At 65.2% G+C, this 40,704-nt stretch carries 39 protein-coding genes and 4 pseudogenes; 28 read left to right on the forward strand and 15 right to left on the reverse strand.

Annotation, left to right across the window (positions count from 1 at the left end):
- Positions 1 to 227: 227 nt before the first annotated feature.
- The 4 genes from MKK67_RS00965 (at position 228) to MKK67_RS00980 (ending at position 5,686) form a co-directional block, all read left to right on the forward strand.
- Positions 228 to 896 (forward strand): MBL fold metallo-hydrolase, encoded by a 669-nt coding sequence (locus MKK67_RS00965; RefSeq protein WP_243961177.1) that lies wholly within the window; start codon positions 228 to 230, stop codon positions 894 to 896.
- Positions 897 to 1,205: 309 nt separating this feature from the next.
- Positions 1,206 to 2,357, forward strand: coding sequence for an epoxide hydrolase family protein (locus MKK67_RS00970; protein WP_243961067.1), 1,152 nt, complete (start codon positions 1,206 to 1,208; stop codon positions 2,355 to 2,357).
- The gene (locus tag MKK67_RS00975; RefSeq protein ID WP_243961076.1) at positions 2,317 to 3,564 is read left to right on the forward strand and encodes a winged helix-turn-helix domain-containing protein; all 1,248 of its coding nucleotides are present in this window, start codon (positions 2,317 to 2,319) and stop codon (positions 3,562 to 3,564) included. The genes MKK67_RS00970 and MKK67_RS00975 overlap by 41 nt, the downstream gene beginning before the upstream one ends.
- Before the next feature lie 640 nt (positions 3,565 to 4,204).
- Positions 4,205 to 5,686 (forward strand): NCS1 family nucleobase:cation symporter-1, encoded by a 1,482-nt coding sequence (locus MKK67_RS00980; protein WP_243961078.1) that lies wholly within the window; start codon positions 4,205 to 4,207, stop codon positions 5,684 to 5,686.
- A 305-nt stretch (positions 5,687 to 5,991) separates the two neighbouring features.
- Here the strand turns inward: MKK67_RS00980 and MKK67_RS00985 are convergent, their stop codons facing one another.
- On the reverse strand, positions 5,992 to 6,717 hold the full coding sequence (locus MKK67_RS00985) for a LysR substrate-binding domain-containing protein (protein ID WP_409568351.1): 726 nt from the start codon (positions 6,715 to 6,717) through the stop codon (positions 5,992 to 5,994).
- Here MKK67_RS00985 and MKK67_RS00990 point away from each other — a divergent pair.
- Positions 6,686 to 7,744, forward strand: a pseudogene (locus MKK67_RS00990) (ATP-dependent RecD-like DNA helicase); the annotation flags it as partial. The gene MKK67_RS00985 and the pseudogene MKK67_RS00990 overlap by 32 nt on opposite strands.
- Positions 7,745 to 8,014: 270 nt before the next feature.
- On the opposite strand, the gene MKK67_RS00995 reads toward MKK67_RS00990, so the two are convergent.
- On the reverse strand, positions 8,015 to 8,899 hold the full coding sequence (locus MKK67_RS00995; protein WP_243961089.1) for a LysR family transcriptional regulator: 885 nt from the start codon (positions 8,897 to 8,899) through the stop codon (positions 8,015 to 8,017).
- A gap of 185 nt (positions 8,900 to 9,084) precedes the next feature.
- Between MKK67_RS00995 and MKK67_RS01000 the strand changes: the two genes are divergently transcribed.
- The 10 genes from MKK67_RS01000 to MKK67_RS01045 are packed head-to-tail and all read left to right on the forward strand — an operon-like array spanning position 9,085 to position 17,844.
- A complete protein-coding gene (locus tag MKK67_RS01000; RefSeq protein ID WP_243961091.1) occupies positions 9,085 to 10,125 on the forward strand; it encodes an ABC transporter substrate-binding protein in 1,041 nt (346 codons plus the stop codon).
- Positions 10,125 to 11,174, forward strand: a complete 1,050-nt coding sequence (locus tag MKK67_RS01005) for an ABC transporter ATP-binding protein (protein WP_243961093.1) — start codon at positions 10,125 to 10,127, stop codon at positions 11,172 to 11,174. Before MKK67_RS01000 ends, MKK67_RS01005 begins: the two co-directional genes overlap by 1 nt.
- Positions 11,171 to 12,067 carry an ABC transporter permease gene (locus tag MKK67_RS01010; RefSeq protein WP_243961096.1) on the forward strand — a complete coding sequence of 299 codons (897 nt, stop codon included), beginning with the start codon at positions 11,171 to 11,173 and terminating at the stop codon, positions 12,065 to 12,067. The genes MKK67_RS01005 and MKK67_RS01010 overlap by 4 nt, the downstream gene beginning before the upstream one ends.
- Positions 12,064 to 12,864, forward strand: coding sequence for an ABC transporter permease (locus tag MKK67_RS01015; RefSeq protein ID WP_243954549.1), 801 nt, complete (start codon positions 12,064 to 12,066; stop codon positions 12,862 to 12,864). The genes MKK67_RS01010 and MKK67_RS01015 overlap by 4 nt, the downstream gene beginning before the upstream one ends.
- On the forward strand, positions 12,861 to 14,006 hold the full coding sequence (locus tag MKK67_RS01020) for an NAD(P)/FAD-dependent oxidoreductase (RefSeq protein ID WP_243961098.1): 1,146 nt from the start codon (positions 12,861 to 12,863) through the stop codon (positions 14,004 to 14,006). Before MKK67_RS01015 ends, MKK67_RS01020 begins: the two co-directional genes overlap by 4 nt.
- Positions 13,987 to 14,319, forward strand: coding sequence for a (2Fe-2S)-binding protein (locus tag MKK67_RS01025; RefSeq protein ID WP_243954545.1), 333 nt, complete (start codon positions 13,987 to 13,989; stop codon positions 14,317 to 14,319). Before MKK67_RS01020 ends, MKK67_RS01025 begins: the two co-directional genes overlap by 20 nt.
- On the forward strand, positions 14,316 to 15,689 hold the full coding sequence (locus tag MKK67_RS01030; protein WP_243961101.1) for an NAD(P)/FAD-dependent oxidoreductase: 1,374 nt from the start codon (positions 14,316 to 14,318) through the stop codon (positions 15,687 to 15,689). Before MKK67_RS01025 ends, MKK67_RS01030 begins: the two co-directional genes overlap by 4 nt.
- Complete coding sequence (locus MKK67_RS01035) at positions 15,686 to 16,312, forward strand: hypothetical protein (protein WP_243961109.1); 627 nt, start codon at positions 15,686 to 15,688, stop codon at positions 16,310 to 16,312. The genes MKK67_RS01030 and MKK67_RS01035 overlap by 4 nt, the downstream gene beginning before the upstream one ends.
- Positions 16,309 to 17,469 (forward strand): NAD(P)/FAD-dependent oxidoreductase, encoded by a 1,161-nt coding sequence (locus tag MKK67_RS01040; RefSeq protein ID WP_243961111.1) that lies wholly within the window; start codon positions 16,309 to 16,311, stop codon positions 17,467 to 17,469. Before MKK67_RS01035 ends, MKK67_RS01040 begins: the two co-directional genes overlap by 4 nt.
- A gap of 60 nt (positions 17,470 to 17,529) precedes the next feature.
- Positions 17,530 to 17,844 (forward strand): RidA family protein, encoded by a 315-nt coding sequence (locus tag MKK67_RS01045; protein WP_279594641.1) that lies wholly within the window; start codon positions 17,530 to 17,532, stop codon positions 17,842 to 17,844.
- A gap of 202 nt (positions 17,845 to 18,046) precedes the next feature.
- Here the strand turns inward: MKK67_RS01045 and MKK67_RS01050 are convergent, their stop codons facing one another.
- Together MKK67_RS01050 and MKK67_RS01055 are read right to left on the reverse strand one after the other, a co-directional pair.
- Positions 18,047 to 19,345, reverse strand: a complete 1,299-nt coding sequence (locus MKK67_RS01050; RefSeq protein ID WP_243961115.1) for an MFS transporter — start codon at positions 19,343 to 19,345, stop codon at positions 18,047 to 18,049.
- An 87-nt stretch (positions 19,346 to 19,432) separates the two neighbouring features.
- Positions 19,433 to 21,025 carry a gamma-glutamyltransferase family protein gene (locus tag MKK67_RS01055; RefSeq protein ID WP_243961179.1) on the reverse strand — a complete coding sequence of 531 codons (1,593 nt, stop codon included), beginning with the start codon at positions 21,023 to 21,025 and terminating at the stop codon, positions 19,433 to 19,435.
- Positions 21,026 to 21,200: 175 nt separating this feature from the next.
- Here MKK67_RS01055 and MKK67_RS01060 point away from each other — a divergent pair.
- A pseudogene (locus MKK67_RS01060) lies at positions 21,201 to 21,488 on the forward strand (allophanate hydrolase); the annotation flags it as partial.
- Between the two features lie 107 nt (positions 21,489 to 21,595).
- Here MKK67_RS01060 and MKK67_RS01065 read toward each other — a convergent pair.
- The 3 genes from MKK67_RS01065 to MKK67_RS01075 form a co-directional block, all read right to left on the reverse strand.
- A complete protein-coding gene (locus tag MKK67_RS01065) occupies positions 21,596 to 22,069 on the reverse strand; it encodes a GNAT family N-acetyltransferase (RefSeq protein WP_243961117.1) in 474 nt (157 codons plus the stop codon).
- A gap of 126 nt (positions 22,070 to 22,195) precedes the next feature.
- Entirely contained in the window at positions 22,196 to 22,699 is a 504-nt protein-coding gene (locus MKK67_RS01070; RefSeq protein ID WP_243961119.1) for a hypothetical protein, read from the reverse strand.
- A gap of 11 nt (positions 22,700 to 22,710) precedes the next feature.
- A complete protein-coding gene (locus tag MKK67_RS01075) occupies positions 22,711 to 22,872 on the reverse strand; it encodes a hypothetical protein (RefSeq protein WP_243961129.1) in 162 nt (53 codons plus the stop codon).
- Positions 22,873 to 23,364: 492 nt separating this feature from the next.
- Here MKK67_RS01075 and MKK67_RS01080 point away from each other — a divergent pair, with 492 nt between their 5' ends.
- From MKK67_RS01080 to MKK67_RS01125, 10 genes are all read left to right on the forward strand, one after another.
- Positions 23,365 to 23,727 carry a hypothetical protein gene (locus MKK67_RS01080; RefSeq protein WP_243961131.1) on the forward strand — a complete coding sequence of 121 codons (363 nt, stop codon included), beginning with the start codon at positions 23,365 to 23,367 and terminating at the stop codon, positions 23,725 to 23,727.
- A gap of 67 nt (positions 23,728 to 23,794) precedes the next feature.
- Complete coding sequence (locus MKK67_RS01085; RefSeq protein WP_243961133.1) at positions 23,795 to 23,995, forward strand: hypothetical protein; 201 nt, start codon at positions 23,795 to 23,797, stop codon at positions 23,993 to 23,995.
- Between the two features lie 698 nt (positions 23,996 to 24,693).
- Entirely contained in the window at positions 24,694 to 25,068 is a 375-nt protein-coding gene (locus tag MKK67_RS01090) for a DUF4440 domain-containing protein (protein WP_243961135.1), read from the forward strand.
- 394 nt (positions 25,069 to 25,462) lie between these two features.
- Positions 25,463 to 25,687: a DUF3684 domain-containing protein gene (locus MKK67_RS01095; protein WP_243961138.1), complete on the forward strand. Its 225-nt coding sequence runs from the start codon at positions 25,463 to 25,465 to the stop codon at positions 25,685 to 25,687.
- Between the two features lie 177 nt (positions 25,688 to 25,864).
- Positions 25,865 to 26,233 carry a hypothetical protein gene (locus MKK67_RS01100; RefSeq protein WP_243961140.1) on the forward strand — a complete coding sequence of 123 codons (369 nt, stop codon included), beginning with the start codon at positions 25,865 to 25,867 and terminating at the stop codon, positions 26,231 to 26,233.
- Positions 26,234 to 26,309: 76 nt separating this feature from the next.
- Positions 26,310 to 26,447, forward strand: coding sequence for a hypothetical protein (locus MKK67_RS01105; protein ID WP_243961142.1), 138 nt, complete (start codon positions 26,310 to 26,312; stop codon positions 26,445 to 26,447).
- 358 nt (positions 26,448 to 26,805) lie between these two features.
- A complete protein-coding gene (locus MKK67_RS01110; RefSeq protein ID WP_243961144.1) occupies positions 26,806 to 28,008 on the forward strand; it encodes a flagellin in 1,203 nt (400 codons plus the stop codon).
- 217 nt (positions 28,009 to 28,225) lie between these two features.
- Positions 28,226 to 28,426, forward strand: coding sequence for a glutathione S-transferase N-terminal domain-containing protein (locus tag MKK67_RS01115; RefSeq protein ID WP_243961146.1), 201 nt, complete (start codon positions 28,226 to 28,228; stop codon positions 28,424 to 28,426).
- Between the two features lie 532 nt (positions 28,427 to 28,958).
- Positions 28,959 to 30,113 carry an acyltransferase family protein gene (locus tag MKK67_RS01120; RefSeq protein WP_243961148.1) on the forward strand — a complete coding sequence of 385 codons (1,155 nt, stop codon included), beginning with the start codon at positions 28,959 to 28,961 and terminating at the stop codon, positions 30,111 to 30,113.
- A gap of 324 nt (positions 30,114 to 30,437) precedes the next feature.
- Positions 30,438 to 31,442 (forward strand): SMP-30/gluconolactonase/LRE family protein, encoded by a 1,005-nt coding sequence (locus MKK67_RS01125; protein ID WP_243961156.1) that lies wholly within the window; start codon positions 30,438 to 30,440, stop codon positions 31,440 to 31,442.
- Between the two features lie 21 nt (positions 31,443 to 31,463).
- Here MKK67_RS01125 and MKK67_RS01130 read toward each other — a convergent pair whose 3' ends face one another.
- From MKK67_RS01130 to catA, 4 genes and pseudogenes are all read right to left on the reverse strand, one after another.
- Entirely contained in the window at positions 31,464 to 32,792 is a 1,329-nt protein-coding gene (locus MKK67_RS01130) for a Y-family DNA polymerase (protein ID WP_243961158.1), read from the reverse strand.
- Complete coding sequence (locus MKK67_RS01135) at positions 32,789 to 33,241, reverse strand: LexA family protein (RefSeq protein ID WP_243961160.1); 453 nt, start codon at positions 33,239 to 33,241, stop codon at positions 32,789 to 32,791. The genes MKK67_RS01130 and MKK67_RS01135 overlap by 4 nt, the downstream gene beginning before the upstream one ends.
- Positions 33,242 to 33,590: 349 nt before the next feature.
- Positions 33,591 to 33,989: pseudogene (locus tag MKK67_RS01140) on the reverse strand (Rieske 2Fe-2S domain-containing protein); the annotation flags it as partial.
- A 23-nt stretch (positions 33,990 to 34,012) separates the two neighbouring features.
- On the reverse strand, positions 34,013 to 34,939 hold the full coding sequence (catA, locus tag MKK67_RS01145) for a catechol 1,2-dioxygenase (RefSeq protein WP_243961167.1): 927 nt from the start codon (positions 34,937 to 34,939) through the stop codon (positions 34,013 to 34,015).
- A 445-nt stretch (positions 34,940 to 35,384) separates the two neighbouring features.
- Between catA and MKK67_RS01150 the strand changes: the two genes are divergently transcribed.
- Both MKK67_RS01150 and MKK67_RS01155 read left to right on the forward strand, forming a co-directional pair.
- Positions 35,385 to 36,326, forward strand: a complete 942-nt coding sequence (locus MKK67_RS01150; protein ID WP_243961169.1) for a LysR family transcriptional regulator — start codon at positions 35,385 to 35,387, stop codon at positions 36,324 to 36,326.
- A gap of 122 nt (positions 36,327 to 36,448) precedes the next feature.
- A pseudogene (locus MKK67_RS01155) lies at positions 36,449 to 37,550 on the forward strand (IS3 family transposase).
- Between the two features lie 190 nt (positions 37,551 to 37,740).
- On the opposite strand, the gene fghA reads toward MKK67_RS01155, so the two are convergent.
- From fghA to MKK67_RS01175, 4 genes are all read right to left on the reverse strand, one after another.
- The gene (gene fghA, locus MKK67_RS01160) at positions 37,741 to 38,574 is read right to left on the reverse strand and encodes an S-formylglutathione hydrolase (RefSeq protein ID WP_243961181.1); all 834 of its coding nucleotides are present in this window, start codon (positions 38,572 to 38,574) and stop codon (positions 37,741 to 37,743) included.
- Between the two features lie 187 nt (positions 38,575 to 38,761).
- Positions 38,762 to 39,898: an S-(hydroxymethyl)glutathione dehydrogenase/class III alcohol dehydrogenase gene (locus tag MKK67_RS01165; RefSeq protein ID WP_243961171.1), complete on the reverse strand. Its 1,137-nt coding sequence runs from the start codon at positions 39,896 to 39,898 to the stop codon at positions 38,762 to 38,764.
- 402 nt (positions 39,899 to 40,300) lie between these two features.
- Positions 40,301 to 40,495, reverse strand: coding sequence for a GMC oxidoreductase (locus MKK67_RS01170; RefSeq protein WP_243961173.1), 195 nt, complete (start codon positions 40,493 to 40,495; stop codon positions 40,301 to 40,303).
- 10 nt (positions 40,496 to 40,505) lie between these two features.
- The coding region (locus MKK67_RS01175; RefSeq protein ID WP_243961175.1) for a hypothetical protein at positions 40,506 to 40,704 on the reverse strand (199 nt) is incomplete at its 5' end.

A 40,704-nucleotide genomic window follows, 5' to 3' on the forward strand; every position in this document is an offset into this window, starting at 1 on the left:
TGAGCTGTCTGCACCTCGATCTGGCGCAGCTTGAGCACCACCTGCTCCGCGTTCGTCTTCTGACCTCGCCGCATGTCCGACTCCTCCGGTCCTGGCTGATCCTCTCAATCAGCCCGGTCCAAAGCCAGCCGGTCAGGTCACAGAACATTGCAGAGGTCGAGGCAGCCCATATGCTCAGTGAGGCCTTCCGCCCGTCAATCGGACGGCGCACCTCGGTCAACACGTTCATGATTCGCAGTGGCGGACGAGCCTGCCTTGTCGATACGGGATGCGGACCAACCCTACAGGCTTCAGCCGGGCGCCTCTCCAGCAATCTCGCGGCCGCTGGCGTGCAAGCTGCGGCCGTTGACACGATCCTGCTGACCCACATGCATCCGGACCACTCGAACGGTCTCTCAGATCCGTCAGGCACAGCGCTCTTCCCGAATGCGGAGATCCACCTAAACGAGGCTGAACTCGGCTACTGGACAGTTGACCAGAATGCCGGATCGGCAGGCTACTTCGACATGGCCCGACAGCAGCTGGCGCCGTACCGCGATCGGCTCCGCCCGTTTGCGGGCGAGGTCGAAGTCTTCCCGGGTGTGATTAGCGTTCCGCTACCTGGCCACACACCCGGCCACACGGGCTACCTCGTCGCGTCAGGCGGGCACGCACTGCTGATCTGGGGGGACATCATCCACGCCCCCGAGATCCAGGTTCCACGCCCGGAGGTCACCATGTTGTTTGACGTCGATTCCGCGCTCGCCGAAGCCACGCGAAGGCGCACGTTCGAGCGAGTGGCGAGCGAGAGGTTGGCGTTCACGGGCATGCACCTGCACTTCCCGGGCTGGTCGCATCTCTGCCGCAGGAACAGCAGCTATCAGCTCGTGCCTGACGCGTGGTCACACGATCTGTGACGGAGGATCGCCTTCACCCGAGTTTCGGGAGCGAACGAGAGAACAAGGTCCCTTCCCCGTGTCGCCAAGCTGAAAGCGGTCAGGCAGTTTTCGGCCAGATTCCGCTGGTTCCGGACCGTCCTCGGTTTCCCGGTGGCTTTAGTTCAAAGCAACCGGCGGCGTCGACGTCTCTTTTGGAGAGTGTGAGATGGTCCCGCCCATGTCCACCCAGAGGGGGGCGGGGACTTCGCCGTCGACTGGCCCGGGCATGGACCGTCCGCCCACGCTACGGCGTTGAGCCGGCGGTTCACCATTCCGCCGGAGATGCAGATGATCTCGCCCTACACGATCCATGTCCCCGACGAGCGGCTCGCCGCGATCAGGACGAAGATCGCGGCGTATGATTGGAGCCAGCTCCCGGATGCGGGCGGCTGGTCCGCCGGGGTCGGGATCGAGGACCTGAAGAGGCTCGTCCGGTTTTGGCTGGACGACTACGACTGGCGTCGGACCGAGAGCCGCCTGAATCGACTTCCCAACTTCCTCACGAAGATCGAGGGCGAGGGGATCCACTTTCTCCACAAGCGGGGCGACGGTTCGAAGCCGCCCATTCTGCTGCTCCACGGCTGGCCCGGCTCCTTCATCGAGTTCGAGCACCTGATCGATCCGCTCGCCGCGGACGGGCACGACGTGATCGTTCCCTCGCTGCCGGGCTTCGCCTTCTCGAAGCCGATCAGCGGCGTCGTCGGCCCGCGTCGGATCGCCGAACTGATGCATGGCCTAATGGCGCGGCTGTTCGGAGACACGCGCTTCGTCGTCCAGGGCGGGGACTGGGGCGGCCATATCGCGAGCTGGATGGCCTACCTGCGTCCCGCGGCGATGGCCGGCTTCCACATCAACATGGCCAGCATCCACGCAGAGGACGCGGCCCCGACGACGGCGGCGGAGAAGGACGTCGTTGCACGTCGCAACGCGATCCTCCGTTGGGAGACCGGCTACAACCTGGAGCAGGAGACGCGTCCGCAGACCCTCGGGGTCGCGCTGGCCGACAGCCCTGTCGGCACCGCCGGCTGGATCCTCGAGAAGTTCGGCAAGTGGGCGGACCTTCCGAAGCGCGCCGACGGCAGCCCCGACCTCTGGGCGCGCTTCTCCGAGGAGGCGCTCCTCACAAACATCATGCTGTATCTGGGGCCTTCGGCCGTCGTAACTTCGACGTGGATCTATCACGGCAAGCGTCTCGAAGGATCGGACCGCTTCCCCGCCGGCACGCGCGTGCAGGTGCCGATGGGAATAGCCGCGTTCCCCGATCCGGTGTTCCTGCCGACGCTACGGTCCTTCGCCGAGAAGACCTACGACGTCGTCCACTACAGCGAGATGGCGGCCGGCGGCCACTTCGCCGCTTTCGAGGAGCCGGAGCTGATGCTCGCCGACCTTCGGACCTTCGTTGTGGCGATCTCGGGCGATCGGACCTGGGGGTGGAACTGAGCGCGGTCGAAGCCCGGCGCATCGCACTCGCTGCACAGGGCTTCGACGCGGCCTCCCGCGGGAGTCCCGTCAGGGCGACGCGGATCCGCAGCGCGATCGGCCTGCTGCAGATCGACAGCGCAAACGTCCTGTCACGAGCCCATTACCTGCCGCTGTTCTCGCGCCTGGGGTCGTACGATCGCGACCTCCTCGACGCGCTCTCGGTCGCCCGGCCGACCGGCCGAAGCGCTTCTTCGAATACTGGGGGCACGAGGCGTCCCTTCTGCCCGTCGACCTCCAGCCCCTGCTGCGCTGGCGCATGGCTCGCGCACTCCGCGGCCAGGGCGTCTGGCAGCGGCTCGAGTCCTTCGCGGTCGAGAATCGGGCCGAGGCCGATGCTCTCCTCGCCCGCATCGAGACGGAGGGGCCGTTGGCCGCCTCCGACGTGGCCGGCGGCAAGGCCGCGAAGGGGATTTGGGAGTGGAGCGACGCCAAGCACGCGCTCGAATGGCTGTTCTGGTCGGGACAGGTCGCCTCGACGCATCGTCGGAGCAGCTTCGAGCGAGTCTACGATCTCCCGGATCGGGTACTGCCCCACGCCGTTCTCGACATCCCGACGCCGGCAGGTGTCGACGCCCGGCGTGCGCTTATAGCGCGTTCCGCGAGGGCGCTCGGCGTCGCGACGGCGCAGGATCTGCAGGACTACTACCGGATCCCGCCGGCGGACGCGGCCCCGGCCATCAAGCAGCTGATTGAGGAGGGCACGCTCTTCCCCGTGCGCGTTTGCGGCTGGCAGCATCAGGCCTATCTGCACAGGGACGCGAAGCCCGGCCGCAAGCTCGGCGCATCCGCTCTTATCTCACCCTTCGACCCACTCGTCTGGCATCGTCCTCGGGCCGAGAGGTTGTTCGGCTTCCGGTATCGCCTGGAGATCTACACACCTGCTCACAAGCGCGAGCATGGCTACTACGTGCTGCCTTTCCTACTGGACGGCGCGCTCGTCGGCCGCGTGGACCTAAAGGCGGATCGGAAGGTCAGAGCCTTGGTTGTTCAGCGAGTCCATGTCGAGCTGGGGGCACCGGCCAATACCGCGGAACGGCTGCTCGGGGAGCTTCGACTGATGGCGTCGTGGCTCGGGATGTCCAGCATCGTCGTCGCACCGACCGCCGTGCTTCCAGGCCTGACGGCAGTTTCCGACATCGAGGTCCACCCGCCCGTAACCGCATAGGAAACCGTGCAGCCGCCCGCGATTGCAGGAGGCCCCCCGCCATGGCTGCCAAGACGCACACGCACAGTTCAACAGACAATCGTGGAGGCATCGCTGACACCTTCACAGGGCAACGCCGCAGCCGTTGCCCCGTCGCGATACAACCGGGCACGACTCCTCCGTCCGCTTATGGACATCGCGTTCGGAACACTGAACGGTCGAGTCGGGTCGATAGGAGTTCGTCTGCTTTTGCGGCCGCCCTTCTTCAAAGCAGACTGGCGGCTCTCGGCCAGACTCCGTCACGCCGGATCGCCACCGCGCGCAGGACCGGACGTTCGGCTTCGCGCCCAACCCGGTCATTCAGGGAGCATCAGCCGCTCCGCCAAAGCGGACATTCAGCGCGTCAGCTGCCATGCCAAGCCATTCGCAAAAGGGCAGATTACGGAGCGCCGCGCGACACAACGTGCAACGGCAGCGCGACCACTTAAGTGCCCTGATAAGGTCCGCTTTCAGGCTGCCGATTAGGCAGAGGCCTACGTCCGGGATGGGTGGGTTTGTAACTGTCCGCTCTTGAGCAAAGCTGATAGGTTTTTAGGCCCAATACTTTGCCTGGCGCAAATTTTGCCGTGTCTGATACGTGCTGAACTGTCAGGAGGCATCAATGTCGGCTTCTCACGCGACACCGCCTGTTCTCGTGGTTACGGGGGCTCACCCGAAACTTTACAACCACGATCTCGCCCCTACCGCTCCAGAGGGACGGACCTGGGGCGCGTTCAGCATCTTCGCGATGTGGATGTCGGACGTGCACTCGGTCGGCGGCTACACTTTCGCGGCGAGCCTATTTTTCCTTGGCCTAACCGGATGGGAGGTGCTGGCCTCGATGGTCGTTGGCATCACCATCGTCTACTTCCTCATGAACCTCATTGGTCGCCCATCACTCAAGTACGGAACCCCGTTCCCCGTAGTCGCGCGGATGTCGTTTGGTGTGATGGGAGCGAACCTGGCGGCCGTCCTGCGCGGCATCGTCGGCGTGGTCTGGTACGGCGTGCAGACCTACTTCGCGTCCAAGGCCGTGCAGGTCCTGGTACTTACCTTCTGGCCGGCAGCCGAGGCGTACACCCACAGCAACTACCTCGGGCTTTCGGCGCTGGGGTGGGGCAGCTTCCTATTCATGTGGTTTTTCCAGCTCGTTATCTTCCTGAACGGCATGGAGGCCATCCGTAAGTTCATCGATTTCTGCGGGCCGGTCGTCTACCTGGTGATGTTCGCTTTGGCGATCTGGATCCTCATGCAGACCGGCACGTCGAGCCTGTCGCTGCAGCTCAGCCCACCGGCCGAAGGATCGACCCTCACCCACATCGCCAACGCCTCGATGCTGATCGCCGCCTATTTCGCCGCGCTCCTCCTGAATTTCGGCGACTTCGCTCGATTCTCACGCAACGAGAGAGCGATGAAGATCGGCAACTTCCTCGGCTTGCCAGTGAACTTCATCGTCTTCGCGATCATCACTGTGATCGTCACCGCTGGAACCGTTCAAGTGTTCGGCAAGGCGATCATGGACCCCATCGAGATCGTGGAGCGCATCGGCAATCCGTGGGTCGTGGCCTTGGGATCGATCACGTTCATCGTCGCCACGATGGGCATCAACATCGTCGCGAACTTCGTTTCCCCGGCCTACGACATCGCCAACCTCCACCCGGAGAAGATCGATTTCAAACTGGGGGGGCTCATCACCTCGATCCTGTCGGTAATGGTCTGCCCTTGGATCTTTGTCTCCAGTCCGTCGGCGATAACGTTGTTCGTCAGCGTTTTTGGAGCGATCCTTGGACCGATGTTCGGGATCATGGTGGCGGACTACTACATCGTCAAACGCCAGAACGTGGTGATTGAGGACCTCTACACGATGGACCCGAACGGCTCGCTTTACTTCGAGGGTGGCTGGAACAGGAAGGCTCTCATTGCCCTTGTCGGCGCAGGCATCGTCTCCATCGGGTTCGCCGCTATGGGCGCTTACGGCATCGTACCGAACGGCGGCGATTGTGGCTGGCTGATCGGAGCGGCCCTCGGTGCGGCCTTCCATGTTCTGCTCATGGGCCGGACACCCGTGACAGTGCCGCGCACGGCAGGAGCAGCTGCGGCCTAAATCTGTCGGTGTTCGTCGCCGACCATCATCGGAAAGGGGTCGCTGAACCCCTTTTCCACTTTCTGCGATCCTACGAATGTCCGTTTGCGAGGGACGCGAGAAACACCTTCAACGGCAGGCTTGGGTTGGAAGCAGCCGTAAGAACCAGTCTTTTAAAGGCGCACCCATAGCGAACTGCCGCTGGTCGCTCCGATGGCCATACCCAAACCGTACCGCCTCGACCGGCTGCTATGGGTGGGATACGGAAGTTAGCTCGGCGCACGTAAGCCGACACTCCACTTCGCGGCTATGTTCAGACGGTTCGCTCAATCTGCCATGCACAACGTGAGTTGCTGGCGTAACCAAACATGCGCTGGATCACTCTCGAACCGTGGGTGCCAAGTCGCATGTAGATCAAAGCGTCGCGTCTCGAATGGTAGCGAGAAAGTATCAAGTGCGTTTGCATAGCGATCCAGGAAACGGCTTGGAAGGGTGCAAACCATATCTGTGGCTTGGATAAGCGATGGAACAATTCCATAGTGTTGGACCGAGACGCCGACACGCCTCACCAATCCTTTGCCGCGAAGTATGTCGTCGACAAACCCGTGGAAGCCACCGCCCTCGCCGGACACCAGGATGTGACCGAGGCCGACGTAGTTATCAAGGCTTAGCGGCTTCTTGCCTCTGGGGTGTCGTTTGCGCTGCGCGAGCCGATACTCGTCGCTTCCGAGCACCTGATGGGGCATGGAGCTGGGCACCAGGCTTTCGCTGACCAGGGCGACGTCGACCTCGCCGGTCTCCAGCTGCTCTCCCAGCCTTCCATACTCGATGTTTCGCAAGGCCAGGCGAAGCCCCGTTCTGCCGTGGGGCTGCAGTCGTGGGATCAGCCGTGCACCGACCACTGCGCCTGCATTGTCGTTGGCCCCGATGGAAAACACCCGGTCGGACAGAAGCGGATCGAACACCGACTGCTCACTGATCACCGCCTGGACACGCTGGAGGGCTTCCCGCAGCGGATCCTTGATGCGAGCGGCCAGCGGCGACAACACCATTCCCTTGACCGAGCAGACCGGGCTCGAGGCCAAGACGATCCACCGCCTGTTGGAGATCGACCCGAAGCACGGCGGTTTCTCGCGCAACGAGGACAACCCGCTCGCCTGCGACCTGCTGGTGATCGACGAGACCTCGATGGTCGACGTGCCGCTGATGAACGCCCTGACCAAGGCGGTGCCGGAGCACGCGGCGCTGCTCCTCGACGGCGATGTTGACCAGTTGCCCTCGGTCGGGCCCGGGCAGGTCTTGGCGGACATCATCGCCTCGGGAGCTATCCCGGTGGCGCGGCTGACCGAAGTGTTCCGGCAGGCGGCCGAGAGCCGGATCGTGGTGAACGCGCACCGGATCAACGCCGGCAAGATGCCCGAGCCAGCTGCTCGGGGCGCGGACAGCGACTTCCACCTGATCGAGATCGACGAGCCCGAGCCGGCGGTGGAGACGCTGATCGAGGTGGTGACCAGACGCATCCCGGCGCGCTTCGGCCTCGATCCGGTGCGCGAAGTGCAAGTGCTCACCCCGATGCAGCGCGGCGTGCTCGGCGCGCGCAACCTCAACCACGAACTCCAGGCGGTGCTGAACCCGAATCCCGCCATCTCGGTGGAGCGGTTCGGCTGGCGCTTCTCACCCGGCGACCGGGTGATGGAGAGCCAGAACGACTACGACCGGGAGGTGTTCAACGGCGATCTCGGAACCGTCGCCCGCATCGACGAGGACGAGGGCGCGGTGATCGTCGATTTCGACGGGCGCGAGGTGGTCTACCCGTACGGCGAACTCGACACGCTGGTGCCGGCCTACGCCACGACCATCCACAAGTCGCAGGGCTCGGAGTACCCGGCGGTGGTGATCCCGCTGGCCATGCAGCACTGGACGATGCTGGCGCGGAACCTCCTGTACACGGGCGTGACGCGCGGCAAGCGGTTGGTCGTGCTCCTCGGGCAGCGCAAGGCGCTGGGCATCGCGGTCCGCGGCGGCAACACACGGCCGCGGTGGACCAAACTGCGCCAGTGGCTAGCGCGTGAAGCTTGATGTTCGTGGGGACTGAGGCGAGAGGTTTGGAAGAGACAATCGTCCCGAAGCAAGGGTGCCATAGAAGCGGACAGAGTCCCTGCCGACGCAATGTGGACGCGTAATAACAAGCTGCGGAATAACTGCCCAATCCGTCCAATTTCATGCTACAAAACTACAAAGATTTGTTGAAATATGCAATTGAGCGTCTGCTTTTAATATAATAAAACAATGTGATTTGCTGTTTTAATCGCCGATGCAACAAAAATGAGCAGCGCATTAAGTGAAAGATCAGTTATCTAAGTCGCTGCGGACCAGTTTAAGGAAGGACAGGGCGGCGGCTGATAGCGGGCGCCCAGGGCTTCCCAGTACAGTGACCGAGAAAGTCACAGTCGGCTGCAATCTCCGCACGACAACCTGTCCCTTTAGGGCCCTCGCAGTGACAGCCTCCGCTACAGCGAAGCCGAGGCCAGCGGCGACCATGGCACAGGCGGCTGCCGCGTTCTGCGTCTCCGCGACAAGGCGAGGCACGACACCGTTGACAGTGAAGAGTTCGTCGACCTGATCGCGGAGGCGGTACTGCCGACCGAGCGAGATGTAGGGTTCGTCATGCAGCTCAGAAAGCGGGATCGCCTTGTTCCGCGTGAGGCGATGCCCGGGTGGCAGGACAACAAGTCCAGGTAGGTCGATCGGTGGTGCTGCGACGAGGGCGCTTCGGCCGACCGGCAGGGCAAACCCGAGGTCGGCATTGCCGGCCTGCACCAGATCATGGACCTCACGCGAACTCGCCACCACGAGCGATATCCGCACCGGCTGCACCTCCCGGGCGAACTTAGCTAGCAGCCGCGGAATGAGCGACAGACCCATCAGTGGCATGGCCGCGACGCGCAACTCTCCGCTTCCGACCCCCCGCATATCGTCGATGGTGCGATCCAGGTGGTCGGCGGCCGCAAACAGGGTCGCGACGTCGCCCTCCAGCTTCACGGCTTCCGGCGTCGGCTGAAGGTGGCGGCGCGAGCGATCGAAGAGCGGCAATCCGGTCTCGTCCTCCAGGCCGCGCAGCAGCTTCGTGACGGCCGGCTGTGAGAGGAACATCCGCTGCGCCGCACGGCTGACCGAGCCGCTCTGCATGACTGCGCGGAATGCTTCTAGCTGGCGAAGCCGGCTCGGGGTCATCCAAAATCCTGCAACTCGCTACTGAAAGGAATGAAACGACAAAAATTATGAATTTGCGTCCCTCGTCAAGAGATCGCACGCTGTAAAGCATTCGGGGCTGGAAATTCGCGGAGATGCTCAGGCCGGAAGCGACGTGCTCGTTTTATGCCCATGAATAGCTTTCCGATTGCTCACGGAGGCAAGCAATGTTGCGGTCGACACTAGGTCTCTTTACTGCGACGGCCACCGTGCTCAGCATGGCGGCCTCCTCGGCCGCGGCCGAACAGCGCCTGACCGTTGCCGGCTACGGTGGCAGCTATGAGCAGGTCATGCGCTCCAGCGTGATCCCGGCTTTCGAACGTGAGAACAATGTCCGGATCGACTACCTGACCGGCAACTCGTCCGACAATCTCGCCCGCATGCAGGCGCAGCGCGGCAATCAGACCATCGGCGTCGCCGTGCTGGACGACGGTCCGATGGTCCAGGCGGCCGGGCTCGGCCTCTGCCGCCCGTTGCCGGAGACCACCCGGGACGCCGTGTACCCGATCGCCCGCCTTGCGAGCGATCAGGCCGTCGGCACCGGCTTCGGCTTCACTGGCATCGCCTACAACAAGGATGTCTTCGCGCAGAAGAACCTACCGGTCCCAACGTCTTGGATGGACCTCGCCCGGCCTGAATACCGGCAGCACATCGCCATCCCGGGCATCGACAATACGTACGGCGTCCACACCCTGGCGATGGTCTCGCGCATCAACGGCGGCAGCGATTCCGACATTGCGCCGGGCCTCAAGGTGCTGCGCCAGCAGATCAATCCGAACGTCCTCGCCTACGAGAGCAGCCCGGGCAAGATGAGCGAGATGTTCCAGTCCGGCGAGATCTGGCTCGCAGTCTGGGGCTCCTCGCGGGTCGCAGCGATGCAGCAGGCGGGTTTCCCCCTGGCGATCGTGCGGCCAAAGGAGGGATCCGTGGTCCTGATGACCGCGGGATGCGCCGTCACCGGCAGCCCGGAGCCCGCCCTGGCCGACAAGTTCCTGGCCTATATGATCTCGCCGACCGTGCAGCTGGCCTTTGCCACCCAGTACGGCGCCGGACCGACCAACCCGGCCACCAAGCTGCCTCCCGAGGTCGCCAACCGGGTGATCTACGGGGAGGATCAGGTGAAGAGCCTCATTGGGCTCGATTGGGATGTGGTGAACCGCAACCGCGCTGACTGGACCCGCCGCTGGCAGCGCGAGGTCGAGCGCTGATGGCCGCCCCGCATTTCCTCACCCTCGACCGGATCGGCAAGGATTACGGGGCTTTCACGGCAATCCGTGAGGTCAGCTTCTCGGTAGCCCCGGGGGAGTTCCTTGGCCTGCTCGGCCCCTCCGGCTGCGGCAAGACCACCACGCTGCAGATGATAGCCGGTTTCGAGGCCCCGAGCCGCGGCCGCATCACGATGGATGGGCGCGATCTGATCACGCTGCCGGCGGCCAAGCGCGGCATCGGGCTGGTATTCCAATCCTACGCCCTGTTCCCACACATGACCGCGGCCGAGAACGTGGCGTTCGGCCTGGAGATGCGTCGGGTGTCGAAGGCGGAGCGCATAAAGCGCGTCGCTGAGGCGCTCGATTTGGTCCACCTCGCCCATCTCGCCGACCGCTTCCCGCGGCAGATGTCGGGCGGCCAGCAGCAGCGGGTCGCACTAGCGCGCGCCCTAGTAATCGAGCCACGCCTGCTTCTCCTCGACGAGCCGCTCTCGAACCTCGACGCGAAGCTGCGCGAGGAGATGCAGGTCGAGCTGCGCGAACTCCAGCGCAGGATCGGCGTCACCACGATCCTGGTCACGCACGACCAGTCGGAGGCGATGGCCCTGTGCGACCGCGTGGCGATCATGCAGGGCGGCCGCATCGTTCAGATCGATGCACCGTGGCGGGCCTACGACGTCCCAGCGGACGACTTCGTCGCCGACTTTCTGGGACGCAGCAACCGCCTGCCTGCCTGCGCGGGGGGCGGCCAGGCGGAAGCTGGGGGGCATCGCTTCGCCCTGCCGCCGGACCTGGCCGATCGCCAGGGCGACATCCTGCTCACCATCCGGCCAGAGCGCCTGCGCATCGGCAATGATGGGGCCGCAGGGCTCGGCGGGCGGGTGCAGTCGCGCCTCTTCCTAGGGGGCTTCTGGCTCTACGCCGTCGAGACGGCGCTCGGGAGCTTCGCCGTGATGCTGCAGAACACCGGCTCCGTGCCGCACGACGAGGGTGCCCCGGTGACGCTGGACTGGGATGCCCACAGCCTGCGCCGGCTCGAACGCGCATGAACGGCCGGAGTAACCTGACCCCTGCGCTTCTCGCGGCGCCCTCCCTCGTCGTCTATGCCGGCGCGCTGCTGCTGCCGCTCGGTGGCGTGCTGCTCCTCAGCCTGCACGGGTTCGACTTCGAGAAGGGCATCCTGCCCGGCTGGGGCCTGGAGAATTACCGCGACCTGCTGACCGATAGCCTGTTCGCGGAATCGCTGCTGCGGACCCTGCGTATCGCACTCTGGACCACGGCGATCTGCCTGCTGGTTGGCGTGCCCGAAGCCTGGATCATCTACCGCATGGCTCCGCGCTGGCGCGGTGCGATGCTGCTGATCGTGGTCGGGCCACTGCTCGTGTCGGTGGTCGTGCGCAATTTCGGCTGGATGGTGCTGCTCGGCACGACCGGGCTCGTGAACCAGGTACTGACGATCCTCGGTGTGCCAGGCGCGCCTTTCCGCCTGATGTTCACCGAGCTCGCCGTGGTGATCGGCCTGGTGCACGTGATGGTGCCCTTGGTGGTCCTGTCCGTGTGGGCGAGTCTCGGTCGGCTCGATCCGGTGCTGGAGCGCGCGGCCTTCAGCCTTGGGGCGAGCCGTCTGACGGTGTTCCGCCGCGTCGTCCTCCCGAACGTCATGCCGGGCATCATGGCCGGTGCCTTGATGGTGTTCTGCCTGTCGGCCTCGGCTTTCGCGACCCCGGCCATGCTCGGGGGAAAGCGCCTCAAGGTCGTGTCGAGCATGACCTACAACGAGTTCCTGAACACGCTGAACTGGCCGCTCGGCGCTGCGCTCGCGACGCTGCTGATGGTGGCGATCCTCACCGCCACGCTGATCTGGACACGCTTCGTTGAGACGCGGGCCATGTGCCGCCTGGGCGAAGTCGCGGAAGGTGGCAAGGGAGGAAGCCGGGCATGAGCCGCAACGGTCCCCTGGCGCTGGCCTTCCACGCGCTGTTCCTCACCTTCATCCTGGCACCGCTGCTCGTGGTGATCGGCGTATCTTTCACCGGGGAGGGTTACCTCGCCCTGCCGCTCAACGGGCTCTCCCTGCGCTGGTGGCGCGCGATCGGCGACAACCCGCGCTTCCTGGAAAGCTTCTGGTTCAGCTTGCGCCTCGGCGTGACGGCCGCCACGCTATCCGCGCTGATCGCGGTTCCGGCAGCTCTGGCGATCGCCCGGTGGCGCTTCCCCGGCCGCGGGGCTCTGGTGGCGATCCTAGCCTCGCCGCTGATGATTCCGCACGTGGTGCTGGGCGTTGCGCTGCTGCGCTTCTTCTCCGGCTTTGGCCTCTCGGGCAGCTTCGCAGGCTTGGTCACCGCGCATGTCATCGTGATTACCCCCTACATGCTGCGCCTCGTCGGGGCCGGCCTGTCGGGTCTCGATCCGCGGATCGAGCGCGCCGCAGAGAGCCTCGGGGCCTCGCGCCTGACCGTGTTTCGTCGGGTGACCCTGCCGCTGATCGCCCCGGGCGTCGCGGGGGGCTGGATCCTGGCCTTCGTCACGAGCTTCGACGAGCTGACGGTTAGCCTGTTCCTGGCTTCCCCGTCCGCCAACCCGCTGCCCGTGCAGCTGTTCAACTACATCGACCAGATGACCGACCCGCTGGTCGCGTCCGTGTCGGCTGCCCTGATCCTCGGCACCGCCCTGGTCCTCCTGGTGCTCGATCGCTTCTACCCGATCGACCGCCTCCTCACCGGGGAGCGCCGCGCATGATCTCGGCAACACAGACGCTGCAGGGCGAGACGCGCGACGCCATCGTGATTGGCGGCGGCCTCGTGGGCGCGGCGATCGCGTACGGGCTGCAGCGGCAAGGCCTGTCCACGCTGATGCTGGACGAGGGCGACATCGCCCACCGGGCCAGCCGAGGCAATTTCGGTTTGATCTGGGTCCAGTCGAAGGGTCTGGGCGCACCCCATTACCAGCACTGGACCCACGGCTCGGCGCAGGCCTGGCCGGGGCTCGCCGAGGATTTGTCCGAGGCCACCGGCATCGGCGTCGGCCTGCACCAGCCGGGCGGCCTGCATTTCTGCTTCTCGGACGCGGAGATGGCGCAGCGCGACGCGCTGATGGGCCAGCTCCGCAGAGAGGCCGGCAATGCCGGTTACGAATACCGCATGCTGAGTGTTGCGGAGCTACGCGACATGGTCCCGGGCCTCGGGCCCAAGGTCGTGGGCGCCTCCTGGACCCCCTACGATGGGCATGCGAGCCCGCTGCATCTCCTGCGCGCACTCCACGCGGCGTTCCAGCGGGCGGGCGGCCATTACCGGCCGAATGCCCGGGTCGAGGCCGTCACGGCGGCACCCCACGATTTTTCAGTCAGCCTTGGCACGGCGATCGTGCGGGCGCCCCGGCTCGTGTTGGCCTCGGGGTTGGGCAACGCCGACCTTGCACCGCTCGTCGGCCTCGCCGCTCCGCTGCGCCCCGAGCGCGGCCAAATCCTCGTCACGGAACGCACCCGCGAGGTGCTCGCTCTGCCGACCCACGTCGTCCGCCAGACCGACGAGGGCTCGCTCCTCCTCGGAGACAGCAAGGAGGACATGGGTTTCGACACCCTGAGCCAGACCCCCGCGATCATGCGGGCCATCGCCCAACGAGCGGTGCAGACCTTCCCGTGGATCGCTGAACTGAACATCGTCCGGGCCTGGGCGGCCCTGCGGGTCATGTCGCCCGATGGGAAGCCGATCTACGACGAGTCCGAGCGCTGCCCCGGGGCGTTCCTGGCCAATTGCCACTCGGGCGTGACCCTGGCGGGGGCGCATGCACACCTGCTCGCCCCGATGATCGCGGCCGGCGCGCTGGCGCCGGAGATGTCCCCCTTCAGCGCGAGACGGTTCGATGTTCAGAAGGCGGCCTGAAGCCCGCCCCGCCCCGCGGGACCGGCTGGTGGACGTGTACGTGGCCGGCGCGGTGGTCCGCGTCCCCGAGGGCGCTTCCGCCGCCGCCGCGGTGCTGCTCTCCGGCGCCCCGGCGATCCGCACGACGCCGGTAAGCGGAGCTCCGCGCCTGCCCTATTGCATGATCGGCATCTGCTTCGATTGCCTCGCCGAGATCGACGGCGTCGCCAACCGCCAGGCCTGCCTGGTCCCGGTGGCGCCGGGCATGCGCATCGAGCCGCAGCAGGGACCGCGCGCCGCCCGGCCCCACCATAATGCCCCGGAGGCCGCATGAGCTACGATCTCGCTATCGTGGGCGCCGGCCCAGCCGGCATGGCCGCCGCCATTGAGGCCACCGCGCTGGGGCTTTCGGTCACCGTGCTCGACGAGCAGGCTGCCCCGGGCGGGCAGGTGTTCCGCGCGGTGGAATCCGCCTCCGGCGACCCGGCCCTCGCGGGCGAGTTCCTGGACGCCGGCAGTGCGCTCACCGCGTCATTCCGGGGCGTCGCGACGATCGCCTATAGGCCTTCCTCGACGCTGTGGCATCTCGCGCCCGACACAGGAACGCTCTCGGTGAAAGCCGGTGGGGCTTCGTCGGAACTCGCGGCCCGGCGCGTGCTGCTGGCCACCGGCGCACAGGAGCGACCGGTGCCGATCCCCGGCTGGACCCTCCCCGGCGTGATGAGCGCCGGCGCGGCTCAAATCCTGCTGAAAACCGCCGGCGCCGTCCCGCAGGGCGCCGTGGTGATCGCCGGCCAGGGACCTTTGTGCTGGCTGCTGGCGGTCCAGCTTCTGCGTGCCGGGGTCGGGCCGCTGACGCTGCTTGAGACCGGTGCCGGCGGCGCGCTCTGGGATGCGTTCCGCGCCGGCGGCCTTTGGACCGGCCGCCGGCTCCTCGGTAAGGGCGTTGCGCTCGTCCGGGAGGCTAAGCGACGCGGCCTTCAGGTCGTGCGGGGCGTACGCGATCTGAGGGCGGAGGGCGAGGCGCACGTCCAGGCGGTGCACTGGCATGGTGGTTCGCTGCCTTGCGACACGCTGCTCCTGCACGAGGGCGTAATCCCCTCGACGCACATCACCCGGGCCCTCGGCCTCGACCACGATTGGGACGCGCGGCAGCTGTGCTGGCGGCCCCGCCTCGACCCTTGGGGCGCCACTAGCCACCCGAACGTGGCAGTCGCGGGCGATGGCGGCGGCATCGGTGGCTGGGAGGCGGCGGTTGCCAGCGGCCGGCTGGCGGCTATCGACGCGGCCCACCGCCTGGGGAAGCTCGATGCCGCGGCCCGTGATGCGCGCGCGGCGGCCCCACGCATTTCCCTGCGTTCCGCGCTGTCGCTGCGACCTTTCCTTGACCGGCTTTACGCCCCCGCACCGACGGTGCTGGCGCCTTCGGACGACACCATCGTGTGTCGCTGCGAGGAGATCACCGGCGGCCAGATCCGCCAGGCCGCGCGGCTCGGCGCCACCGGGCCGAACCAGGTCAAGGCGTTCTTGCGCGCTGGCATGGGCCCCTGCCAGGGCCGCATGTGTGGGACCGTGGTCGCCGGCCTGATCGCCGAAATCCGCGGGGCCTCGATGGAAGAGATTGGCGCGCTCCGGCCGCGGGCGCCGTTCAAGCCGATGACCGTCGGCGAGCTGGCGCGGGAACCGCAGGACGCGGCCGCGTGAGCGCGCCCGTGGCGCTCCGGATCTGCGTGCTGGGCGGCGGTCCGGCTGGGAGGGCAGCCCTGGCCCGGCTGCCGGGGGCCGTGCTGATCGCTCGCCCGCAGGCGACTGGCTGGCATGCTGAGCCCGAGATCCTCTGGATCAAGAGCGCGGGCCGCGTCTGGGCCGAGCCCTTCGACTGCCTCTTGGTCTGCGCCGACGAGCCCCAGCTGCTGGCGAGCCTCGGCTGCGCCTACGCGGAAGGCCACCTCGTTGTCGACGGGGCGGGACGCACCACCGTTCCGGGCATATCGGCCGCCGGCCGGGTGACCGGCGCGGACTCGGCGGACGCCGCGGCAAGGCAGGGGGCTGCCGCTGCCGAGGCGCTGATGGCGGGGTCTGCCGCAGCCCCGTTCCCGGCGTCGCTTCCGGAGTCTAACGGGACGGCGTGGCTGGATCCGTTCGACCTCGCGGCGCTTCTGGAGCGTCCCGCCGATCCGGCCCGTGATGCGCGGTTGCGCGCGCACGGCATCCTCGCGGGTCCGGTCCGGCCGGCCCGGCCCGTCAGCCTCGCGGCGCTTGCGAGTTTCGTCGCGGAGGCGCCGGAGCCGCATCCGCCGCAGCTGGACGGTGGAGAGCTCGCATGAGGGAGTCCGACGTCCTCGTGGTCGGCGGCGGGCTTCACGGCCTCTCTGCCGCCCTGCATCTCGCCCTGCGCGGCATCCGGGTCCACGTACTGGAAGCGCAGCAGGTCGGCGCGCACGCGTCAGGCTACTCAGCCGGCGGCGTGCGCACCTTGGGCCGCCACGTCGCCGAGGTGCCGCTCGCGCTGGAAGCCCTAGACCGATGGCATCGCATCACCACCCTGGTGGGCGAGACCTGCGGCTTCCGCAGCGTAGGGCAGGTGCGAGTGGCCGAGACCGGGGCCGAACTTGCCCGCCTCGCCGAACGCGCGGCGCAGATGCGCGCGCTGGGATTTCGTCACGAAGAGGTCGTGGATGCCGAAACTTTGCGCGGCCTGCTGCCGGCCGTCGCCGGCCACGTGGTCGGCGGCTTGATCGCGCGGCGCGACGGCTACGCGGTCCCGCTCCGGACCACGCAGGCCTTCAGCCGCGCAGCGACAGCCGCCGGGGCGGAGATTCTTGAGGGCGTGCGCGTCTCCGACGCCAAGCGGCGGGACGGACGCTGGATCCTGAAGAGCCGGGACGCGGACACATATGCGGCCCCGTATCTCGTCAATGCGGCCGGTGCCTGGGGCGGACGCCTTGCCCGGGCGGTGGGCGAAGCGATCCCGCTCGGCTTCAACGCCTTCCAGATGCTCCTCACCGACAGTCTGCCGCCGTTTCTGACACCCGTGGTCGGCGCCGCTGGGCGGCCGCTCTCCTTCAAGCAATCCGAGAGCGGGCACGTCATGATCGGCGGCGGCCACAAGGGCTTGGCGGATCTCGACACCGGTCAGGTGCGCCTCGACGTCCCGCGTCTCGCCTATTCGGCGCGCACGGCTCTCGACCTGTTCCCGATCCTCCGGGACGCGCGCATCGTGCACGCTTGGGCCGGCATCGAGGGCGTCACGCCTGACGAATTGCCGGTGATCGGCCGCTCGGCGGTCGCGGACGGGCTCGTGCACGCCTTCGGCTTCTCCGGTCACGGCTTTGCCCTGGCACCGGTGATCGGCGACATCGTCGCCGACCTCCTCCTCGATGGACGAACCCGCTTCCCCATCGAGCCCTTCGCGCCCGACCGCTTCAGCCGGGCCGCCACCGGCTCAACCCCCCGGGGTGCCCTAATGCAGCCAGCCGGCTGAGCCCCGTTTCCACAGAGAGGACCACACCCCGTGATCGACCGTCATATCCGCACGCCCATCATGCACCGCGTCGTCGAGCACGCGGGGGTCCTCTATTTCGGCGGCATTGTCGCCGAGGATCGCTCGGTCTCGATGAAGGGGCAGACCGAGCAGGTGCTGGCGCGCATCGACGCCCTGCTGGCCGAGACCGGCAGCGACAAGAGCAAGGTCTTGACGGCTACGCTCTACATCACTGACATGAACCTGAAGGACGAAATGAATGCTGCCTGGACCGCATGGTTCGCACCCGAACTCCTGCCGAGCCGCTCGACCATCGGCGTCGCCGAGCTCGGCCCCAACGTCCTGATCGAAGCCGTGATCACGGCCGCGAAATAGCGGGTTCCCGGCTTCGCTCCCGTATGGCGATCGAGGCCGGGACATGCCGCGCTGGGGGGCCTTCCAGCCATCAGCGGGCTACCCGGTGGGTCGGCATCAGGGCAGACGCCGTCTCCTCAAAGTTTGTTCGTCGTCCGGCAGCGGAATGGGCCGGCCCGTCAAACTCCGTTTCAGACGAGGGTCCAGAGGTTTCCGACTGCCATCAGCGCAACCCAAATTTCCGCCGGACCAGGACAATGCAAACCAGGCTGACGCTGGCCGCGAACATCAGGAAGAAGCTCGGGGCGAGCGCCGTATGGGTGATCGCGATCAGGCTCTCGATCCAGAACGGCGCAAAGCCGCCGAACAGCGTTACACCGACATTGTAGCTGATGTTCATGCCGGTGCTGCGCGTGCGCGTCGGGAAGATCTCGGCCATGAGCGCCGGAAGCGCTGCGCTGTAGCTCGCCTTGAGGCCGCCGATCAGCGCGAGCACCGGCACGATGACGAGCAGGGCCGGATAGCTGATCAGCAGCGCGAAGGCCGGAAACATCAGCACGAAGACCGCGATCACCACGGCCCGCATGATCGGCGTCCGGCCGATGCTGTCCGACCAGTGCCCGACAAGCGGCGCCACCGTCATCAGCATGACGGCCCCGACGAACGAGGCGACGAAGCCGATCCAGGAGGGCAAGCCGAGCTGGTTGACCGCGTAGGTCGGCGTGTAGCTGATCATGTAGTTCAGCGCCGTGGAGGTCGCCACGAGCCCGGTCGCCAGCAGGATGTTCAGCCATTGCTGCACGAACAGGTCGCGCATGGGCGAGTTGGTCGCCTCCCCTTCGGTCGAGTCCTCGAATTCGGGGGTCTCCGCGATGTTGCGCCTGATGTAGAGGCCGACTGGCCCGATCAGCAAACCGAACGCGAAAGGCAGGCGCCACCCCCATGAGGCGATCTGGTCCGCGCTCAGGGTGGCGCTCAGGATGACCCCGGACAGGGCCGCCATCACGCTGGCCAGGCCCTGGCTGGCAAACTGGAAGCTCGCGAAGAACCCCTTCCGCGCCGGACCGTGCTCGACCATGAAGGCGGTCGAGGCGCCGAACTCGCCGCCGACGGAAAAGCCCTGGATCAGCCGGGCGGCGAGCACGCCGATCGACGCGAAGATGCCGATCGACTCGTAGGACGGCATCACCACCATCATGAAGGTGCCGACCATCATGAGCAGGATCGACAGCATCAGCGCCGGCTTGCGGCCGACCCTGTCGGCGTACAGGCCGAGCACGATCGCGCCCAGCGGACGCATCAGATAGGAGATGCCGAAGCTGCCCAGCGCCAGCAACAGCGAGGTGGTCGGGTTGCTGGTCGGGAAGAACAGCTTCGAGATCGTGACCGCGAAATACAGGTACAGGGTCAGGTCGTAGAACTCGAGGGCATTGCCGATCGAGGACGCGATCACCGCCTTGTACATCTGTGACGCGTCGCGGGAGGGTGCTGTCGTCCTGACGACCTCGACCGGTTCTGTCATGATGAGCTTGATCCTGGTACGCGGCGACACATCGTGCGGTCCGGCGCGCTGGCCGCCGAATCGTTATCCACACCGGTGGCGAGCGCCCTAGAAGCCGCCGGCGTGGCCATCCTTGCGGGGGTCGGAGCCGCCGACGTAGCCGCCCTCGATCCGGCGCACGAGCTGCGCACCGCCGAAACCGAAGGCAGAATCCGGCGGCTCGCGCACGAGCTCGTGGCCCCGCGCCTCCAGCTCGCCCAGCACCGCGGCCGGAAAGGCGGTCTCGACCGCGACCTGCAATCCGGCGACGTGGCGCCAGCGGGGCGCATCCACGGCGGTTTGCGGGTCCTGCCCCCAGAGTTGGGTCCGCACGAGGACCTGCACGTGCCCCTGCGCCTGGATGGGGCCACCCATGAAGCCGAAGGCCATCAGCGGCGCACCGTCCTGCATGACGAAGCCCGGGATGATCGTGTTGAACGGGCGCTTGCGCGGGCCGACTTGGTTGGGATGGCCCTCGGCCAGGGTGAAGCCGTAGCCGCGGTTCTGCAGGCTGATTCCGGTCTCCGGCACCACCACCCCGGAGCCGAAGCCCGAATAGTTCGACTGGATGTAGGAGACCATCATGCCGCCGGCATCGCCGGTGGCGAGGCACACGGTCCCGCCCTCGTTCGGCGCCCCGTGCCCGAAGACCTGCGCGCGTCGTCGGTCGATCAGGGCCGCTCGGGAGGCGAGATAGGCCGGATCGAGCAGGTGGTCGTGGGTGACGTTGGTCATGTAGCGCAGGTCGGCCGCGTAAGCATAGACGTCCGCGAAGGCGAGCTTCATCGCCTCGATTTGGAGATGGAGCGCGTCCGGGCTGTCCGCCGGCAGGTCCGCGAGGCCGGTCGAGCGCAGGATCCCCAGCGCCATCAGGGCCGCGATGCCCTGCCCGTTCGGCGGGATCTCGTGCAGGCTCGCGCCGCCGAAATCCTGCCGGATGGTGCCGCACCAATCCGTGGAGTGCTCCGCCAGATCGCCCTCGTCGAGGGCGGCGCCATGCTGGCGGGCGAAGTCCGCGATCCGATGCGCCAGCTCGCCCCGGTAGAAGGCCTCGCCCCGCGTCTCAGCGATCAGCCGGAGCGTGCGGGCATGGCCGGGGGCCCGGAACAGTTCGCCGGCGGCTGGCGTCCGCCCGTCGGGCATGAAGGTCGCCGCAAAGCCGGGCTGGGTCTTAAGCTCCGCCGCGCCGCGCCGCCACAGCTCGGCGATGACCGGCGAGACCAGGAAGCCCTCCTCCGCGTAGCCGATGGCCGGCTCGAACAGGCGAGCGAACGGCAATTGGCCGAACCGCCGCGACAGCTCCACCCAGGCCGAGACCGCGCCGGGCAACGTGACGGTGTCCCAACCGCGATGCGGAAACGCGCTGTGATGGGCGAAGCGCTCCGGCGTCCAGCCGGCCGGCGAGCGCCCGGAGGCATTGAGCCCGTGCAGCTGGCCCTCGTGCCAGAGGATGCAGAAGGCGTCCGACCCGATGCCGTTGCCGGTGGGCTCGACCACGGTCAGCGCGATGGCCGCCGCCAGCGCCGCGTCGAGGGCGTTTCCGCCCTGGTGCAGCATCATCAGGCCGGCTTGTGTGGCAAGCGGCTGCGACGTGGCGACAAGGTTACGGGCGAAGACCGGCGAGCGGCGAGAGGCGTAGATCGCATCGTGTCGGTACTGCATCATCGGCCTCGTGAATGCGCCCGTCCCTTAGAACCTGGCTTGGCAACTCTTGTACCTCTTACGCTGGTCCACGTTGTGTCGTGTTTCACGACTCACGGATGACCTTGCCCCCAATCACCTCGTCATCCTTATTCGATGGTCAGCATGGATGGCCCATCCATTCGCCCGCCTTGCGTTCAGCCTCTACGCCCTGCCGGGCGGGCCGCCGCAGCGCCCGGGTCTACTCCGGGTGGCCGCGGGCGAAGGCAGTTGCATCGAGACGGAGGTCTGGGCGCTGCCGCCCGCCGCCTTCGGCGATTTCGTGGCTGCCATCCCGACGCCTCTCGGCATCGGCTCCCTAAGGCTCGCCGACGGGACGGCGCCAAAGGGCTTTCTCGTCGAGGCGGCTGGCGTCGCAGGTGCGGACGACATCACCCAGTTCGGCTGCTGGCGCAGCTACGTGGCAGGTGGTGCCGCGGGCTAACAGACCTGCCGCTTCTAAGAAGTCCCTGGACTCAAAGGATCGGCCACGCACCTTGCTATGCCAAGGCCGACGATCCCAATTGATCTGAATAATCTGTCTTGGCAACCTCACGCGATCAGATCGCGATGCGCGCGGTGCCTGTGCAGCCAAGTCCTGGCGTAGCCGCACAGGGGTACAATCCGGTCGCCGCTTGCCTGGGCGTGTGCCACCACGCCTTCCATGAGTTGTCCAGCAGCTCCGGTGCCTCGCAAGGCAGGTGGTGCGTAGACGTAGCTGATGATGAGGCAGCCTGATTCGCGCTGATAATCTGCGAATACAACTGCATCTCCGGCCCCCAGCTCGAAACGGCTTTGGTCGACGTTGTTGCGCACCAAGTCCGTCATGTTCTTCCCTTGCCTCACATCCATCGGAGCGCGTTTGACCACCTCCAGCCGGATTGAAACGCCATAGCTGTCGTCGGTGTCCGGCCTATCACTCCATCTCAAGGCCACAGTAATCGGCCCGAAATTGCAAGCTATGGAGATTGTTAGGCTGGAAACGCCGATCGCCGGCTTGGGCACCAGCTTCGTCATCCCGATCATCTAACAGCGCGACTATCCGCTCTACGACATCGAGCGCGAGCTCCGCGAGATGCTCGAACTCCTCTCGCGGAATGGCTTTGGCCATCACCCGACGGCTCGTGGGAAATGGAACGACATTGCTCATGATCAGCCCCAGACCTTCACGGCTTCCATGAGGAGATCGCGATTCCGGATCGCCCCCTCGCATAAGATCTCGTCCTTGATGCGCAGGCTTAGGGCTTCGTCGCGCTGCCAGTCGTCCTGCGGCCTTCGCAGTCGCACCTCATCGGCGATGCGGTCACGGATCAGGGCCGCACGCGAGGCTTCCTGCTCAGCAAGATCGCCAGCTGCATTGGGGCGCACGCCGACGATTGGGTCATGGCTCTCTGCGAACGGCTGACAGCCTACCGCGAGCCACTGGTGGTGAATCGCCTCAAACACGTCGAAGAGATTGCTGAGCTGGGTGATGTTGAGGCCGCTCAGTTCCACCGCGTCAGCCTGCGTCTTAGCCAACGGCATGGGTTGAGGCACAGCCGGCTCCTCGGCTTTCCGTCCCAGAACGCGGGCGGCCGAGGCACCTACGTCGGCAGCCCGCTCGCGCAGGGACGTGCGCGGGCCAGCCGGTGCCTTCCTGGAGGGGGATTTGGTCATGGTCCTCTCCCTCACGCGAGAGGAAGGTAGCCGTAGGCGAACACGCCCCCGGCGATGATGAGGGTAGCGGCCAACGCCTCGCCAGCGAGATCCAGGAAGCGCCGGGCACGGACGTGCGCCGTATCGGGGCGGATAGGAGCTACAGCCTCCCACGGCTCGATGGCGCCAGGCATCGGCTCATTCGGCAGGATGGGGGTACGGCGTTCGCTCGGAAGCTCGCGGACTGTCCCGATCACAACCGGCCGGCGAATTGGGACTGGCTGGCTGAAGTCCGGGATTTCAGTGAAAGGCTGAGAAGGCGAGCGCGGGCGTTCACCGGCGCGAGCCGGTGCTGTAGGCTTACTGGTAGCCATGATCGTCTCCGAAGGACGTGTCTGGTGAGGGCCGTTTCGGGGTGCCAGCCCCGTTGCGGCCCGTCTTTTATGCGCGTATAAAATAGGTATGTCAATTAATGCGCGCAAAAATTCGACGCGTGGCCGCCCCTCTGTTGACAGCGAGGAGGTCCGCGCGCGCATGCACCGGCCAATGCTAGACGCGCTCGATGGTTGGATTGCCGATCAACCAGAGCCGAAGCCTTCTCGGCCCGACGCCGTCCGAGAGGTCGTTTCTGAGCATCTGAAGGCGAAGGGCTACCTGAAATGAGAGAAGCGCTGGGCGGCGTTCTCATGAGCCTGATGCTCCTTTCGCACCCAGCCTTCAGTCAGGGCAAAGTTGAGGAAGCCTTCTCGGATCAGTTTCTGGCCTCGGAGGCTCGGGTTCGCTTGCGCGTCGCATCGCAGTTCCCACTTCCCCCACTCACCCAGTTCCGCAACATCCGGCGCATCATCACCGAGGCTGCGGTGCAGGAGGAGTTCTGCGGACAGGTGAACGCGTTTGACGAGACCGGCGCCTCGACTGGCTACCGACTCTTCCTCTACCTGCGGCACGGCGAAGAAGAGCGCGTACAGATCCTCGGGTCCGAGGTGCTGAATGGCTTCCGGATTGGTCGCAAGATGATAGGCGCCCTTAAACGAGTTGGCTGCCTGTGAGGCTGCCACCCTCATCCGCCGCCTGGAGATGCGCTGAAGCCGAAGTGGTCGTGGGGAGGACAGGCATATGCGTATGGGACGATCGAAGCGTAGGCTGCCCGACAGCCTGACCCAGCACCTGTCGGATCCGAAGATCGTTGCCTTCAGGCCTCGAACCAATCAGCGCCGGGCCAATCTTCGGACCGAAGCCGCAAAAAGGTTCTACCTCTCGATCGTAACCCTCACCGTCGTCGTGCTGTCTGGTGGTTACCTGCTGCGCCTCTGGTAGCCGCACTTGAAGCCGCCGGCGTCATCTTCATTAAGAAGAACGGCCAGGGGCCGGGGGGGGTGCGACGGGTGCGATGCTTGGTTCTGGGCGGCCAAGCGCCGGCATCATCCAACTGTCCCAGAATGTATGAGTCGGGATTGCGGCCCATCATGTGTTGCCTTGCCCGCCAGTCGCGTTGCTGCTGCGTCAGCAGGTGAATCCAAGGCGGCGGTCCGTTGGGGTCAACGACCCGGTCCTGATCGTCATCCATCGTGGCCTACCTTGGGTTTGCGGCAAGGCAGAGCTTACACGAGATCGGTCCGGCCTGGGTTTTGATGGGTCCGGACGGTAGTCCCGATCAGTCCGTCACCATTTCTCAGGCCCTTCCCAGCCGGATTCGATCACTGCCGCCGTCTTGGCGAAGGAGGGCTGCAGCTACCTGCGGGCGAAAAGCATCACGTCATCCCCCGGGCAGCGCGAGACCGCTGCGAACGAGCTCGTCAACGCCGCTTGCTGATAATCAGCTCGGCGGCGAGCACGCGACGGGAGAGGTAAGAGGCGATCGGCATCGTCCAGCTTTGCCGCGTAGGTTCGGCCGGCGCGAGATCACGCTATTCCGGTTCGGCCCGGTGTCCACCGAGTCTGCGCCAGGTCGCAGGCGGAACGAACGTGTCAGCGGTCCGCTTTCCTCGACAATTCGAAGAACCAGGGAGAACGCCGTGGATGATGATCGCGTGTGGTCGTTCGAGAAGAGCCTGTGGACCTGCGACGCAGATCACTACCGCGAGCTCGTCGACGAAGAATGTCTCATGGTCCTTCCACAGCCGCCATTCGTCCTCGGTGGGACCCAGGCGATCGAGGCGGTCGCCTCCACGCCGCGGTGGGCCGCGATCGAGATCTCGGACAAGCGGATCAGCCGTCCGCAGGAAGGTCTCATCGTGATCGCCTATCATGCAGAGGCGAGCCGCGACGGCGAAACGTACGAGGCACACTGCACATCGACGTACCGCCGTCTGGAGCACGAGGTTTGGCGCGTCGTGCAGCACCAGCAAACGCCTCCGCTCGTGACACCCGCCGCAAAAGTCAGCAGCTGATTGGTGGGATATGGGCGGCCCTAACAGGCCGCCCGCAGAACCACCGGTGTCATCATCATCAAGAAGAACGGCGAAGAGCCAGGGCGGCCCGTCCTGAAAGGAGCAATTTATGCTGAGTCCGGTTGAGGCTTTGAGAAAGCTGCGCGAGGAGATGGTGATGGATCGCCGCAGATCGGTAGATCAGCAGGAAAGTATCCGGAACGTGCAGGCCGAAATCGAGGCAATCGATAGGGCTATCGTAGATGAACTAGCTATGCAGAGCAGCGCCGACTCGAAGTCTGGCAGTATCTCAATTTGAAGTCTGAACCTGGTTCTGCGCGCTCCTCGACTCCGTTTCGTACGTTCGCACGTCCTCTCCCGCTGCCGTATGCATGACGATAAACAGGAGGCTCCCATGGCAGATCAAGATCGTGCGCTCATCAACACGCACGGCGAACAAGATAACGTGGCCTTGGCCCAGTTAGGAGCGTCCGTGATCCTGGCGTGGCCCTTATTAGATCCCGACCTGCAGCGCGATTTAATCGCAACAGCCGCCGTTGTGGATGGCGTCAAACGAGATCCGAGCTTTGAAGAAATTCTGACCCGGCTCGTTCAGATGAATAATCGGGGCGGTGGTTAAGTATGCCCACTGGACCCATGGGCCAGCGATGCGATGCCAAAGCGATCAGCAGCCCCATCTCGGCGATTCTGATCGCTGTTGGCGTCATCTTCATCGAGGAGAATGGCGAGGGGCCGGGTGTGCGGTTGCGCAAAGCTGGACCGACTGATGCCCCGTAGCGTACCCCATGCTCCGGACGTGCGGTTCGCCGTCGACCCGGCCGACATCCCGGCCGAGAAGGTCGCCCGCCGTCTGCACCTGACCATCGTGCAGTTTGAGACGTGCAAGGTAAGGCTGTTCACCCGGGGCTTCCCTCGCCCGGATCCTGACACCGGCATGTACTGCCTGGAAGCGGTCGATCGCTGGCGCTTGCAGCGGCACCCGACCCTGTTTCCTGAGCTTACACCGCCGGGCCGAACTGCGACTGGTGCCGCTCCTGAGAAGGATCTGGCAGCGATGGCCCGTGAAGCCTACGAGCGCCGCGCTGCTGGGAAGGCCCCTTTGGCTGCACCTGCGAGGACGAGAGGTGTCGGCAGACCGAAGAAACACTCCAGCGCAATCGATTGAGCTGCCGGCCCGGCCGCCTACTGACAGAGTGGAATAGCACACTATTTCTCTCGCCCACAGGTTGAGAGGAGCGCCAGTGTCCGAGAACTCCAGCGACGTCCAGGGATACCGCGAGACCAAGGCCGCAAGGGCCGCTGAGCCTGCGGAGACCGTCTCCGACAAGCCCAAGCGCGCTGGCCGGCCGCGCAAGGCCAAGGAAACCACATGGGCGTAGGACGGCAAAAGGCCCCTCGTCACCATTACTGAGGAGATCTTGGTTGTACGGGAGTGCCGTCTCGAACCGTAGCAGTCGTTACGGGCAGGAATGGCGGTGACCATCGTTGCCCCGATACGTGCCGCTCCGACAGTCACACGATCTGACTTTATATGGCCTCGCCCGGCTCTCGACCTGGCGTGTTCCGGATGTCAACAACGCCCCCCTCCCGCCGGCTTCCGCCCCAGAGCTGACCCATAATCGCACCGAGTGAACTGGTTTTCGTTCCAAGATTATTTATTTTCGATAGAGATCGATAATATTTTGTTCATCTTATAGTGCAAAAAAGCGGTGTGCGCCAGAAAATGGATGCCTTTCAATGTCTTCCAGCGTCACCCTCACCGCCGCCACCCGCCAGAACCTGCTTTCGCTGCAGGACACGGCTGCGCTGACCGCGACCACGCAGAACCGGCTTTCCACCGGCCTGAAGGTCTCCTCGGCCCTCGACAACCCGGTGAATTTCTTCACGGCCCAATCGCTCAGCCAGCGCTCGGGCGATCTCGGCAACCTGCTCGACGGTATCTCCAACGGTATCCAGGCGATCCAGGCCGCCAACCAGGGCATCACCTCAATCCAGAAGCTGGTCGATCAGGCCAAGTCGGTCGCCAACCAGGCACTGTCCACCCAGATCACCACCACCGGCACCGCCTCAAGCGCCTATGTTGCCCCGACTGGCGCCGCTACCCTGAACCTTTATATCAATGGCGCCGCTACCACCGTTTCACTAGCGACGGGCGACACAATTGATCAGACCCTCACCAAGCTCAACACGGTTGTTGGGGCCGGTAGCTTCACGAAGAGCACCGACGGCACCAAGATTGTGATGAACGCGTCCTCGGATCTGGAGTTCAAGGACACACCCAGCCAGACGGCGCTCGGTTTCGCTGCCGGTACGGCGAATTCGGGCCCCAGTTACGGAACGAGCACACTGACCACGATGGCGAGCCAGAGTTCGGACCTGAGCGTGTCCGGCGTCTCGGCCCGGGCGACGCTCGCCTCGCAGTACAATAGCCTGCTGACGCAGATCGATCAGCTCGCAGGCGACTCAAGCTTCAACGGCACGAACTTGATCAACGGCAAAAGCGACAACAATAATTTGACGATCAATTTCAACCCAAAGGGCAACTCAAACCTTCAGGTAACGGCGACCGACGAGACATCTAGCGGTCTAGGGCTGACGTCGATTACGAGTATATCGAACAAGACATCAACGATTGGTCAGGGCAACTTCCTGCTCAACGCCGACGTCAATACGACCCTGAACAAGCTCACAACTGCATCCAGTCAGCTACGTACCGACGCTTCTACGTTTGGTTCAAACCTGTCAGTAGTGCAGAACCGTCAGGATTTCACGAAGAACCTAGTCAATGTGCTCGATACCGGTTCGTCGAACCTGACGGCGGCCGATCTGAACCAGGAAGCTGCGAACTCGCAGGCCCTGTCGACCCGTCAGTCGTTGGGCATCTCGGCCCTGTCGCTGGCCAACACCGCCCAGCAGGGCATCCTGCAGTTGCTGCGGTAAGGGTCTGCGACCTCCACGTTGAAACGGCCGGCGCGCGCCCCGGCCGTTTCCGTTAGTGCTCCGGCCGGCCAAAGCGCCATGGCGGGGATGCCGCGTCCGGGTCAGCTGCGCTGAACAGGGGCTTACCGACGAAACGTGTCCCCGAGGGGGGCGCTCTTGGGAATTCTGGCTGATTCAGGCGCTTGCCCGCACCAGTTTGTGGGGCCCGGAGTTTCCCGTGCCCGAACCTGCATTCGTCCTGCATTACTACGATTCCTCCCCTTACTCGGAGAAGATCCGTCGGGCCTTCGGCATCAAGGACCTCGACTGGGCCTCGGTCGAGATCGCGGCACTCCCGCCCCGCCCGCTTCTCGATCCGCTAACGGGCGGATATCGGCGCGTGCCAGTGCTGCAGGTCGGTGCCAAGGAAGCGGCTTAGGCCTGAGCCCAAGCGGGGAGATCTGCTGTTTCCTCCGGCGATCCCCATGTCACCTATCGCGGCGGTTGAGCCTTCTCTGGCTCCTGCAAGCGAGCGCGCCGGTCGCGGTGTTCCCGCCGTTCACGCGCGGCCGGCGCGTCTTTTCGCAGCCTGGGTCGGGCGTCATACTCCTCAACGAAGAAGGAAAGTTTGACTTTTCGGGGGTCAGCAACTCGGGTGCAGCTATTGCAGCACCCGAGCCCCGCCCGCAGCAACACGGAAGTGGGAGGGCGGCGGGAGCCGGGCAACCTGGGAGAAGGCGTGGAAGGCCTTCGAGGCGATGCACAAGGGCGAGGGCCGCCTCGACGCCTCCGCCGGCCGTGCCGGTGTCGTGGGCGGCACGAAGGTCGAGGCGAACGGCTCCGTGAACGTCGTCGTTCAGAAGCCTGGTCCGGAGACGAACATTCGTACCTCAGCCTCTGGTAATTTGTTCAATGATGTGATGCTGAGCCGCGGTAGGACGATGGCTCCTGCGGATAAGGGATGAGAAGCTATGTCTGTCTTGTCGCGTTTTTTTCAGGCAGGTTCCTTTTCATCTGTTAATATTCCGGCAGCGTCGGGTAGAAATGATCACTATCTCGGTCTTGATTTTCTCCGCGGTGTCGCGGCCCTAGCAGTCGTGCTGTACCATTCCTCGACGCGATTTAACTTACCTTTTTTATTTCCTCACGGATATCTGGCCGTCGATTTCTTTTTTTCTTTGAGTGGTTTTGTAATTGCACGGGCCTACCAGACCCGAATTAGTTCGGGGCGATTGGCTGTTCCGGAGTTCGTGCTCATTCGCGCGATCCGCCTAATACCACTTATCGTTCTGGGTACGCTGGTTGCAGCTATCGGCGAGTTTGCACGACCGGGAATAACTAACCAGCATCAGCACTTGATCGATGCGGTATCAGCCTTTTTGCTTAACATTATACTGATGCCGATGCTGTACCCAAACTCACTGACATTCACAGTCTTCCCGTTGAATGGTCCGTCTTGGTCGCTCTTTCTGGAGGCTGTTGCAAACGGAGTCTTCGCGGTTTGGGCTTGGTCCCGTCTAAGGCTACATACGTTGGTCCCGCTTCTCATAGTTAGTTTTCTCGGGATGATCTGGGGTGTACACTTGACAGGCAAAATTGATTTCGGCGCTGTCAGAGATGATTTCTGGCTAGGGTTTCCACGCGTGGGGTGGTCATTTTTTTCAGGAATAATCTTATTCCATTTCCGAAACCACTCACCGAATGTTTTATTTATTATACCGACATGTGTGTTAATATTCGTATTATTAACGCCCGATTTAGGGCATATTAACTCTACGTTTGACACTGTTTGCGTCTTGTTCGTCTTGCCTTGGATAGTATGGGCCGCCTCCTTAGCGCGGTTCAGGTCGACAGGACGGCGCTGGTCAGCATGGAGCGGCGATCTCTCCTATCCGATCTACACCCTGCACTATCCGCTACTCAGGTACCTCGGTGGGGGTGGGACAGTGCTGCAGCTGCCTCTATTTGGACGCCTTGGAGTTGTCTTTTGTGCAACTTTAATGATTTTGGTAGCCTCTGCTGTGGCCTATGTTCTATTTGATGCGCCCATAAGAAAATGGCTCACACAAAAACTCGTTCTTCCTCGACTTTTACGAAAACATCACGGTCTCAAGTTTCTTGAATAAAGACACTCGAATTGTTGAGGGGCGTTGAATGCAAGTAAAAAAATGGACCAAGGCTGGGGTCACGACCTCAGCCACCGGCAACCTCTTCAGCGACAGCGTGCAGATCCACCGGCGGCAGATGGCGTCGATTAGAGCCAACGCACTTGTCAAAAATCGCCCGGGAACACCGGTGGTCTTTCGTGCTTTCAGGAGGGTACACCGCAACGACAGCACTCATGGTCGCGTATGATCCGCTCTTCGATCCTCACCCTCTTGCTCGTTGGGTGCTCAGCGTTGCCCATTCACGCTGCTGATGCTCAGGTTGGTCCCGACGCGCTCAAGCCGATGCTGCAATCGGACAGCCTGGTCTTCAACGGCTTCACGAAGGCGAAGGATGGCCGGCTGTTCTCGCCATTCCAGCGCCAGACGAAGGGCAAGGGCATCGAACTCGGCGAATGGCGCGACGGCAAGCCTGTCGCATTCCCTGACGAGGCGTGGAACGCGTGGAAGCATGGTGACGACCCGGCCAAGGCCTTCGTGGCGGTCAACGCTATCCGCATCGGGCCTGACGGTGACCTCTGGGTGGTCGACAAGGGCGCACCCGGCATGGGCGAGGCACCCCTCCAAGGTGGCCCGAAGCTCGTGCAGATCGACCTTGCCACCAACGCCGTCCTCCGGGTCTACCCGCTGCAGGCGGCGACGACCGAACGGAGCTTCATCGACGATTTCCGCTTCAATGGCCGCAACGTCTACCTGACGGATGCCGGTCAGCCCGGGCTGATTGTGCTCGATCTCGACACGGGAACCTTGAGGCGCGCGCTCGATGGGCACTGGTCGACCATCGCGCAGCGTCCGCTCACCGGCCAGGGCCGCACGTTGCGGGACGACAAGGGCAAGCTCCTGTTCATCCACGCCGATCAGCTCGAAGTTTCCCCTGACGGTAAGACGTTCTACTACCAAGCGTGTACCGGCCCCCTCTACAGCATCGAGACGCGCTATCTGGACGACTCCGGCATGAGCGAGGCCGAGCGGGCCAAGCACGTGAAGCTGTTCGCAGCCACCGTGGCGACCGGTGGGACCGCAATCGACGCGGACGGGACGATCTACGCGAGCGACACAGACGGGTTGCGCATACTCAAAATTGCTCCGGACGGAAGCGTGAGCACGCTCTTGGAGGATCCGCGGCTGGTCTGGGTCGACGCAATGTGGATCGATGAGCAGGGCAGCCTGTGGATCCCGGCAGCGCAGATGAACCGCACGCCGACGATGAACGGCGGCGAGGCGTCGGCGGTGAAATTCCCAACGACGATCTATCGGCTGGAGATCGGCGCGAAGCCGCTGCGCAACTGATCACAGCTCGGACCATCGCTCTCAGGCATGGGCGACCGGCAGTTCGGTGACCTGCGTCGTGTAGCGCGGCGTGCGCATCTCGAACTTGGTGCTCCAATCGCGCCTCGTTACGAGCCCGGAACGGGCCGGTACCACCGCACCTCGACCCCAACGCGCATTGCAGGCGTCCATCGCCGCCATCAACGGCCCTGAGCGCTCCCGGTCCATCCGTCCGATCAGCGCCCGCGGGCTGTGCGCCAGCAGCACCAGATCGTTGGTGACGATCCCCGCCTTGGAATACCGCCACGGTCGCTCGCCCGGCTCGCGCCAAGTCTTCGCCACCCCGTGCCGCGCCGCCTTGATCAGCGCCAGCGTGTCCGACGTGTGCTCCGGCAGCGTGACCGTCGTCGAAACCGATCGCATCGGCGCGTCCCGATCATGCTCGCTCGTATGGTAGAAGACCGTGACGTGGTTGGTCGCCAGCCCCTCGCGCCGCAGCTTCTCGCCCAGGCGCGTGGCGTGGGCCGATACCGCCTCCTCGAGCGTGGCCCGATCCTCGATCCGGCCGGAGAATGAGCGGGTGACCGCGCAGCCCTTCCGCCGGGCTGGGACCATCTCCAGCGGCAGGCAGGCCAGCCCGCGCAGCTCGTGGATGATGCGCTCACCCACGACCGTCAGCCCCTTGCGCACCGGCCGGGGATCGAGGTCGCGCAGGTCTGCGACGCTGTCCACGCCCATGGCCTCCAGCTTGGCGAGCGAGGCCCGGCCGATGCCCCAGACCTCGGCGACGCCGATCCGGCAGAGCCAGTGCTCGTAGGCCGCCACGTCGGTCAGGTCGCACACGCCCCGCAGCTCGGGCACGGCCTTGGCGATGTGGTTGGCGAGCTTCGCCAGGGTCTTGGTCGGGCCGATGCCGACGCAGGTCGGGATGCCAGTCCAGGCCCGCACGGTGGCGCGCAGATCCCGGGCGAGTTCCACCCGCAGGCTTGGCGCCACGTCCGAGAGGTTCAGGAAGCTCTCGTCGATCGAGTAGATTTCGACCTGGGGCGCGAACTGGCGGTAGACCGCGTTCGTGCGCCCCGACATGTCGCCGTAGAGCGTGTAGTTCGAGGAGAACACGCGCACGCCCTGGACTCGGCACATGTCCCGGATCTTGAAGTACGGGTCGCCCATCCGGATGCCGAGCGCCTTGGCCTCGCTGGTCCGGGCGATGGCGCAGCCGTCGTTGTTCGAGAGCACGATCACCGGCACCGCAGCGAGCTTCGGATCGAACACGCGCTCGCACGAACAATAGAAGCTGTTGCCGTCGATCAGCGCCACGGCGCGCCCACCGCCGATCCGATTGCGCTGGCGCAGCTGCAGGGCGTTCACGACAGCCGGCCTCGCGCGACATGCCACCGGATCGAGAAGCGCACCACGCCCCAGATCACACCCTCGCCGAGCTCGTCGACCGCGAAGGCCGGCAGGTCTGGGCTGCAAAAGGCCAGACGGGCGACGTTGCCGTCGATCACCAGGCGCTTGCAGCTCATCTGCCCGTCGATCGCCGCCACCACCACGCTACCATGGGACGGCTTGAGGCTGCGGTCGACGCAGGCGAGATCCCGGTCATAGATCCCGGCCCCCTCCATGGACGAGCCGGAGATGCGCCACAGGAACGTGGCGGGCGGGTTCGGCACCAGCCAGCGCGGCAGCTCCAGCGCGCCCTCCAGGAAGTCGTCCGCCGGGCTGGGGAAGCCCGCGCACAGGGCTTGCCCGATCAGCGGGACCCGCACGGCGTCGGGGCTCTGGATCAACAGCTCGTCGACCCGATTGAGTTGCACCTGCCGCCCCGCTCGCGTGAGAACAAACGCGAACAGACCCGATACGAGTCCGTGGTTCAACGGATGATCGCAGAGGGCATCATCTTGCCGGTGGAGGGCTGTGGATCGCTCCTAAAAACGCGTGCGCAGGCAGCCACTTGCGATGCCCTGCCGCGCCTCGTGTGTGCCTCTCGGCTCCCGCCTCAGGGCGTCGGCGGGCGTATTACCACAACCGCGACATATCGGGCTGCGGGAGCGTTTGGTGGGTCGCCTCGAAGCCGTCGGCGTCATCTTCATCGAAGAGAACGGCGAAGGGCCGGGAGTGCGGCTGAAGAAAGCCAGAAAGGCGAGACCATGTCCGACGCGATCGCGGATAGTCGCCGGTCTTGCCGTCCTTGACCTTCAGGAGCTTGCCGGTGTTGCCGAAGGTCCATCCGTGGAACTGGCACGTGAAGCTGCCCTTGTTGCCGTGCTTGCGCCGGCAGATCATCGCGCCGCGATGGGCGCAGGCGTTGATCAACGCGTGCAGCGTGCCCTCCTTGTCGCGGGTGATCATGATCGGCTGACGGCCGATGCTGGTCGTGAAGTAGTCGTTCGGCTCGGGGATCTGGCTCTCGTGGGCCAGATAGACCCAGTTGCCTTCGAAGATGTGCTTCATCTCTAGCTCGAAGATCTCCGGGTCGGTGAAGATGTCGCGGCGGCACCGGAAGAGGCCGCTCTCGGCATCGTCGACCACCGCCCGCCCGAGCTTGTCCTGGATTGTCGTCATGGCGAACCTCCTCAGATCATAAGTCAGCCGGCAAGCGCGCGCTGGCGCGTCGAGAGGCTTTCGTCGTCGGCCTTGGCCGCGGGCGGCAGCGTGAAGTCGAACGCGATGTCGGCGTAAGGACTGTTCAAGCCGGCCGCGTGGATCTCCGCCGGATCGTCCTGGTGCACGACGTGCGGAATGAGGTTTTCGTTCGTCGCGTAGGCGAAATCATCGAAGATGTAGGGATCCCCCTCGATGTTGATCTGCGTCGTCAGATGACGATACCCGGGGGCGGATATGAAGAAGTGGATGTGCGCGGGCCGAATACCGTGACGGCCGACGGCGCGGAGCAGCAGGTCGGTGCTGCCGCCTGGAGGCACGCTGTATCCGGAGGGGACGATGCTGCGGAACTCGTAGCGACCGTCCTGGGTCGCCTTGACCCGCCGGCGCATGTTGAAGTCCGACTGCGACGGGTCGAAGAACGAATAGTTGCCCTTGGTATTGGCGTGCCAGACGTCCACGATCGCGCCGGGGATCGGATGGCCGGCCACGTCGCGCACGTAACCGTGCATGATGAGCGTCTCGGCCGGGTCGCTTCCGTCGTCGATCCGCGCCCCACTCTCGACCAGGGGCGCACCGGCGACGTAGAGGGGGCCCTCGATCGTCCGGGGCGTCCCTTCCGGGATTCCGGCGGCCCGGTCCTTGATGTCGGCCCGGATGTCGAGGAACCGCTCGAAGCCGAGGCCGGCGGCCCAGAGCCCGAATTCCGGGGCGCCGCCCGCGACGAAGTTGAGGGCGTGCCAGAACTCGTTTTCGCTGACGTCGAACCGGTCGATCGTATCGAACAGATCGCCGACGATCTTGCGGACGATCTCTTTGGTGCGGCGGCTTCCCACCCCCGCATCATTGTCGATGCCGGCGATCTTATCGAGGAACGCTTCGATCTCGGCGGACTTCGTCAATGTCGTCATGTCGCCTCTCCTAGGGGGATGGTTTTCCGACGCCGCGGTTTTACCGGCGGTCGTCGTCAGGATCGGATCAGGGGCCGACCGGGGTGCCGTCAGGCCGGCTCTTGAAGGATCTCGCGCCGGCGTCGCTGCCGGAGGGCGCCCGCTCGATCCCATCGACAGCGCTGAGGGTCGATGGCGAGCGAAGCGGTTTCAGGCGCAGGTAGACCCGGCGCTTCGAAGAGCTTCGCTGCGGGACCTCACGGCATCGCGCACCGGAGAGCCGATCTGTCGGCGGCTCGTGCCGCGCGTTCGGCGAGACATCGAACGATAAAGGTATCGATCTGATAGTGCGATCATGGCCTTAGGCGCGGCCTCCCTTTCGTTTTTAGTCTAGTGAGAGTATGCCTTCGTCGCCTGTGCATCAAAGATCATTGCAGTCTTGAGCGCATACCGGGAGGGTATGGGGTTGGACCTGCGACAGCTTCGATACTTCGTCACGGTCGCATCCGAGCGGAACTTCAACCGGGCCGCCGAACGGCTCCGCATCGCCCAGCCGCCCCTCAGCCGGTCCATCCAGCAGCTGGAAGCGGAGCTGCGCGTCACGCTGATCGATCGGGTCAGCCGGCCCCTGACCCTCACCCCGATCGGACAGCTCTTCCACGATCAGGCGATCCAGATCCTGCGTCGGGTCGACGACATGCGCACGATGATGAACGCCGCCGTCGCGGCCGAACGGAGACGGTTCACGATCGGCTTCGTCGCATCGACGATCTACGCGCGCCTCCCCGCTCTCATCCGCGAGTTCCGTGCGGAGATGCCAAATGTCGAGCTGTCCCTGGTGGAGAGTGGGACGCTCGACCAGATCGCGGCCCTCAAGGAAGGGCGGATCGATGTCGGCTTCGGCCGCATCCGGTTCGAGGACCCGGCGGTGCGCCGGACCGTGCTTCGGCGCGAGATGCTCGCGGCCGCGGTGCCGATCGGCAGCCCTCTCGGTCGCGGCGGCGACCGGGTATCCCTGGCGACCCTGGCGCAGGAGAGACTGATCCTCTATCCGAGCTCGCCGCGGCCGAGCTATGCGGACCAGGTGTTGTCGGTGTTCCACGATGCCGGCGTCGAACTCGGACTGATCCACGAGGTGCGCGAGCTGCAGATCGCGATCGGGCTGGTCGCCGCGGAAGAGGGCATCGCCATCGTGCCGGAATCGGTCCGCCAGGCCCGCACGGAGGATGTCCGCTACGTCGAACTGGCCGAGCCGGTCTCGTCACCGATCATCATGAGCTATCGGATCGGCGACATCTCGCCGGAGATCGCAAGCCTCAAGGGCATCATCGCCCGCAAATACGCGGATTGGGGCTACGGCGTGCCGGAGGCCCTGCGGGCTGTCCAATCCGAGACGGGCGACGCTTGATCCGTCCGTTCGGCTCCATGGGCCAATCCACATGGGTGCGATGATTGACCCTGACCCAGCCAACGGGTCCGCGCTGAGCGCAAGTTTTCGGGCCTCCTGAACCCTGCAGGAGGGTGGATGCCATGCCCTGCAAACGCTTCACGAACGAACAGATCGCCTTCGCCCTGCGGCAGGCGGAGAACGGTGCGACGGTGGACGAGGTCTGCCGGAAGATGGGCGTATTCGAGCCAACCTTCTACCGCGGGAAGAAGCAGTTCGTCGGCATGGAGGTGCCGGAGATCTGCCGGCTCAACCAGCTGGAGGACGAACAGCAAGCTGAAGCGGCTGGTCGCGGACCTGACGCTGGACCGCTCGATGCGTGCCGAGACGTGCTCAAGCGAAGGTGGTGAGGCCCGCCGCTCGCCGCGAGGTCGCCGCTCACCTGCAGGTGCCTATGACGTCAGCGAGCGTCGGGCCCGCCAGGCCACCGGCGTCAGTCGTTCGTCGCAGCGCTACAGGAAGCGATCCGACCCGCAGGTCGCAATGCGCATGCGTCTGAAGGCGCTGGCCGCCGCGCGGGTCCGTTACGGCTATCGGCGGCTGCACATCCTGCTGCGACGGGAGGGCTGGGAGGTGAACCACAAGCGCACCGACCGGATCTACTGGGACGAGGGGCTGTCGATCCAGTCCAACCTGCCCAAGCGCAAGCGCGCCTGGCGCTATCGCCAGGGGCGACCGGCGATCGGCGGACCCAACGAGGTCTGGGCGATGGACTTCATGTCCGACCGCCTGTTTGACGGGCGTCCGTTCCGGATCCTGACCCTCGTCGATTGCCATACGCGAGAGTCACGCTCACTCACACCGAGAACCAACGTCCGCGCCTTCCAGGTGACCGAGGCGCTGGACGCTTTGGTTCGGCTAAGGGGGCGGCCTTAGAGCCTGCGGGTGGACAACGGACCTGAGTTCGCCGGTCGTATGCTCGACCCGTGGGCCTACCTGAACGGGGTCGAGATCGGCTTCTCCCGGCCGGGCAAGCCGACCGACAACGCCGACATCGAGTCGTTCAACGGCTGCCTACGGGCGGAATGCCTGAACGCCTCGTGGTTCCTGTCGCTGACCGATGCCCGAGAGCGCATCGAGACATGGAGGTGCCACTACAATGAAGATCGACCCCACACGGCCCTGGGCGGTTTGACGCCCCGAGCCTTCGCCAACCAAGCTGTCACCGCCCGGGAACTTGTATAGGCGGTAGACCACAAACGGGGTCAACTCCAAGCCCGCCGTGCACTAACTTTAGCCTTGGACTACCTCACGGGGGCCGATCGCGAGGCTCGGCGGATGGATCACCGATCAACGAAAGGCACACCGATGGGGTTCGCCGGCCCTGTCGAGCCAAGTCGGATCGAGCCTCGCTGCCCCTGTCGCTCCGGCGCCATCACTTCAGGCGCGCGGCGGCCCAGGCGATGTGGTCGGCCATGAAGGTCGAGATGAAGAAGTACGAGTGGTCGTAGCCCTCGCGCATGTTGAGGGTCAGCGCGATGCCGGCCTTCTGGCAGGCCTCTTCCAGCAGCCAGGGGCGCAGGCCGTCCTGAAGGAAGCTGTCGGCGGTGCCCTGATCCACTAGGAACTCGGGGAAGCGCTTGCCGTCCTCGATCAGCGCGGTGGCGTCGTGGGCGCGCCAGGCGGCCGTGTCGGACCCGAGATACTTCTCGAAGGCGGGCTTCGACCACCCGGCCGTCGAGGGCTGGGCGATCGGTGCGAAGGCGGAGCAGGACTTGAAGCGCTCGGGGTAGGTCAGCGCGATGGTCAGCGCCCCGTGGCCGCCCATGGAATGGCCGAAGATGCCCTGGCGGGTCATGTCGGCGGGGAATTCCTGCGCGATGAGCGCCGGCAACTCCTCCGTGACGTAGCTCCACATCCGGTAGTTCTTGTCGTAGGGCGCCTGCGTGGCGTCCAGATAGAAGCCGGCGCCGGAGCCGAACTGCCAGTTGCCCTCCTCGTCCGGGATGCCGGGGCCGCGCGGGCTGGTATCCGGAGCCACGATGATCACGCCGTGCTCGGCCGCCGCTGCCCGGTACTCGCCCTTGTCCATGACGTTGGTGTGCGTGCAGGTGAGCCCGGACAGGTACCACAGCACCGGGACCGGGCCGTTCTCGGCCTGGGGCGGCACGAACACCGCGAAGGTCATCGGGCAGCCCGTGGTCTGGGCATCGTGCTTGTAGACGCCCTGCGTGCCGCCATGGGCGCGGGCCTTCGAGATGGTTTCCATCACCTGTGATCTCCTGCGAGGGGGCTGAGACGATCGTCTTCAGGAATTCGCGGCTCTCCGCCCCCTTGCGGGGAGGAGTTGGAGGTGGGGGTGGCTCCGCCAGCCTCAGCCGGCCGAGGGTCACCCGCCCCCCACCCCTGGCCCCTCCCCGCAAGGGGGAGGGGAAGCGCCTTCATCGGCGCGCGTGTCAGTAGACGACCACGGAGCGGATCGACTTGCCCTCGTGCATGAGGTCGAAGCCGTGGTTGATCTCCTCCAGCGGCATGGTGTGGGTGATCAGATCGTCGATGTTGATCTTACCCTCCATGTACCAGTCGACGATCTTCGGCACGTCCGTGCGGCCGCGCGCGCCGCCGAAGGCCGAGCCCTTCCAGACGCGGCCGGTGACCAGCTGGAACGGACGGGTCGAGATCTCGCGGCCGGCCTCGGCCACGCCGATGACGATCGACTCGCCCCAGCCGCGATGGCAGCATTCGAGGGCCTGGCGCATCACGTGGACGTTGCCGGTGCAGTCGAACGAGAAATCGGCGCCGCCGCCCGTGAGATCGACGATGGCCTGGACCACCTTGTCGGTGCCGATCTCGCTCGGGTTGATGAAGTCGGTCATGCCGAACTTGCGGGCCATGGCCTGCTTCTCCGGGTTGATGTCGACGCCGATGATCTTGTCGGCACCCACCATCCGGGCGGCCTGGAGCACGTTGAGGCCGATGCCGCCGAGACCGAACACCACCACGTTGGCGCCCGGCCAGACCTTGGCGGTGTAGATCACCGCGCCGATGCCCGTGGTCACGCCGCAGCCGATGTAGCAGATCTTGTCGAAGGGGGCGTCCTCCCGGATCTTCGCGAGCGCGATGGCGGGCAGGACCGTGAAGTTCGAGAAGGTCGAGCAGCCCATGTAGTGGAACACGGTGCTTGAACCGCCGGGGCTGCCGCCGGTGGAGACGCAGGAGAAGCGGCTCGTGCCGTCCGGCATCACACCCTGGCCCTGGGTCGCCCGGATCGCGGTGCACAGGTTGGTGCGCTGCGAGAGGCAGGACTTACAGTTGCGGCATTCCGGCGTGTAGAGCGGGATGACGTGGTCGCCGGGCTTCAGCGTGGTGACGCCGGCGCCGACCTCGCGGACGATGCCCGCGCCCTCATGGCCGAGGATCGCCGGGAACTTGCCCTCGGAATCCAAGCCCGAGAGGGTGTAGGCATCGGTGTGGCAGATGCCGGTGGCCATCAGCTCGACGAGAACTTCGCCGGCCTTGGGCCCCTCGATGTCGATGGTCTCGATCGTGAGGGGCTTCTTGGCCTCCCACGCGACCGCGGCGCGCGTCTTCATCACGTGTTCCTAGTGTCTGGACGATCACGGACGGCGTCGAACGGCCGACTCTTCGGCGCACCTCGCTCAAGGGCTGTGCACCGAACGGTCCGAAAATCTGGTGCGTGTGTGATGGTTCTGGCGCCGGGATGCAACGTCTGCGTTCGGGTTTCGGGCATGCCCACTCGATTTGCTTCCGACGACGCGCGATCAGTACCGCTCTGCGCCAAGTGCGTGTCGCCTGCCGGTTTGAAGGGGCACATCCCGACCAGCGTGCAGCGAAGGAGGTCGGGCACGACGAGTTCGATGCGTGCGGCCCCGGGTGAGGCCGATGGCGAGCTTGATGCCCTCTGGCCTCCGCTTTCGCCGGGGCGATCAGGGCGCGCCGATGCGGGATCGACGCGCCCATCGAGGGGAGGGGCCTCACGCTGCCAGTTCGGGCTGCCGAATCGGGACGGGCAGGTTTCCGGCGAGCTCGGCCTTGATCATCGCCAATCCCTTGCTCGCGAGCGCCAGGGTCGGCGCATTGGTGTTGCCGCTCACGATACGGGGCATGATCGAGGTGTCGACGACCCGCAGCTCGCGTATGCCGCGCACCCGCAGCGTTGGGTCGACCACCGCGGCGTCGTCAGTGCCCCTCCGCGGCGGAACCTTCACGGCCGAGCGCAGCCAGGAATGGTGCAAGAGCCACGGCATGCACCGCCGCGGCGTCGAGAAGGATCCAGATCAGAAGGACCCACATCCTGAGCTTGTCGAAGGACGTCGTGCCGGAGCGGCGCCGGGTGGTCGATCCTTCGGCAAGCTCAGGATGAGGGCACCTTCGGCTG

The sequence above is a fragment of the Methylobacterium sp. J-072 genome (genome assembly GCF_022829425.1).
Lineage (GTDB): Bacteria > Pseudomonadota > Alphaproteobacteria > Rhizobiales > Beijerinckiaceae > Methylobacterium.

Bases quoted from the DNA above. Each gene is read 5' to 3' on its own strand.
- MKK67_RS01065 (WP_243961117.1), bottom strand. From the start codon at position 22,069: ATGATCGGGATGACGAAGCTGGTGCCCAAGCCGGCGATCGGCGTTTCC.
- MKK67_RS00980 (WP_243961078.1), top strand. From the start codon at position 4,205: ATGTCGGCTTCTCACGCGACACCGCCTGTTCTCGTGGTTACGGGGGCT.
- MKK67_RS01000 (WP_243961091.1), top strand. From the start codon at position 9,085: ATGTTGCGGTCGACACTAGGTCTCTTTACTGCGACGGCCACCGTGCTC.
- MKK67_RS01120 (WP_243961148.1), top strand. From the start codon at position 28,959: ATGTCTGTCTTGTCGCGTTTTTTTCAGGCAGGTTCCTTTTCATCTGTT.
- MKK67_RS00970 (WP_243961067.1), top strand. From the start codon at position 1,206: ATGATCTCGCCCTACACGATCCATGTCCCCGACGAGCGGCTCGCCGCG.
- MKK67_RS01010 (WP_243961096.1), top strand. From the start codon at position 11,171: ATGAACGGCCGGAGTAACCTGACCCCTGCGCTTCTCGCGGCGCCCTCC.
- MKK67_RS01020 (WP_243961098.1), top strand. From the start codon at position 12,861: ATGATCTCGGCAACACAGACGCTGCAGGGCGAGACGCGCGACGCCATC.
- MKK67_RS01040 (WP_243961111.1), top strand. From the start codon at position 16,309: ATGAGGGAGTCCGACGTCCTCGTGGTCGGCGGCGGGCTTCACGGCCTC.
- MKK67_RS01025 (WP_243954545.1), top strand. From the start codon at position 13,987: ATGTTCAGAAGGCGGCCTGAAGCCCGCCCCGCCCCGCGGGACCGGCTG.
- MKK67_RS01050 (WP_243961115.1), bottom strand. From the start codon at position 19,345: ATGACAGAACCGGTCGAGGTCGTCAGGACGACAGCACCCTCCCGCGAC.
- MKK67_RS00965 (WP_243961177.1), top strand. From the start codon at position 228: ATGATTCGCAGTGGCGGACGAGCCTGCCTTGTCGATACGGGATGCGGA.
- catA (WP_243961167.1), bottom strand. From the start codon at position 34,939: ATGACGACATTGACGAAGTCCGCCGAGATCGAAGCGTTCCTCGATAAG.
- MKK67_RS01075 (WP_243961129.1), bottom strand. From the start codon at position 22,872: ATGCCTGGCGCCATCGAGCCGTGGGAGGCTGTAGCTCCTATCCGCCCC.
- MKK67_RS01125 (WP_243961156.1), top strand. From the start codon at position 30,438: ATGCTGCAATCGGACAGCCTGGTCTTCAACGGCTTCACGAAGGCGAAG.
- MKK67_RS01165 (WP_243961171.1), bottom strand. From the start codon at position 39,898: ATGAAGACGCGCGCCGCGGTCGCGTGGGAGGCCAAGAAGCCCCTCACG.
- MKK67_RS00985 (WP_409568351.1), bottom strand. From the start codon at position 6,717: ATGGTGTTGTCGCCGCTGGCCGCTCGCATCAAGGATCCGCTGCGGGAA.
- MKK67_RS01085 (WP_243961133.1), top strand. From the start codon at position 23,795: ATGCGTATGGGACGATCGAAGCGTAGGCTGCCCGACAGCCTGACCCAG.
- MKK67_RS01080 (WP_243961131.1), top strand. From the start codon at position 23,365: ATGAGCCTGATGCTCCTTTCGCACCCAGCCTTCAGTCAGGGCAAAGTT.
- fghA (WP_243961181.1), bottom strand. From the start codon at position 38,574: ATGGAAACCATCTCGAAGGCCCGCGCCCATGGCGGCACGCAGGGCGTC.
- MKK67_RS00995 (WP_243961089.1), bottom strand. From the start codon at position 8,899: ATGACCCCGAGCCGGCTTCGCCAGCTAGAAGCATTCCGCGCAGTCATG.
- MKK67_RS01095 (WP_243961138.1), top strand. From the start codon at position 25,463: ATGGCAGATCAAGATCGTGCGCTCATCAACACGCACGGCGAACAAGAT.
- MKK67_RS01055 (WP_243961179.1), bottom strand. From the start codon at position 21,025: ATGCAGTACCGACACGATGCGATCTACGCCTCTCGCCGCTCGCCGGTC.
- MKK67_RS01045 (WP_279594641.1), top strand. From the start codon at position 17,530: ATGCACCGCGTCGTCGAGCACGCGGGGGTCCTCTATTTCGGCGGCATT.
- MKK67_RS01030 (WP_243961101.1), top strand. From the start codon at position 14,316: ATGAGCTACGATCTCGCTATCGTGGGCGCCGGCCCAGCCGGCATGGCC.
- MKK67_RS01005 (WP_243961093.1), top strand. From the start codon at position 10,125: ATGGCCGCCCCGCATTTCCTCACCCTCGACCGGATCGGCAAGGATTAC.
- MKK67_RS01110 (WP_243961144.1), top strand. From the start codon at position 26,806: ATGTCTTCCAGCGTCACCCTCACCGCCGCCACCCGCCAGAACCTGCTT.
- MKK67_RS01070 (WP_243961119.1), bottom strand. From the start codon at position 22,699: ATGACCAAATCCCCCTCCAGGAAGGCACCGGCTGGCCCGCGCACGTCC.
- MKK67_RS01015 (WP_243954549.1), top strand. From the start codon at position 12,064: ATGAGCCGCAACGGTCCCCTGGCGCTGGCCTTCCACGCGCTGTTCCTC.